Annotated in this window: 44 protein-coding genes and 1 pseudogene; 27 read left to right on the forward strand and 18 right to left on the reverse strand. The window is 47.5% G+C overall.

Going from position 1 to position 48,488, the window contains the following annotated elements:
• Positions 1 to 65 precede the first annotated feature (65 nt).
• On the reverse strand, positions 66 to 1,373 hold the full coding sequence (locus QUA83_RS18110; RefSeq protein WP_333294892.1) for a tetratricopeptide repeat protein: 1,308 nt from the start codon (positions 1,371 to 1,373) through the stop codon (positions 66 to 68).
• A 439-nt stretch (positions 1,374 to 1,812) separates the two neighbouring features.
• Complete coding sequence (locus QUA83_RS18115) at positions 1,813 to 3,033, reverse strand: FtsW/RodA/SpoVE family cell cycle protein (protein ID WP_333294893.1); 1,221 nt, start codon at positions 3,031 to 3,033, stop codon at positions 1,813 to 1,815.
• Positions 3,034 to 3,069: 36 nt separating this feature from the next.
• Here QUA83_RS18115 and QUA83_RS18120 point away from each other — a divergent pair, with 36 nt between their 5' ends.
• Positions 3,070 to 3,492 carry an EamA family transporter gene (locus tag QUA83_RS18120; RefSeq protein ID WP_333294895.1) on the forward strand — a complete coding sequence of 141 codons (423 nt, stop codon included), beginning with the start codon at positions 3,070 to 3,072 and terminating at the stop codon, positions 3,490 to 3,492.
• A 118-nt stretch (positions 3,493 to 3,610) separates the two neighbouring features.
• Here QUA83_RS18120 and QUA83_RS18125 read toward each other — a convergent pair whose 3' ends face one another.
• The 3 genes from QUA83_RS18125 to apcA form a co-directional block, all read right to left on the reverse strand.
• The gene (locus QUA83_RS18125) at positions 3,611 to 3,814 is read right to left on the reverse strand and encodes a phycobilisome linker polypeptide (RefSeq protein ID WP_006634929.1); all 204 of its coding nucleotides are present in this window, start codon (positions 3,812 to 3,814) and stop codon (positions 3,611 to 3,613) included.
• 340 nt (positions 3,815 to 4,154) lie between these two features.
• On the reverse strand, positions 4,155 to 4,640 hold the full coding sequence (gene apcB / locus QUA83_RS18130; RefSeq protein WP_006634930.1) for an allophycocyanin subunit beta: 486 nt from the start codon (positions 4,638 to 4,640) through the stop codon (positions 4,155 to 4,157).
• Between the two features lie 176 nt (positions 4,641 to 4,816).
• Positions 4,817 to 5,302, reverse strand: coding sequence for an allophycocyanin subunit alpha (apcA, locus tag QUA83_RS18135; RefSeq protein WP_333264621.1), 486 nt, complete (start codon positions 5,300 to 5,302; stop codon positions 4,817 to 4,819).
• A gap of 1,047 nt (positions 5,303 to 6,349) precedes the next feature.
• Here apcA and QUA83_RS18140 point away from each other — a divergent pair.
• Complete coding sequence (locus QUA83_RS18140) at positions 6,350 to 7,552, forward strand: hypothetical protein (RefSeq protein WP_333294896.1); 1,203 nt, start codon at positions 6,350 to 6,352, stop codon at positions 7,550 to 7,552.
• 194 nt (positions 7,553 to 7,746) lie between these two features.
• Here the strand turns inward: QUA83_RS18140 and QUA83_RS18145 are convergent, their stop codons facing one another.
• Positions 7,747 to 8,331 carry an endonuclease dU gene (locus QUA83_RS18145; RefSeq protein ID WP_333294897.1) on the reverse strand — a complete coding sequence of 195 codons (585 nt, stop codon included), beginning with the start codon at positions 8,329 to 8,331 and terminating at the stop codon, positions 7,747 to 7,749.
• Positions 8,332 to 8,429: 98 nt separating this feature from the next.
• Here QUA83_RS18145 and glpK point away from each other — a divergent pair, with 98 nt between their 5' ends.
• From glpK to QUA83_RS18165, 4 genes are all read left to right on the forward strand, one after another.
• Positions 8,430 to 9,917 (forward strand): glycerol kinase GlpK, encoded by a 1,488-nt coding sequence (glpK, locus tag QUA83_RS18150; protein WP_333294898.1) that lies wholly within the window; start codon positions 8,430 to 8,432, stop codon positions 9,915 to 9,917.
• Positions 9,918 to 9,990: 73 nt separating this feature from the next.
• Positions 9,991 to 10,362, forward strand: a complete 372-nt coding sequence (locus QUA83_RS18155) for a c-type cytochrome (protein WP_333294899.1) — start codon at positions 9,991 to 9,993, stop codon at positions 10,360 to 10,362.
• 280 nt (positions 10,363 to 10,642) lie between these two features.
• Positions 10,643 to 11,092 (forward strand): DUF3122 domain-containing protein, encoded by a 450-nt coding sequence (locus tag QUA83_RS18160; protein ID WP_333294935.1) that lies wholly within the window; start codon positions 10,643 to 10,645, stop codon positions 11,090 to 11,092.
• 324 nt (positions 11,093 to 11,416) lie between these two features.
• Positions 11,417 to 11,632: a hypothetical protein gene (locus QUA83_RS18165; protein ID WP_333044240.1), complete on the forward strand. Its 216-nt coding sequence runs from the start codon at positions 11,417 to 11,419 to the stop codon at positions 11,630 to 11,632.
• 169 nt (positions 11,633 to 11,801) lie between these two features.
• On the opposite strand, the gene QUA83_RS18170 is transcribed toward QUA83_RS18165, so the two are convergent.
• Positions 11,802 to 14,894: a pentapeptide repeat-containing protein gene (locus tag QUA83_RS18170; protein ID WP_333294900.1), complete on the reverse strand. Its 3,093-nt coding sequence runs from the start codon at positions 14,892 to 14,894 to the stop codon at positions 11,802 to 11,804.
• 270 nt (positions 14,895 to 15,164) lie between these two features.
• On the opposite strand from QUA83_RS18170, the gene rplU reads away from it, so the two are divergent.
• Both rplU and rpmA read left to right on the forward strand, forming a co-directional pair.
• Positions 15,165 to 15,557 carry a 50S ribosomal protein L21 gene (gene rplU / locus QUA83_RS18175; protein WP_333036112.1) on the forward strand — a complete coding sequence of 131 codons (393 nt, stop codon included), beginning with the start codon at positions 15,165 to 15,167 and terminating at the stop codon, positions 15,555 to 15,557.
• A gap of 27 nt (positions 15,558 to 15,584) precedes the next feature.
• A complete protein-coding gene (rpmA, locus tag QUA83_RS18180) occupies positions 15,585 to 15,872 on the forward strand; it encodes a 50S ribosomal protein L27 (protein ID WP_333264627.1) in 288 nt (95 codons plus the stop codon).
• A gap of 209 nt (positions 15,873 to 16,081) precedes the next feature.
• Here rpmA and thiS read toward each other — a convergent pair whose 3' ends face one another.
• Positions 16,082 to 16,294, reverse strand: coding sequence for a sulfur carrier protein ThiS (gene thiS, locus QUA83_RS18185; protein WP_333294901.1), 213 nt, complete (start codon positions 16,292 to 16,294; stop codon positions 16,082 to 16,084).
• A gap of 97 nt (positions 16,295 to 16,391) precedes the next feature.
• Complete coding sequence (locus tag QUA83_RS18190) at positions 16,392 to 17,474, reverse strand: thiamine phosphate synthase (protein WP_333294903.1); 1,083 nt, start codon at positions 17,472 to 17,474, stop codon at positions 16,392 to 16,394.
• 547 nt (positions 17,475 to 18,021) lie between these two features.
• Between QUA83_RS18190 and QUA83_RS18195 the strand changes: the two genes are divergently transcribed.
• On the forward strand, positions 18,022 to 19,707 hold the full coding sequence (locus QUA83_RS18195; protein WP_333294905.1) for a DUF1565 domain-containing protein: 1,686 nt from the start codon (positions 18,022 to 18,024) through the stop codon (positions 19,705 to 19,707).
• Between the two features lie 804 nt (positions 19,708 to 20,511).
• Here the strand turns inward: QUA83_RS18195 and QUA83_RS18200 are convergent.
• Complete coding sequence (locus QUA83_RS18200) at positions 20,512 to 21,189, reverse strand: peptidoglycan-binding protein (RefSeq protein ID WP_333294907.1); 678 nt, start codon at positions 21,187 to 21,189, stop codon at positions 20,512 to 20,514.
• Between QUA83_RS18200 and QUA83_RS18205 the strand changes: the two genes are divergently transcribed.
• The 5 genes from QUA83_RS18205 (at position 21,181) to QUA83_RS18225 (ending at position 27,990) form a co-directional block, all read left to right on the forward strand.
• Positions 21,181 to 21,507 carry a hypothetical protein gene (locus QUA83_RS18205; RefSeq protein WP_333294909.1) on the forward strand — a complete coding sequence of 109 codons (327 nt, stop codon included), beginning with the start codon at positions 21,181 to 21,183 and terminating at the stop codon, positions 21,505 to 21,507. The two genes, QUA83_RS18200 and QUA83_RS18205, sit on opposite strands and share 9 nt — an antisense overlap.
• A gap of 28 nt (positions 21,508 to 21,535) precedes the next feature.
• A complete protein-coding gene (locus QUA83_RS18210) occupies positions 21,536 to 23,479 on the forward strand; it encodes an SdrD B-like domain-containing protein (RefSeq protein ID WP_333294910.1) in 1,944 nt (647 codons plus the stop codon).
• A 181-nt stretch (positions 23,480 to 23,660) separates the two neighbouring features.
• Positions 23,661 to 23,861 (forward strand): hypothetical protein, encoded by a 201-nt coding sequence (locus QUA83_RS18215; RefSeq protein WP_333294911.1) that lies wholly within the window; start codon positions 23,661 to 23,663, stop codon positions 23,859 to 23,861.
• Positions 23,862 to 24,137: 276 nt separating this feature from the next.
• Positions 24,138 to 26,732 carry an SdrD B-like domain-containing protein gene (locus tag QUA83_RS18220; protein WP_333294912.1) on the forward strand — a complete coding sequence of 865 codons (2,595 nt, stop codon included), beginning with the start codon at positions 24,138 to 24,140 and terminating at the stop codon, positions 26,730 to 26,732.
• 397 nt (positions 26,733 to 27,129) lie between these two features.
• A complete protein-coding gene (locus tag QUA83_RS18225) occupies positions 27,130 to 27,990 on the forward strand; it encodes an SDR family oxidoreductase (RefSeq protein ID WP_333294913.1) in 861 nt (286 codons plus the stop codon).
• A gap of 544 nt (positions 27,991 to 28,534) precedes the next feature.
• On the opposite strand, the gene QUA83_RS18230 is transcribed toward QUA83_RS18225, so the two are convergent.
• Positions 28,535 to 29,563: a hemerythrin domain-containing protein gene (locus tag QUA83_RS18230; protein WP_333294915.1), complete on the reverse strand. Its 1,029-nt coding sequence runs from the start codon at positions 29,561 to 29,563 to the stop codon at positions 28,535 to 28,537.
• A 302-nt stretch (positions 29,564 to 29,865) separates the two neighbouring features.
• On the opposite strand from QUA83_RS18230, the gene QUA83_RS18235 reads away from it, so the two are divergent.
• The 3 genes from QUA83_RS18235 (at position 29,866) to QUA83_RS18245 (ending at position 33,111) form a co-directional block, all read left to right on the forward strand.
• Positions 29,866 to 31,131 (forward strand): pitrilysin family protein, encoded by a 1,266-nt coding sequence (locus QUA83_RS18235; protein ID WP_333294916.1) that lies wholly within the window; start codon positions 29,866 to 29,868, stop codon positions 31,129 to 31,131.
• Between the two features lie 260 nt (positions 31,132 to 31,391).
• Complete coding sequence (locus QUA83_RS18240; protein ID WP_333294917.1) at positions 31,392 to 32,660, forward strand: pitrilysin family protein; 1,269 nt, start codon at positions 31,392 to 31,394, stop codon at positions 32,658 to 32,660.
• Between the two features lie 136 nt (positions 32,661 to 32,796).
• Entirely contained in the window at positions 32,797 to 33,111 is a 315-nt protein-coding gene (locus QUA83_RS18245) for a helix-turn-helix transcriptional regulator (protein ID WP_333294918.1), read from the forward strand.
• Between the two features lie 52 nt (positions 33,112 to 33,163).
• Here the strand turns inward: QUA83_RS18245 and QUA83_RS18250 are convergent, their stop codons facing one another.
• Both QUA83_RS18250 and QUA83_RS18255 read right to left on the reverse strand, forming a co-directional pair.
• Positions 33,164 to 33,445 carry a BrnA antitoxin family protein gene (locus QUA83_RS18250; protein ID WP_333294919.1) on the reverse strand — a complete coding sequence of 94 codons (282 nt, stop codon included), beginning with the start codon at positions 33,443 to 33,445 and terminating at the stop codon, positions 33,164 to 33,166.
• Positions 33,408 to 33,686 carry a BrnT family toxin gene (locus QUA83_RS18255; RefSeq protein ID WP_333294921.1) on the reverse strand — a complete coding sequence of 93 codons (279 nt, stop codon included), beginning with the start codon at positions 33,684 to 33,686 and terminating at the stop codon, positions 33,408 to 33,410. The genes QUA83_RS18250 and QUA83_RS18255 overlap by 38 nt, the downstream gene beginning before the upstream one ends.
• 212 nt (positions 33,687 to 33,898) lie before the next feature.
• Here QUA83_RS18255 and QUA83_RS18260 point away from each other — a divergent pair, with 212 nt between their 5' ends.
• The 9 genes from QUA83_RS18260 to QUA83_RS18300 all read left to right on the forward strand — a co-directional run bounded on the left by QUA83_RS18260 (position 33,899) and on the right by QUA83_RS18300 (position 42,047).
• Complete coding sequence (locus tag QUA83_RS18260; RefSeq protein ID WP_333294923.1) at positions 33,899 to 35,719, forward strand: efflux RND transporter periplasmic adaptor subunit; 1,821 nt, start codon at positions 33,899 to 33,901, stop codon at positions 35,717 to 35,719.
• 526 nt (positions 35,720 to 36,245) lie between these two features.
• The gene (locus tag QUA83_RS18265) at positions 36,246 to 37,511 is read left to right on the forward strand and encodes an ABC transporter permease (protein ID WP_333294924.1); all 1,266 of its coding nucleotides are present in this window, start codon (positions 36,246 to 36,248) and stop codon (positions 37,509 to 37,511) included.
• 356 nt (positions 37,512 to 37,867) lie between these two features.
• A complete protein-coding gene (locus QUA83_RS18270; RefSeq protein ID WP_015176833.1) occupies positions 37,868 to 38,203 on the forward strand; it encodes a cation:proton antiporter subunit C in 336 nt (111 codons plus the stop codon).
• Entirely contained in the window at positions 38,200 to 39,630 is a 1,431-nt protein-coding gene (locus tag QUA83_RS18275) for a cation:proton antiporter (RefSeq protein WP_333294925.1), read from the forward strand. The genes QUA83_RS18270 and QUA83_RS18275 overlap by 4 nt, the downstream gene beginning before the upstream one ends.
• Entirely contained in the window at positions 39,627 to 40,010 is a 384-nt protein-coding gene (locus QUA83_RS18280) for a Na+/H+ antiporter subunit E (RefSeq protein ID WP_333294926.1), read from the forward strand. Before QUA83_RS18275 ends, QUA83_RS18280 begins: the two co-directional genes overlap by 4 nt.
• Positions 40,011 to 40,290: 280 nt before the next feature.
• Positions 40,291 to 40,521, forward strand: a complete 231-nt coding sequence (locus QUA83_RS18285) for a hypothetical protein (RefSeq protein ID WP_333294936.1) — start codon at positions 40,291 to 40,293, stop codon at positions 40,519 to 40,521.
• Positions 40,518 to 40,805: a monovalent cation/H(+) antiporter subunit G gene (locus tag QUA83_RS18290; protein ID WP_333294927.1), complete on the forward strand. Its 288-nt coding sequence runs from the start codon at positions 40,518 to 40,520 to the stop codon at positions 40,803 to 40,805. The genes QUA83_RS18285 and QUA83_RS18290 overlap by 4 nt, the downstream gene beginning before the upstream one ends.
• Entirely contained in the window at positions 40,795 to 41,382 is a 588-nt protein-coding gene (locus QUA83_RS18295) for a DUF4040 domain-containing protein (RefSeq protein ID WP_333294928.1), read from the forward strand. Before QUA83_RS18290 ends, QUA83_RS18295 begins: the two co-directional genes overlap by 11 nt.
• Positions 41,382 to 42,047 carry a Na(+)/H(+) antiporter subunit B gene (locus QUA83_RS18300; RefSeq protein ID WP_333294929.1) on the forward strand — a complete coding sequence of 222 codons (666 nt, stop codon included), beginning with the start codon at positions 41,382 to 41,384 and terminating at the stop codon, positions 42,045 to 42,047. The genes QUA83_RS18295 and QUA83_RS18300 overlap by 1 nt, the downstream gene beginning before the upstream one ends.
• Positions 42,048 to 42,133: 86 nt before the next feature.
• Here the strand turns inward: QUA83_RS18300 and QUA83_RS18305 are convergent.
• The 3 genes and pseudogenes from QUA83_RS18305 to holA form a co-directional block, all read right to left on the reverse strand.
• Positions 42,134 to 42,863: pseudogene (locus QUA83_RS18305) on the reverse strand (IS1 family transposase).
• Between the two features lie 241 nt (positions 42,864 to 43,104).
• A complete protein-coding gene (locus QUA83_RS18310) occupies positions 43,105 to 44,094 on the reverse strand; it encodes a hypothetical protein (RefSeq protein WP_333294930.1) in 990 nt (329 codons plus the stop codon).
• Between the two features lie 229 nt (positions 44,095 to 44,323).
• Entirely contained in the window at positions 44,324 to 45,304 is a 981-nt protein-coding gene (gene holA, locus QUA83_RS18315; RefSeq protein ID WP_333294931.1) for a DNA polymerase III subunit delta, read from the reverse strand.
• Between the two features lie 177 nt (positions 45,305 to 45,481).
• On the opposite strand from holA, the gene QUA83_RS18320 reads away from it, so the two are divergent.
• The gene (locus QUA83_RS18320; RefSeq protein WP_333294937.1) at positions 45,482 to 46,222 is read left to right on the forward strand and encodes a DUF1868 domain-containing protein; all 741 of its coding nucleotides are present in this window, start codon (positions 45,482 to 45,484) and stop codon (positions 46,220 to 46,222) included.
• 256 nt (positions 46,223 to 46,478) lie between these two features.
• Here the strand turns inward: QUA83_RS18320 and QUA83_RS18325 are convergent, their stop codons facing one another.
• Together QUA83_RS18325 and QUA83_RS18330 are read right to left on the reverse strand one after the other, a co-directional pair.
• A complete protein-coding gene (locus QUA83_RS18325; RefSeq protein ID WP_333294932.1) occupies positions 46,479 to 47,600 on the reverse strand; it encodes a cellulase family glycosylhydrolase in 1,122 nt (373 codons plus the stop codon).
• 198 nt (positions 47,601 to 47,798) lie between these two features.
• The gene (locus QUA83_RS18330; RefSeq protein ID WP_333294933.1) at positions 47,799 to 48,212 is read right to left on the reverse strand and encodes a DUF6006 family protein; all 414 of its coding nucleotides are present in this window, start codon (positions 48,210 to 48,212) and stop codon (positions 47,799 to 47,801) included.
• Between the last annotated feature and the right edge of the window lie 276 nt (positions 48,213 to 48,488).

A 48,488-nucleotide genomic window follows, 5' to 3' on the forward strand; every position in this document is an offset into this window, starting at 1 on the left:
ACGTCTTAAGTTTAACTCCAATTAGGTAACTTAATATTTTGTTACATAGATTGGTTTTTTCCCGCCTACCTACTTAGGGTTTTCTCTGCTGCTGGGAGATTGCCAGAGTTGGCGAGAGCCAATCCTAGATTGTTGAGAGCCGCCCCCTCGCTTTGGCGGTGTTTAATTTCGCGCGCGATCGCCAACTGCTGCTGAGCGTACTCGATCGCTTTGGCGTAGTCGCCGAGGTAAAAGTAAGCAGTTCCCAGATTTCCCAGAGCCCCCCCCTCGCTTTCGCGGTCTTTAATTTCTCGCACGATCGCCAATACCTGCTGAGCGTACTCAATGGCTTTGGCGTAGTCGTCGAGGTAAAAGTAAGCAGTTCCCAGATTTCCCAGAGCCCCCCCCTCACTTTGGCGGTGTTTAATTTCTCGGGCGATCGCCAAATACTGCTGAGTGTACTCGATCGCTTTGGCGTAGTCGCCGAGGGAAAGGTAAGCACTTCCCAGATTTCCCAGAGCTTTCCCCTCACTTTCGCGGTCTTTAATTTCTCGGGCGATCGCCAACCACTGCTGAGCGTAATCGATCGCTTTGGCGTAGTCGCCGATGTTACGGTAAGCAGTTCCCAGATTTCCCAGAGCCCCCCCCTCACTTTTGCGGTGTTTAATTTCTCGGGCGATCGCCAAATGCTGCTGAGCGTACTCGATCGCTTTGGCGTAGTCGCCGAGGGAATCGTAAGCAAGTCCCAGATTTCCCAGAGCCCCCCCCTCACTTTGGCGGTGTTTAATTTCTCGGGCGATCGCCAAATGCTGCTGAGCGTACTCGATCGCTTTGGCGTAGTCGCCGATGTTACGGTAAGCACTTCCGAGACTTCCCAGAGCTTTCCCCTCGCCTTGGCGGTCTTTAATTTCTCGCGCGATCGCCAACACCTGCTGAGTGTACTCGATCCCTTTGGCGTAGTCGCCGAGGGAAAAGTAAGCACTTCCCAGATTACCCAGAGCTCTCGCCTCGCTTTGGCGGTCTTTAATTTCTCGCGCGATCGCCAACACCTGCTGAGTGTACTCGATGGCTTTGGCGTAGTCGCCGAGGGAATCGTAAGCAAGTCCCAGATTTCCCAGAGCTTTCCCCTCGCTTTGGCGGTCTTTTATTTCTCGATAAATTATTAGTGCCTGTTGCCAAGACTGCAATGCAGCTTGAAATTGACTAATCTGATACTGCTGAAGCCCTTGCTTGAACAGTCGGTCTGCTTCGGCTTTCCGCTCAGCTTGGGTTTGAGCCAAGGCCTGAGAATTGATGATTTTAAATTGAGAATTAGGGATAAACCGAAACTCACCTACAGTCAGCGCCGCTAAGATTGAGATCAGTGCCGACCATCCAATTTTTTGCAGTTTCATAACTTTTGAGAGAGCTCTGGTTTGAATATCCGCTTGACACATCAAAATATTGCTAACACTTATTAAAGCTCAAATGCCACTCCATGAGAATTGTCTGTCTTGATTTTCCTCCCCCTATCTACAGCAACACATTTGTAGCCGGAAAAGATATCATTAAGCGGTGCATCTATTTAGGACTAAACTCAATGGCTAACTCAACTCAAGAAACACCGCAACCAGACAAAAAAGAATTAACTGAGATCACAGCTAAACCTCAAGAACAACAAGAAGAACCGCCAAATAAAGGTGACGGGCGGAAATAGTCGATCGCTCGGAATGATACCGCAGCAGAAGATAAAGAAACCGGGTTTTTTGACTTTTATTGAAGGTTTTAACCAAATATTGTGGTTAAAAAACCCGGTTTCTAGTCATCCGCGAGTTTAGGAAATAACTTGACAAATTATTCGGGTTGTGGAGTGCCGTTGTTCGATGGCAACTTCGGCTTTCCCGACTTTCCACGGAGGCCGTTTAAAGAAACCACATCAGCCTCAGAACTCTCCCTAGCCACCCGAATCAGCAACCCCGACAACAACAAACTTGCCAACATCGAAGAACCCCCGTAACTAAAAAACGGCAGCGGCAAACCCGTAGTCGGCAAAACCCCCGTCGCCACCCCAATATTCAGCAACGACTGTCCCACCATCACCACCATCACCCCAATCGCCACCAACTGAGACTCAATATTCCGGGCCTTCATCGCTACCCTCAAAGCCACAGTAGAGTAAGCCGCCAACATCAGCAACAGCGAGAAACCTCCCACCAAACCAAACTCCTCAGCAAACACAGCAAAAATAAAATCGCTGTACTGAATCGGCAAATAAAATAACTTTTGCTGCGACATCCCCAAACCCACACCCCAAATGCCCCCAGAACCCACAGCCAGGAGACTTTGAATCAACTGATAGCCGTCTTGCATCGGATCAGCCCAAGGATTGAGGAAAGACATAATCCGGCGGCGCTGATATTCCCTAAAACTAATACTTAAAACGGCTAAAAGCATTCCCCCCATAGCCGTTGCGCCCAACTGCAAGTAAGGCAAGCCCGCCGCCAAAGCCACCAACCACAAAGTCATCCCGCACAAAGCCGTGGTACTTAAATTTGGCTGCAACAAAATTCCCAAAAGCATTGCACCGAAAATTAACAGCCAAGTTAAGCGAACTTTATTCGTCAACCGGGACCAGTTGCCGAAAATGCGGGCGCTTTGGAGAACAAAAAACGGCTTGATCAACTCAGAAGGTTGAATAATCGGAACCGGGCCCAGAGATATCCAGCGAGTCGCCCCGTTGATTGTTGTTCCCACCCCCGGAACTAAGGTCAACCAGAGCAATCCCAGCAGCAACAAAACGCCTAACTGAGATGTTTTCATCAGGTAGCGCAGGGGGGAGTATACCATCAAGTTAAAACCGGCCAGCCCGATCGCCACTGCGATTAGCTGTCGTTTAAAATAATAAAGGCCGTCTCCAAATTCATAATTTGCAATGGGATAGGAAGCCGAAAACAATGCTGTCAGCCCGACAAACAGCCACAGAAAAGTTAGCCACCTCAGCCACCGAGCCTCAGCGGCCCATTGAGACGCGCTGGGGTCAAAAAAAGGAATCAAGCGTCGAATGTCATTAGCCATAGGATTTTAGAACGATCTCAATAAACTCTAACAAAGATGGCTAAAGCACCAGATTGGTTAATTTACGCATTAATCTGTTCGCTATTATATGGTTTGTGGGGATTTTTTGGGAATTTAGCGACTAAATATATTGACTACAAAACTGCTTTTGTTTATGAAGCAATTGGCGCTATTTTAACTACTTTATTTATTATTATCAAAACTAATAATTTTAGTTTTGAGGGAGATGTTAGGGGAATTTTGTTTGCCATGTTAGTTGGCGTTTGTGGCACTGTGGCATCATTAGTATTTTTTATAGCCCTTGGCAAAGGTGAAGTTGCCAATGTAGTGAGTGTTACGTCTATCTACCCGCTGATTACTATATTATTATCGTCTTTATTCTTGAAAGAGGCTATTACGTTACCACAAATGCTTGCTGTTTTGTTAGCGATAATCGCAGTTATACTTTCTGCTTATTAAAATATTTGTCAATGATTAAATTAACAACGCTGGACATTCTTTCTTCTGCTATAACTATAACAAACAAAAAAGAGGTCGATCGCGACCTCTTACCCCTCTACTAATCCAGCTTCGGCTCTTACAGTAGACCTGTATTAGCTCCGGGCTTACCGGTAGCCAGTTGCACTTTAATAATTCTGCCGCCCATTTTCATAATTCTTTGCTGTTCCCGGAACCAGTTGTCGTAAGGAACGAGCTTAGTAAAATAGGTATTTTGCAATTCGCGCTGAGTGCGGATGCGGGTTTGACTTGGGACGCAAGCAGTCACCTTAAACATTCTCATGGGAAACTAACTCCTGAGTAGGTTTACAGATTATTAGATGGATTTTTTAAAGATTGAAGGCAGGGAGTTAGGAGTCAAAACTAGCTCGTTAAAACTCGTCGGGCTTTCTCGACCAGCCTTTGACGGTCTAGCAATCACTCTCAACTTCCCTGACCTCTTTTCAAAGTCAAAGGTAACAAGTCCAAAGTAAAAAGTGAAAAGTTAAAAGAGGCAAGAAATAAATCTTCTTCCTTCTTCCGACTTCCATCGGACTGAAATCTGTTACATCCGTTACATCCGTTACATCCGTTACAGAATCCGTTGCCGAACTTCCTTCTTCCTTCTTCCTTCTTCCTGAGTCTTAGCTCAAGCCAGAGCAGATGTAGTCGAAATAGACGCCCATTTCTTTACCAGCGTCAGAACCGACCAAACCGGCGGTGACTTCTTTCATTGCTTGGATTGCTTGTACGGTAGAACCGATGGGCACGCCCAAGGAGTTGTAGGTTTCTTTCAAACCGTTGAGCACGCGCTCATCGAGGATGGAAGGGTCGCCAGCCAACATAGCGTAGGTGGCATAGCGGAGGTAGTAGTCCAAGTCGCGGATGCAAGCTGCATAACGACGAGTGGTGTACATATTGCCGCCGGGACGAGTTACATCAGAGTACAACAGAGACTTAGCAACTGCTTCTTTGACGATTGTGGCTGCATTAGCGCTGATGGCGGTAGCGGCGCGGACGCGCAGTTCGCCAGAAGCAAAGTAGTTCTTGAGCTTGTCTAGAGCGCTGATGTCGAGGTACTTACCTTGAACGTCAGAGGAATTGATAACGGCGGTAATTGCGTCTTGCATGGTTGTCTTGTTTCCTAGAAAGTGGCTGAGTCAGTCCAATTTTGGAGCTAGAATTTGGAATTTGGGATTTGGGATTTGAGATTTTTAACTGGCTGGTTATTTGCAAAAGCTTTTAACTTGTTGCCGGCAACCCCCAATTTTTCAATCTAAAATCGAAAACCTAAAATCAAAATTCCTTACTGCATCGCACCGATAACGTAGTCGAAGTAAGAGGAAGCTTCGGAAGCGTCTTCTCCAGACAGCAGCGAGCTTGCTGCACTTTTCATAGCGCGAACGCCTTCGGCGACGGCTTCAATCGGGGTGCCGAGAGATTTGTACATTTCGCGGACGCCGACAATACCGATTTCTTCGATCGGAGTAATGTCGCCAGCTACGATTCCGTAGGTGATCAAACGCAGGTAGTAGTCCATGTCGCGCAAGCAAGTTGCGGTCATTTCTTCGCCGTAAGCGTTGCCGCCGGGAGAAACAACATCAGGGCGCTTTTGGAAAAGTTGGTCGCCTGCTTGCTTGACGATGCGTTCGCGGGATTCGCTCAAAATTTGGGCGATGCGGACGCGGCGTTCACCAGAGGTGACGAAGCTTTTGATCCGATCTAATTCACCTGGGCTCAAGTAGCGAGCTTCGGCGTCTGCGTTGACGATTGATTTGGTGACGATACTCATCTTGTGTGTACCCGCTGGATATTTTGCTATATGAACTGCTTTGCGCTGAGCTAGCGAAGGCGGGCGCTTGCGTCCCGTATCTTTCCTGCTCAGGCAGGAGCTTTGACGGGGAAGGCTGGACTTTCCACAGCCAGCAACTGTTGAAGTTGTTGGCGGGTGACTGCCTTCGGTGCTTAACGGCGCTCGTTCTTCACGCCGGTGCGGTTGTGAGTGCTCGCACTAAGCCTGTCGCTTACAATACCACAAATGACTGATGCGATCTTTAATTTATGATCGAGATTGCAGCAGGCCACTTAGTGGCGATCGAGTGACTGTCGGGCAGTTAGTAAGGATATTGCTTCTCTGACACAACTACCTCTCGCAAGTATTTTGAGGCATTATGTTCACATTCTGAGTGTTACTGTAATAGTTTGTAACATTCCTTTTCATATTTGGGCCCTCGCTTGGGTCTTCTCCGTTAAAATTTCACCGATTAAAAATTGCTAAAATTATCTGGCAGCAATGGTTACAGGCGATCGAGCCTTGAGCGGGAATTGTGACGGACGAGGGCGCGAGGATCAAAGGCTTGGCCCTGAGAGGGAGACAAGCGGGATATGGGGGGACAGAGGCGGGGAGCATTGGTGTCAACTTAAGCTTTTAGTCCACCAGTCCTCTCGCTCACCCGGCAGTCCGCCAGGGAATGAATTCCCTGTCTCATAGCGAAAGTCCTCTAAAAGAGGACTGAAGAACTCATTAGTCCTCGCTTCGCGAGGACTTTGGCTTTGAGGTTCTTGTTTCCACCCCTGACGGACTATCGGTTTTACCTTAAGTTGACACCAGTGAGGGGGGAGATGTGCGACCGTCTCACATCTTGCAGCATTCTCAATAAGTTTTGGATGGGCGGGATCTGGGGCCCAACTTTTACTCCCCGCAAGAACACTCACTCTTTGTGTTTGTGGAACAGGCATCTTGCCTGTTCTCGATCACGATGCCAGATATAAAATTATCGGAAATCCTAACTTTCGAGCTTGTAGCTAGATTTGACTCTCACTTTTAATCTGGTGCGCCGTGAAAAGAAATCTATCAGCCCTTAAAAAAGCTTTGCAGTTTGGCATTAGCGGTGCAGTCGGCGGTTTCGTCGGCAATCTAATCACCGAACCTTTCATGCAGCGACTCCCTGGTTCGGAATCTTTTTCTGATAGTGTATTGTCTACAGGTCGCTGGTTTGGATTGGTAGGCGGTGGTATTGCTACGGCTATCATGTTCGGCTATTATTACTATATCAAAGGTAAGCCTCAAATTAAACAGGCTTTAAAAAATGGCGGATTGTTTGGTTTAATAGCAGGAGCCATTTCTGGGGCGATCGCAGAAGGTATTTATAGCGGAATTGGCGACGGAAACAACGAATTATTGCGAGTAATTTGCTGGGGAATAGCTGGCAGTTTGTTAGGACTGGGACTTGCACAGCGGATTCCTAATTTGGGAGCGCTTCGCGGCACGGGAGGCGGCGGTGTTGGGGGAGTTTTGGGCGGCTGTTTGTTTATTCTGTTTGCTTACAATTTATCCGGTACGGCGGGCCGTTTAGCTGGCTGTGCTGCGATCGGTTTTTGGATTGGCATCATGCTCGTTGTAGCCGAAACTTTGTTCAACAAAGCTTGGCTGGTAATTAGTTACGATACGGGAGCAAATCGCACTCTCACTCTGGGTTCCGAACCGGTGACTTTTGGCAGTGATGAAAATTTGTCTATTATCTGCATTCCTAATGTTTCGCCCCTAGCAATGCGGTTTCAATTGGAAGCAGGTCAAATTGTTTGCGAGAATGTTGATAGCGGGGCGGTGAGTTATTTGCGATCGGGCGACCAAAAGAAAATCGGCAACTGTACAATTACAGTAGGAAACTCTGATTTGCCAGCCCCAACATCGGCAAATATTCCGCCTACCTTTATATCAGATCAGCCCGCAGTAAATTCTGTGACCAGCGGTCAAGTTTCTCTCAAATTAGGCAGTCGAGTTATTCCTCTGAGTGCGGGAACTCAACTATTCACTTCTGACATACCGAGTTTAACAGCCGCAGCATCTAACGGTCTTGTAGCTATAGTCACTTCTCGATCGAGAAACGAGCTTTCGTTAGGATTGACCAATTTGTGCGATCGCGCTTGGTGGGCTACCGACATTCAAGGTGATATAAAAATGGTAGAACCTGAAAGTACCCTAAATTTGGCGTTGGGAACTCAAATCGAATTCGGTGAATTAGACGGCGAAATTGTGTAAGTAAGTGAGTAGAAACTGAGATATTGCACCATTGTCAATAAACCTTTCATGGGCGGGCAGGATGCCCAACCCCACAAGAAAATTTCCTCTTTGTGGAACGGGCATCTTGCCCGTTCTTAAAGGGTTCTCCGACCCACCCCACAAGAAAATTTCCTCTTTGTGGAACGGGCATCTTGCCCGTTCTTAACAATAATTCAAGCAGAACTGCCACTAACTCCAGTAATTACCGCTGCACCAATCAAATGAGCCAAACGCAAAGCTTCAGGAACTTTACCAGTGTCTGTCAAACGCTGGAGAACCCTCGCTATTACTTCTGGTTGTTCGCCGGCAACTTGAAAAAAGAAAGGTTCAAAAGCGTGAATTTTACCAGCGCGGCGCAACAATTCTAAACGGTATTCCGAGTCGGGTAAATGGCGGAGAGCTTTTTCAACAGCAGCTAAATTTGGTTGGCGGCGCATGACAGCAACGCAAGGAATTTGCAGCCGCGATGCTAACTCGGGAAGGTCAATAATATTGAAGCCGCCGAAAGCAATTCCGTCTAGCAAAACCAGATGCAATTGCGGCAGAAATTTGCCTCCGAGGAGTAGCCCAGAAATAGCATCGGTGGCATCTAATCCGTCTGGGAGGACTTGTCCCCACACCATTCCTTCAAATCGAGTTCCCCCGCAGACTATGCCCGCGATCGACACCAGACTGCCGTTTGTACGAGAAAACGGAGCGTCGTCAAAGCCAATGACCTTAATTGTGCGATCGCGCCTGAGCAAATCTGCCAGTTTCAACTTGTGAAGTTCCCTAAGCTAAAGTTTTTGAGATTAGGTTGTGTTTTACATAGTATCATATACGTTAAATAGCTCATTACTAAAAAGGTTTTAGACAAGTGGCAAAAAAATACGTAGCAGCGATCGACCAAGGAACCACCAGCACCAGATTTATCATATTCGATCGCCTGGGACAGAGAATTTGCAGCAACCAACAAGAACACCAGCAAATCTATCCGCAACCGGGATGGGTGGAACACAATCCCGATGAAATTTGGCAGCGCACCCAAAGCGTGATTAAAAATGCCCTCGAAATCGGCAATATCGACCCCAAAGATATTGCTGCACTCGGTATTACAAACCAGCGCGAAACTACAATTGTTTGGGACAGAACAACTGGCAAATCTTACGGCAATGCGATTGTTTGGCAAGATACTCGCACTCGCTTTATTTGCGATCAATTAGCTGAAGTTGAGGGCAAAAACCGATTTCAAAAACGATGCGGTTTGCCGCTGACAACTTATTTCAGCGGGCCGAAAATTAAGTGGATGCTGGACAATATTCCAGGATTGCGCGAAGCGGCAAATCGAGGCGATGCGATTTTTGGCAATGTCGATACTTTTCTGATTTGGCACCTGAGTGGCGGCGTGCACGTTACCGATGTTACCAACGCCAGCCGCACGATGCTGATGGATTTGCAAACCCTTGATTGGGATGCGGAAACTTTGGAAATAATGGCAATTCCCCGCCAGATGCTGCCCGAAATTCGCCCTTCGAGTCAAGTTTTTGGAACTGCAAAAGGATTGCTTGCAGGTGTTCCAATTGCTGCTGCTTTGGGCGATCAGCAAGCCGCCCTCGTCGGGCAAACTTGTTTCAGTCCGGGGGAGGCCAAAAATACTTACGGTACGGGCTGTTTTATGCTGCTGAATACTGGTGAGGCGATCGTCCCTTCAAAAAACGGGTTACTAACAACAGTCGCCTACAAGATGGGGGAATCGCCCGCTGTGTATGCTTTAGAAGGCAGTATTGCGCTCGCCGGAGCTTTAGTGCAGTGGCTGCGGGACAATTTGGGTATCATCAACACATCTGCAGAAGTAGAAACATTAGCAAATACAGTTGAAGATAGCGGTGGAGTTTACGTTGTCCCGGCATTTTCTGGACTCTACGCGCCCTATTGGAAAGACAGCGCCCGGGGAGTAATTGCAGGTTTAACTCGCTACGTGACTAAGGCACACATTGCCCGCGCAGTATTGGAAGCTACAGCGTGGCAAACGCGAGAAGTATTGGAGGCGATGAATCAGGATTCTGCTGTGCAGCTTTTGTCTTTAAAAGTAGACGGAGGTATGGTGGTAAATCATACGCTGATGCAGTTTCAGAGCGATGTTTTGGGAGTGCCTGTGATGCGGCCTGTGGTAGCAGAAACTACTGCACTCGGTGTGGCTTATGCGGCCGGTTTGGCGGTGGGTTTTTGGAGTCAGCTAGCCGAATTGCGGGACAATTGGGCGGTGGATTGTACTTGGGAACCGAAAATGCCGATCGCACTTCGCGAACAAAAATATCGCTTTTGGAAAAAAGCAGTTTCCCGCACATTCGATTGGGAAGAATAAATCGCTGAGTTAACTCAAAAACCGTATTTAGTGATATCATTAAATCCAGCACTATTTTTCAAATTGCAAATAAATGATTTCGCTAAAGAAGTTAAAAAAAATCCTCAGCGCCTTTCTATTGATACTGACACTGGCATTTGTAGAAATCGCCACTAATTCCCAAATGGCTATCGCAGATACAGCTACAAATCCCACAACCGCAGCCGAAGTCTTCAGCACCAATTGTGCAGGTTGTCACATCAACGGCAGCAACATTATCAGGCGCGGCAAAAACTTGAAACAAAAAGCATTAAAAAAATACGGCATGGATTCCATCGCCAACATTTCCAACTTAGTAACCAACGGCAAAGGTATTATGCCCGCTTACAAAGATCGTTTGTCGGAACAACAAATTATCGATGTTTCAGCTTACGTGCTATCCCAAGCTGAAACCGATTGGAAATAAACCCGACTATGTACATGGTAAGACCAGGTTTAGCGCCTAACTTCAGGAAACCAAGCCGAGGTATAATGTAAGGGCAGGTTTAGCGCGTAACTTGGTCATTGATGAATAATCTTTATACAAAACCTGCCTGCTTCTTGTCTTTTATTGTTCATCCCTTAATAATCTCAATACAAACCTGTTTTTTTGTCTCTTTTTGCTAAAAAGTGTAAATTATTGGAGGTATTGCAAGTTGAAAAAACATTATTGTTGGCGTAGAACTTTAACTGTCATTAGCTTGTGTTTGTATCTAATCTTAGCTATCAGCCCGCCCGCTTTCGCCTCGATTCACAAATATCCAGAAACTGCTGAGACAGTAATGTTCCGATCCGTACAAAGCCTGCGCGATACAGAGGATAAAGCATGGCAAGTTGTTTTGTACAAGCGAGTCAAGTCGGGAGTAGTAAAGTCTTTAAATCTGAGATTGGTAGGATTTCCCGGAACAGAATTACAGCACCAGGTTCCGCTGAAAGTTGCGGCGGGCAAGCGCGAAATTGGCAATGCTAATGATATTTGGAAGGAGTCGGATTTGCCAATTAATGTCGGAGAATACGATTTCAAATCAATAATTACACAATTGGAAAGTAATCGACCTTTGCTATTGAGTTTGCCCGTGAAAAATCAAAAAGAAACACAAGTGCTGGTTCCTCCTTTTGCTGTCAGAGAATGGCGGCTGTTGTTAGACAGAAACTAAATATACCAATTTAAGCGCACTCTACATTTAAAAGCGAGGCAATTTCCCATGTCACAAATCGCTATGTTTAAATATGCCTTAAGGTAGATTTAACGTATTTGAAGAATAATGTGACCTGGCAAAAACTAAATATACCAATTGAATAGCACTCTACATTTAAAATCGCTAAAGTTGCAGGGATGTATCAAAAATAACTTTATTTACATAGACCTTAAGGTAGATTTAACCTATTTTAAGGGTAATTATGAAACAAACTAAAAGCTGAGTTAGTCGGTTGACAAAACTCCAGTGTTTTAACGTAGGTGTATTCAGGGTAAATCTACTATGACTTTAATCAGTAAAATTGTCCGAAAAGCTTTGGCAACAGGTTACTTAACGGTTGAGGCCGAAGAACAGTTGCGACAGCAGTTGCAGATGACTAAGTACGGTTTAGAAGATTTTGAGGCTTTTATTAATTTGCAAAAAGAGGTGATGGAGGGTAGGGTAAAACAGCAAGCTTTGGAATTGTTACGATCGCGCAGATGTTCTGTGACGGCTTGAATCCCGTTCGATCGACCTTTTGGATAAAATAAGGTCGATCGACCTTCGTATGTCGATCGGTCTTTCGGGCGCGGACTCTCGGGCCCACCCCACAAGAAAATTCTGTCTTTGTGGAACAGGCCGGAAAGCCTGTCCATAAAAATGATACGCCAAGCCTGGAAAAATGTTTTTACTGTATTCCTAGCTGTCGCCTTAACACTTCTGGAAAATTAACGGCTGTATCCAAACCTCGAACATTCTCCCACTTTGTATTCTCATTCCATTTGACATCGCCAAAAGTGCGATGGCTGAGGTCTGGGTCGCTGAGGTCTGCGCTGCTGAGGTCTGCGCCACTGAGGTCTGCGCCACTGAGGTCTGTGCCGCTGAGGTCTGCGTCGCTGAGGTCTGCGCGGCTGAGGTCTGCGCCACTGAGGTTTGCGTCCCAGAGGTATGCGCCGCTGAGGTTTGCGCGGCTGAGGTCTGCGCTGCTGAGGTTTGCACCGCTGAGGTCTGCGTCGCTGAGGTCTGCGCGGCTGAGGTGTGCGTTGCTGAGGTTTGCACCGCTGAGCTCTGCGTCGCTGAGGTTTGCGCGGCTGAGGTCTGCGCCGCTGAGGTTTGCGTCGCTGAGGTGTGCGCTGCTGAGGTGTGCGCTGCTGAGGTGTGCGCTGCTGAGGTGTGCGCCGCTGAGGTCTGCGTCCCAGAGGTATGCGTCGCTGAGTTCTGCGCCGTTGAGGTTTGCGCCGTTGAGTTTTGCGCCGCCGAGGTCTGCGCCACAGAGTTCTACGCCGCCAAGGTTTGCGCCACTGAGGTTTGCGCCACTGAGGAATGTCCCAACTGTTTGGAGAAAGTCAAAATACCCAACACAACGGCTATAACCGATGAGACGCAACAACCGAATTGCATCGTCAAGTTCACCTTCAGCATTAGGTTTCCCACAAGGATAAAACACCATTTTATCTTTAAATTCAGGTGTCTCTTGACCGTAACGGTGCAACTCCAACAGCAAAATCATCACATTCAAACCAGCATAAACATCTATTTGTCGCTGTCCCAACTCTTGGGTTTTCAATTGATCTCGCAGTAGGCGCATCTTCTTCTGAGGCAAATTTTCCGGCGGCGCATCAATAAATTCCCCCTCGCACCACCGCAGATAAAAATTTTCCAAACGCTCGAATAGCTCTACAGGCCGAAACAGATTTTCCTCGCCAGGAGCAGCCGGAGTTGTTAACAACCCCATCAAATATTCCACAATTTCTTCCGTCAGCGCCCCATAACCCAACAAATCATAAATTTCCCAATCCATCTGAGAGTCTTGAGTATTAAATTTAATACGTTTCTTTCCCGGTTCCGTCCAGTCTTCCAGACTTTGTTTCAATCGTTCCGCACACAGAAATTCACCAAAACTCTTGTGTACAAATTCCACAGAACCTTCTTTACTGCCTTGCTGAAGATAAAAAACCGCCAAAGCATTTCTCAGAGGATTATCGCCAATCGGTATTTGTGCTTTTTCAAGTAAGGCTTTAACCGAGTTGTCTTCTCTCAATCGTTTCTCAATCATCGCTACAGGAGCGCATTCCCCTCCCGACTGCACCACGCACAATCCTGCTTCTGTAAGGATGCGCCGCAAATCTTCTGTCTCCAGTTCGGTCAAATTGCGATTGAGCAATTTAGACCGCTGTTCAGTGAGTACCCAATTCACAGCTTGGTTGTAAATCAAAATTTTTGCTTGAGTGCTGTTAGTTCCTTGAAAATCCTCAACTTTCAAGATTTTGTCCCGGTGCATTGCCGCTAACAGATAAAGCAAGAGCGGTTCTCGCGAGAGTTCTGATTTTACATTATGTGGACAGCATTTATCTTGCAAAAAATTCTGAAAAGCTGAGGTTTTTTCGGCCCCTAGTTGGGCTTCCCACTTGCTCAACCACTGTTGCTGTAGTCCGTCATCCATTATCTGAATTTCGACTCGATCTAAGTTATCTGGCATTTGCCTTTCAATCCCTTGCAAAGCTAAAGTTCTGCCAGTAATCAAAACCCGGTGTCCCATTTCCGAATTCTGATCGCAGTCTCGCTGAAATTGTCCTACTTGCTTGAGAAATTGCTCTAAACCGCCGCTGCTTCTCCCCTCCATCAGCAACTCGTCAAAGCCATCCAAGAAAAACAAATATCGCGTGTTTCTATCTGTCAACCAGCCGTCATCGCTAGCAAAACTAGCATTAACTGCTTCTTTGAGTGTTTCTCGAAAACTCTTTTGCAATATGGGAATATCTCGCAGTCGAATTAACACGGGAGTCCAAACTGGATGCAAATGTTGTCGCACCCAGTCAGCAAACATCCGACAAAAAACGCTCTTGCCGCGTCCGGGTCCAGCTTCGACAAACATTACTTTATTTTCTTTTTTGCCATACTCAAGCAATTTTTTTGCCCAAGTCGCTAAATCGAAAGGTTCTGTATTTTTAACACGATTGGCCTTTTTATCAATTGGCTTTGCTTTCAGAGGCACGTAGATATCTTTGAATGAAAAATTTTCTTTAAATACCGGTTCTAGCGGTAGAGAGGAAATCTGTTCTTGCAGGTAATTGTCAATGCTGTGATATTTCTCCTGTTCCTCCCGCCATTCGCTGATAGAAGGCTGTCCAAGATGTTTCATGGCTTCGCCGGAAACTGCCCAAGCTTCGATCAAATAGCCGTGAGTATTAGCAGCAACTCTCTTTGTCAAAATTTGAGCTTCATCGGCAGTGAGTCCGGCTTGTTGCAGCCGTTCTGACAGCACTAGGTTGAATTCCTTAGCTAATATCGAATCGCGAAAGCAAATAACAGTTTCTTTCGCTGCTTTATCGCTAATTTCTAAATCCGCCAATTTTTTAAGCAACTGCTTGACTTTATCGGAAACCGGAGTTTGCCCGATGCGATTTAACAGACTATCGTCTTGTTCAAGAAAATCCTTAAAACTTTCCAGATAAGCCGCCTGACTGACGAGGAAAATGCACTCAGCTAAAGTCGGCTGCTGTTGAGTTTTTTCGATAAAAAACGCCAGCATTTTCGCCGCAATCCCGACAAATGGCAATCCAGTTCCCACAACTTGAGCTAAGGGAGAGTTCAAAATCTCTAGCAGCAAATTGCTATTGTCCAGCCCTTGTTCTTTGATCATTTTTGCCAATTCGGCGGCTGTTTTCCCAGCTTCTCCGATTCCCTCCGCTGCTTCGGCGGAACACAGTTCTTTGAGATCAGTATTTAAGAATTTCCAGATGCGATTTGCCATTTTTACCTGCTCTATTTCAGAAGACATAATCTGAGAAAATCTACATTTAACTCTGTAAGCATTCCGTAATTCGCCGCCACAAATCAGTTATCAAACTAACAATTAGAAAAGATTAACTCTCTTTTACCTTGACAAAACTACAACAATCCCCAATAATGATAGATTGTCTGTCTAAATCCGGCTCGGATCAGGTTAAGACATTCCAAAAGCTGGAGAGCAGTCAGCCGTCAAAAGTCCACAACGACCAATGACCAATGACTCATCAGCTACCTGTACGGCAATCTCAACAACCATCCCATGACTTACGCAATCATTGAAACCGGCGGCAAACAATTTCGGGTAGAACCAGGCCGCTTCTACGACATCGAACTGCTTCACGTTGAAGCTGAATCCAAAGTCACCATAGACAAAGTATTTCTGATCCAGCACGAAGGCGAGGTTCATATCGGCCAGCCTCTACTAGAAAATGCCACTGTAGAAGGAACGGTTCTCCGGCATTTCCGGGGCCGCAAAGTCCTCGTCTACAAGATGAAGCCGAAAAAGAAAACTCGGAAGAAAAAAGGGCACCGTCAAGAAACAACTCGCTTTATGATTGACTCGATTAGCGTCAACGGTACAGTATTAGCAGCCAGAGACTTAACTCAAGCAGTTGTTGAAACTCCCCAAACCGCCGAAACTGATTCAGAATAAAACATAGTAAATACAGTTGAGGATATTATGGCCCACAAGAAAGGTACAGGCAGTACACGTAACGGACGCGATTCTAATTCTCAGCGTCTGGGTGTCAAAAAGTACGGCGGTCAAGTTGTCAAAGCTGGCAACATTTTGATCCGTCAACGCGGCACTAAAGTTCACCCCGGTAACAATGTTGGTATCGGCAGAGATGATACTCTGTTTGCCATGATTGACGGTGTGGTGACTTTTGAAAGAAAAGGCAAAACTCGCAAGAAAGTCAGCATTTATCCTGTTGTAGCAGCACCTGTGGCTGAACCCGCGGCAGTTTAATTCTACGTTCCTAGGTTCGGCTGATTCTTGATAACTTAACGTCAAACCGATAGTCCGACAGTCCGACAGGGGTTGAAACCCCTGCCTCATAGCGAAAGTCCTCTAAAGAGGACTGAAGAACTCATTAGTCCTCTTGAGAGGACTTTAGCTATTAGCCAGGGAATTCATTCCCTGGCTGAATAGAGGTTTAATTTGTCACCAAATTGTGCCTAACCTCCTCCGACAATTGTGACAACTTCTAAGATGTCGCCCTCTTGCATCTGTGTAGTTTCCCAAAATTGTTTGTGCAGAATTTCCCCGTTGTACTCCACAGCCACCAAGCGCGGGTTTAATCCCAATTGTTTTAGTAATTTTGGTAACGGTGTGTCGATCGCACAATTGCGGGTTTCTCCGTTAACTTGCAGCGCAATTTGATTTATCATCAGTAAAATATCTGTTTTTTGGGCGGGTTTGGTAACAAAATTATATTTTATGCACAGATTTCCTGTGCTAAACCCGCCCTACAAATCGCAAATAAACCTAGCTTTTCCCGTGCAAAGCTTTCTGAGCTTTTAGATTCTGCATCCGAATCAACTGCGAGATGAAAAACTGCGTGACTAAAGTAGGCTGTTCAGCTTCCATAATTGCGCGTACTATGGCAACCCTTTGAGCTCCGGCATTCAATATTTCATCTAGGTTGTTGATATCAATTCCGCCGATCGCAAACCACGGAATCGGCGACTTAGTAGCAGCATACCGCACATAGTCCAAACCCGCCGCCTGTTTATCAGGTTTAGTAGGAGTGGAGTAAACCGGCCCAACTCCAATATAGTCTGCTCCCGCATCAACCGCTCGCTGCATTTCCTCGCCATTCGTAGTCGAACAACCGATGATCCGTCCCGGGCCGAGCAACTTGCGCGCTTCCGCCACAGGCCAATCTCCCTGTCCTAAGTGTACGCCGTCGGCATCCGCTGCAATCGCCAAATCCACGCGATCGTTGACAATCAGCAAAGCATCGTAGCGGTGACAAAGTTCGCAAAGCTTGCGCGCGTTATCCAGCTTTGCGCCGTCGTCTGAGCTTTTGTCGCGGTACTGCACCAAAGTCAGTCCGCCTTGCAAAGCAGCTTCCACGACTCCCATCAAGTTGTCTCTGGGCGAAGTTACAAGGTATAACTGCGATCGAAGTAACTGCTGGTAGCGCCGGTAAGCCAGCAAATCGCTTTCGAGAGTATAAACCCGATAGCGCATCTGCTTAAAAGCCGCGCCCATATTCCGATCGTAAATTTTGCCATACTCTTCCAGTACCCGCAGAGCTTCTTCCACCCGACAGAAATTCGCCTCCAGTAGCTGCTGAATGCTCGAACGCTGCTCTTCCTGCGGGTGAGTCAACTCCGTACCCGGATCAGCCGGCGTATCCCTAGCACTGCGAAGTTCTGCGACGTGCCAAGCAGCCAATTCTTGACGCAGTTGCTTGCACTCGCCAGCTAAATCGGCGCTGTTGAGACCAAACCTGCACCATTCTTCAATAATTCTCAACCCTTCGCGCGATCGATCTAAATTTGCATCTAAAATCCGGCAGAGGGCTGGCTGTGCCGGTAAAGTTCTGTTTTGTTTGTCGGTCATTCAGAACCACCCTAATTATAATTAATCTTACCAATCAACCCGCTACATTCTCCCACGCCGTGAAGATCGTAGCAAAGCGATCGGCCTAATTTTTACTTCAACCGATTTAATAGATATCTTGCTCTCGTCAAATTCACCCCCCTTAGTCCCCCCTTATTAAGGGGGGAAACAAGAATAATCTTGCCCCCTCCCCTTACTAAGGGGAGGGTTGGGGTGGGGTGCATTGTATTTTTGCAAGAGTTCTAATTTAGACAAATTTTTAAGTTTTATTGAATTTGAGAAAAACGAAGCATAATAGATCAAACTTGATGAGAGTGAAATCGTTAAGCTGCATACCACACTTGGGAGGAGAGCCGTGAGGTTAGCAGAACAACACAAAAGATTAAGGGAGAACAACCCAAGCAAGCGGGCGTCTTTAAACTTCGATCACGAAAACCCGACACGAAACACCGGAGGCGAAACTCGGATCACAGATAAGTTGCGTTTTTTTATGCTGATTTACTTACAACAGACCTGGTGCAAAGAAAATCGATCGCAAAAATCTTGTTTGAGTTCTTGCCTTTTGCTCGTTTTTGCCAGCACCGCCCTTTGCAACCATCAACCGTCAGTTATCGCTGCCGGGATACCGGGAGTGCAGCTACATTCTCAGACGCCGCAGAGCGACATCAACATACTGTACGTCAGCTCGATCGGCGGCAGCGACACGGGGGGCAACGGCAGCGATCAAGCTCCGTTTAAAACCCTTACCTACGCCTTAAGCGTGGCCCCGCCCAAAACAGCGATTTTGCTAGCGCCCGGTACTTACAGCGAGCAAACCGGCGAAAAATTTCCATTAATGCTCAGGCCAAGCGTGACAGTTCAGGGAAATCCCAACACTCGCGGTCAGAATATTGTCATCAAAGGCGGAGGATACTTTATCAGTCCGACTTCGGCGGGTCAAAATATTGCGATTTTAGGCGCAGATGGGGCGGGACTCAGCGGGGTGACGGTGACGAATACCAACTATCGGGGTTACGCTTTGTGGATCGAATCGAGTTCTCCGACGGTTGTCAACAATACTTTTTCTGGCAGCACTCACGACGGCATTTCGGTAGTGGGTACTTCCAGGCCAACGATTGGCGGGAATGTTTTCTCGAAAAATGGAGCTAACGGCATTACGATTTTTGGGAGTTCCCAGCCGGAAGTTCGAGATAATGTGTTTGAAAACACGGGATTTGGAGTGAATGTAGCGCAGAACGCTTCGCCTCTGCTCATCGGCAACAAAATTACTCGCAATAAGGATGGCGTGGTGGTGCAAGCTGATGCTAGGCCTGTGCTGCGTAACAATTATATCGAGAGTAATCGGCGGGACGGAATTGTGGCGATATCGAGATCTCTGCCGGATTTGGGAACCGCTGCCGAACCGGGGGGCAATGTCATTCGCAACAACGGTCAGTACGATGTGAACAATGCGGCAAAAGGTCAAGTAATCCCAGCTTACGGCAATCAATTGTCGAGCAGCCGGACGACGGGTTCGGTTGATGTGGCGGGAACTTTTACCCCTGGGCCAATGGGGGGAAGTGCTTTGCAGCTAAGGGCCGATCGACCTCCCAGCATCGGTGGCCCAGACACTTCTCTCCCTGCTTACACTCCCGGACGGCTAAGCCCCAGAGTTGAAAGAGCGCCACTTCCCCCGCCTGCGCCCGTTTCAAGGCGACCGGTGCAAAATCGATCGACACCGCCAAGCGCTCAGTTGCAGCAAGAGCTTTCTGGGAGGAATGCCGCTGCTTCATCGGTAGCCCAAGGGGCGATCGCAATACCTGTACCCGATCCGAATTATCGATCGGTTTCGGAAATTTCGGTACAGCAACCAATTATTCCTCCCAATTTTGATAGTTCGATTTCGGTTTCTTCCGAGGGTAGATTGCCAGTTCCGGGCCGCAACATTCCGATCGGAAGGGGCGGCTATGTACCTGCTGCTTTAGGGGGGAATTCTTTGCCCGATGCCGCGGATAATTCACCGTCATTCGATCTACCGTCTGCTTTGGGTTTGCGCTATCGAGTTGTGGTGGATGCCAACAGTTGGGGCGATCGACAAAAAATGCAATCCCTCGTTCCCGGTGCTTTTCGCTCTTTTTCCAGCGGACGACCCGTGATGCAAGCCGGTGCTTTTCGGGAACGCGAAAAAGCTGAGGAATTGCTACAAATGCTCAACGCTAACGGTTTGAATGCTCGAATTGAGGAGATTAAATAGTTATTGGAAATTGGGCATTGGGCATTGGGCATTGGGCATTGGGCATTGGGAATATCTTTTCCGGCTAAGCTGTTCGGCATTTAAAGGAGCTTAACCAATAACCAATAACCAATAACCAATAACCCACAACAAAATTTTAGGGCCTAGCATATCGGATGCCAGACCCTAAAAAGTTTGTAAATTCAGTTGATTCAAGTGGGTTTTTAGCTCTGCTGAGTTTCAGCAAACTACAACTAAGGTGGACTTTTTTGCAACTACTCTGCAGACGAGCTAGCTATCAGCGGAGTCTATTCAGACTTCTGTGTTTGACTGTGCGATCGCAACTTTTGATTCATGCAATAGCCTCAAGCTATCTAACAAATACCGAGCGCAATGTCAACCTTTCTTTGCTAATAAGCTACACGGTTCAGGCGTTGCCTGCGGACTAGAGCCGAGCGGGACAAATACTCTAATTCCAAATTTTTTATCCAAGTTTTTTGTGCTTCTTGGTTTTGCCCCTCATGTTTTTAAGTTAACACCAACTCCGCACATAAAAACACTTTGTTTACCAAACTTGACACTTTTTGACCTGCAGAAATACTCCCGAAATCAATTATTAACAATTTGTAAAATTACAATGTCGCACAATGTGCAGTTGGTCAATAAAATCTAGGACTTAGGTAGAAACCGGGTTTTTTTACCAAAGTACGGCGTTACATCGACTATGCTAGGCCCTAAAATATTGAAGTTTTGAAGTAGCAAGCAGTCTTTGGCTGTTAACACCGAACAGTCATTAGTCAACAGTCAACAGTCAACAGTCAACAGTCAACGCAGCAGAGCTTCCCAAGTAGCGCGGCCGACAATGCCGTCTGCTGGCAGTTGATATTGTCGCTGAGCCGCCTTGACAGCAGCTTGAGTTTCCGGCCCAAACACGCCGTCAGCACTCACCCGCAAAAATCCCTTGGCCCGCAGCCGCTCTTGCAAATCTCTGACTGCCGCCCCCCGCATTCGTCTTCTTAAAACGGGAAAATTGGTTGACTGCGCTTGGGGGTTAATCTCTGAGTTGTTGGCAGTTACAGGAGCGTTGGCTATGGGGTTTTCGATCGCGCTCGGAGCTGCAGGAAACAGCCGGTTCCAAGTATCTTGACCGACTATGGCGTCGGGAGGCAGGCCTGCTGCTTCCTGGAACTGAGACACAGCTCTAGCGGTGCTTTGTGAGAAAATCCCGTCTACAGTGCCAGTGTAAAAGCCCAATAATTTAAGAGCAGCTTGGAGTTCGATCACTTCCGAGCCGCGGCTGCCCAATTTGATTGCGGGGCGGACGATCGCACCTGTTTGAGCGATCGGGCTGTTGCTGTTACTCTGTTCGGAGGTAGGTAGCTGTGCGACAGCAGGAGTAGGGGCGATCGAGCCTATTGCCAATAAACCGCACAAACTCCAGCCGAAGAGCAAACTCGGAACCTCGCGGGCTTCATTCCAGCTTGCTGTCAAGTTTTGGGACATTGGGAATTCGACCTCTGCAAAACTGGTAGCGATCGTACATCAAATCTGGAAAAAATTGGGAATTTCGGCCACGAGCAATCTACGGGATTTAACCGATGGATGTTAAGCCAACAAGTCAAGCGTGAAGTTCGGCAACGCATTGGCAAGGGAGAATTTAACGGATGGATGTTAAGCCAACAAGTCAAGCGTGAAGATTTTTCCCACTCTCCCCCTCTCCCACTCTCCCACTCTCCCCTTCCCTTTCCTAAAAATAATTTATCCCCTGAAATAGCTGCAATTGGCAAAAAAACTGCTAGATTGCCCTACAGAAAACATTGAACCGCGTTCATTGGGCCCCAGCAACACCATGTCCGAATCCACCCCCACCAGAATTGCCAGCCAAATAGACATCGGCAACGTCAACATCGGGAACTTCCAAGTCGGCAGCATCAGCGGCACTAAATACAACGATTTTAACGCCAACGGCCTCCCTGATCCCGGAGAAGTCCCCATTCCCAACTGGCAAATCTACCTCGACCTCAACAACAACGGCCAGCCAGAATTTAACGAACCTTCCACCGTCACAAACGCTCAAGGCAACTACATCTTCGCGAACCTGCCACCGGGCACTTACCAAGTTAGGGAAGTCCAGCAGCCGAACTTTCGCCAAACTACCCCAAATCCCGCACCCATCACAATTACCAGCGGCACAAACGCTGGCAATATCAATTTTGGCAACAACTTTAACGCAGGGACGATCGCAGGCACAAAATTCAACGACATCAACAACAACAGCAACCGAGATCCCGGAGAACAAGGGCTAGCTAACTGGCAAATTTACCTCGACCTCAACCGCAATAACAGGCTCGACGGCGGCGAACCTTTTACTTTGACAAACGTTGAAGGCAATTACGCTTTTGTCAATATTCCTGCAGATACATATTTGGTGAGAGAAGTCCAGCAACCGGGTTTTCTCCAAACCACGCCTGACCCCGGCCCGGTTAACGTTACTTCCAACGCCACTGTCAACAACATCAATTTTGGCAATGTCTTTTTTGTCGGCAGCATCAGCGGTCTCAAATACAACGACCTCAATGCCAATAGCGTCCGAGATGCGACAGACCCCCCTCTGCCCAACTGGCCAATTTACATCGACCTCAACGGCAACAGCAGCTTTGATCCGGGCGAACCCAATACCATCACAAACCCGCAAGGCAACTACACTTTTGCCAATGTTTCTCCCGGCCGATATTTGGTGAGGGAAGTTCAGCAACCCGGATGGGTACAGACTACGCCAAATCCAGGCCCGATCGACATCACCGGCAATACCAACGTTGTTGGCGTCAATTTCGGCAACAATTTTCCTACTGGCAGCATCAGCGGCTTCAAGTTCAACGACCTCAACGCTAACGGTATCAACGAACCGACGGAACCGAGAGTTGCCAACTGGCCGATTTACCTTGATTTCAACAACAACGGCAGTTTAGATCCGGGCGAACCTTCGACTTTAACCAACCCCGAAGGTAATTTCTCTTTTATCAATTTGCCTCAAGGGACCTATGTGGTCAGGGAAGTCCCGCAGCCCGGTTTTCGACAAACCACACCAAATCCGACTCCAATCACCGTGGGCAACGGCACAAATGCCACTAATCTCAGCTTTGGTAACGTGTTGGTGACAGGCACCATCAGCGGTGTGAAATTTAACGATTTTAACGCCAACGGCCGCCTAGATCCGGGCGAACCGCCGATCGCCAATACTCAAATTTACATCGACCTCAACAACAACAGCAGTTTAGATCCAGGCGAAGCGAGTACCTTAAGCGACGTTCAGGGCAATTACAGTTTCCGTAACGTTCCGGTAGGTAGTTATGTTGTCCGCGAAGTTCCGCCGGCCGGTTTCATTCAAACGACTCCGCCTGCGCTAGTTGTTGTCTCGGCAGATATTCGGGCTAGCCAAATCGATGTGGTGACGGGAGATGTGGTGACGGGGGAGGCTGAGGGTAGGGTGGCTAAATCCTTGAATCGCGACCCGCTGACGAATGCCAGCAGCTATGCGGCCGAACCTGCAGCCAATAATATTGGGGCAGATATCTTGCCTTTGAGTTCGGATGGTGAGACTTATCGAATTAGTGATTTGTTGGTCGATCGACCTATTGCGAATTTAGGCAATATTCCTAACTTTGGGCAAGAGAATGTCGGTATGGGTTATAATGCACAATTCGGTGAAATTGTCAACAAAAATGAATTAATTAAAGGGGCGATCGGGCACTTGGTCAGCACTGTGGCTGCGAGAGATTTCTCGATTATGTAGGGTGACACAAAGCTCGATCGCCCGGAATCTCAAACCGCAGATAAAAATCAGGAAGAGGTTAAAGGGCGATCGCGTGATACCCTATTGTTGGCAACCTCCAACACTCAAGCCTAAGTTCCGGCAAATCCGAAGCTGGCTTGTATATTGGGTGCAAGATTCAGAGGCAGTAGCATCTCTGTGAGTGAGAAACTATCAGGTAATTCCCCCAAACCCGATCGGCGTATTTCCAGACAAAGCAAGTCATATCAAGTCCGGTAGCTTGATCGGTGCTGCTTCTCTGTCCTTGGCAATCCCAGACGATGCGATCGTCAAGCACAGCGAACCAGGACAAACAAGAACGATGCCGCCGGACTCGATCTCAGGGGGGAGAAGTCAGTCTTAGGCTTTTGAAAGCTCGAAACAGCAAGTATGTACGGACAGAGAAGGCGTGCAAATCGTGAAGATGTTGCCCTCAAATTGCCAGGGTTCTTCAAAACCTGATATACTTGCCAGCGACAAAGCTTGAGGCATTGTTGTGTGAGATGGGAACATTACCTCAAGTGCAGACGTATGTAAAATCGAGTAGCGGTTGTCAGCTATTAGTAAAAACTACTCAGCAAGTTACAACCCATACAGTAGTCTGTAATTTACGTGGATTTAGGTGTGAAGGAGAGAAATCATGACAGATAACGAAGAACGCTTTTCCCAGCAATTACAGCCAGTTGTGGTTGGGAATGCTGGCCCGGCAATTTTAGGGATCAAGTTCAATGACTTGAACGGGGATGGGATCAGACAGGCAAATGAATCATGGACGAGCCCACTACCACCTATCACCATCCTCCTGGAACCAGCAAACAGCAGCAACGGTGTATTTGATGCTGGTACTGGCGAAGTCTCAACCACAACGGACGCTAACGGCGCGTTCTCATTCATAAATCTTATCCCTGGCAACTACGTACTCACGGAAACCGCAGTACCTCCTGGTTTCCGGGCTACCACTCCCAACCCCCTCGCAGTCACTGTCGGCAACACAAATGCTAACGTTTTCTTTGGCAACACCGCAGTTACAGGCAGCCGAATCGTTGGATGCAAATACCTAGACATAGATGCCGACGGCTTCCGAGATGGAAATGAACCGGGCATTAAAAATGTCAGGATCTATATTGATTCAAATGGCAACGGTCAACGCGACGCAGGGGAACAGAATACTTTAACAGACAAAAATGGTGCATGGTCGTTCAACGTAGCACCCGGAACCTACAAGATTCGGGAAGAACGGATCAGACGACAGATTAATTCTGTTACCGGACTAGAAATTAATGCTACGGACGCAGAACCCTTAGAAACACAAGATTTTCCCCAAAGCACTCCCCCCGGCAACGTTCCCGTACTGGACGTGACGGTAGCAGCAGGTCAAACCTTTGCCTGCGCTCAAGTTGGCGATACTCCGCTCTATCAAATTGAAGTTAACAAATTTCGAGACATAGACCGCAGCGGCACGCGAAATGTGGTTAATGGAGTCTTGGAACCCCCCATTGCCCGAGTACCGTTTATTTTAGATGTGAACGGGAACGGTCGCTGGGATGGAGCTGGCTCCGAACCGATAGCCATCACAGATGCGAACGGAGTAGTTACCTTCAAGGATTTGCGAGCTGGCGATTACAGAGTGTTGGAAATTTTTCCCAGTGTACTGCCTGCAGAAGTAGGTGGCGGTGCCCCAGGAAACCTCAATGCTCCAGTAGCAACCACTCAAAACCCCGCTCTAGTTTCGGCACCAGGGCCGCAGGCACGATTCCAGGGTACCATCAGCAAAGAGCAACCGCTGCTAGTAGCAGACTCAACCTACACGCTGAAACCAAACGACCCTAAATTCGTAGACTCCAACCGCGACGGCGTTCAACAACCAGGTGAAAGATCGATCGCCACCACTGGTGAGCGGCCGATTTTTGCAGCACCAGTTACAACTTTACCAGCCACCAACCCCCAACCATCACTTACCTTTTCTCCGGTTGGAGCTACTCAGGGTATTGGCAGTAATGCCGGTGTGGGCAACACTCTACCAATCATCAATGTCTTCAAATACAACGACTTGAATGCCAACGGTCGCTTTGAACCAAATCAGGGTGAAGCGCCAATTAGTGGTATCACCGTCTTCCTCGACACCAACAATGATGGCACTCCCAACACTGGAGAACAGCAACTGATCACAAATGACCAGGGAAGAGCTGCCTTTACCAACTTGGCACCGGGCAACTATGTCGTCCGAGAAGTGGTACCGCCGAATTTCTCCCCTTCTACTGCTGATCGCGTCGATGTTACCCTCAATCTTCAGGACGCCAACGTTACCTTTGCCAACACACCTAACAGCAATATCACCGGGTGTAAGTTTGAGGACTTCAACCTGAACGGTTATCGAGATGGAAATGAGCCCGCTATTCCTGGTGTCACCATTTTTATCGATAGCAATGGTGACGGTCAGTTGCAAGCAAATGAACCCACCACTATTACCGATCAGTTTGGTACTTTTGCATTCAACAATTTGCGCCCCGGCAATTACAGCATTCGAGAAGTAACGCCTCCTGGTTACTTCCAAACGACTCAACCAGTAGATGTTGTTCTGGGTGCGAATCAAACCTTTACTTGCGCTTTGGTGGGTAACTCTCGCCGCTATGACCTCTTGGTTCCTAAATTCCGAGATGACAACCGCAACGGTATAAAAGACGGAAGCGAACCTCCCCTTGCCGATGTGCCTTTCACTTTGGATTTCAACGGCAACGGCCGCTACGATGCTGCAACAGAACCGCTGGTCAGAACTGATGCTGCTGGGATTGCTCGGTTTAATAATTTGGCGCCAGCCACTTACTCGGTTTTGGAAGTCTTCGATACTCCGGGCGTTCCCAACAATTTCCCGATCCGAACTGGGCCCAACCCGGTTAGCTTTGACGTGCCGGGCCCTAACACAGTGCCTACTGCGGTGGCACCGACGCCAACAGCGACAACCGATCCGTTGACTGGCGGCACGGGTGTGGTAACTGGTTCTAGCATCCCCGATCCTCTGAATAACCCCGATCGTTCAGCGGCGGCTCTCGTACAGGACAACAGCTTGCTTGCACCTCAGAGTGCAGGTATTAGCAGCTTTGTTCCTGACCCCAACCTCGAACGCGAGGTGAAGTCGCTGGTTCTATCGTTTTTAAAAAGGAACGGTCTAGAGGAATTACCGTTAACTCCTCCAAATCCTCTAACTCCTCAGAAGGCTGAGGGTGCGTGGTTTTAATGTTAAGTTGGGTTTCTAGTTCGAGACTCAGCAATTAACAGTTAAGTTGTTGAAAAAGCACGTCAAATGATGTTTTGGCGTGCTTTTTGCTGTTGTGATAATAATTAGAGGCTCGCGGGCCGATTTATGGATTTCTTGAATTACCGGAAATATTTTTCGTGAAACCCGCCTCTACAACAAATATATCCCGATGCTCGTAGGGGCGCGTTTTACCGACAATCTTTGAGGAAAACTCACAATTTATATAAATCCGCCCGCCACAATCATGGGCTCGGCTGACGGGTTTATTTATCTCTTTAATTACTGTCTTTAGTCGTAGAGCGCGATCGGCAAAAAGAGCGATTCCCTAGTGACAGAAAACCTTTATTTATAGAGGTAGAACTTAGAGGAATTTTTTATGCCAACCGAACAGAAGATTAATCCGGCTCAACATCAAGAACAACAACCCGGTATTGAATCTCAAATGACTCCGCAACCTCAATCCTTCGCGGAGGGATATCGTGGTAGCGACAAATTGCGGGACAAAGTAGCCTTAATTACTGGCGGAGACAGCGGTATCGGGCGTGCGGTGGCCATCGCCTTTGCCAAGGAAGGCGCTAACGTGGTCATCAGCTATCTTAACGAAGATGATGATGCTAAAAAGACCAAAGAGGCGATCGAAAAACAAGGCCGGCGCTGTATTGCGATCGCTGGCGACATCGGCGATGAAAGCGTCTGCCAAAACCTTGTAGAACAAACAGTTAAAGAATTCGGCCGCCTCGACATCCTCGTCAACAACGCCGCCGAACAGCATCCCCAAGAAAGCATTGAAGACATCACCGCCGAACAATTAGAGCGCACCTTCCGCACCAACATTTTCTCAATGTTTTACCTCACAAAAGCCGCTCTCAAACACCTCAAAGAAGGAAGTACCATCATCAACACTACCTCTGTCACCGCCTACAAAGGCAATCAACAATTGCTAGATTACTCCTCCACAAAAGGAGCAATTGTTGCCTTTACTCGCTCCTTGTCTCAAAGTTTAGCTGAGAAAGGAATTCGCGTCAACGGAGTCGCCCCCGGCCCGATTTGGACGCCTCTAATTCCTGCAACTTTCTCTGAAGAAAAAGTGGAAAAATTTGGTGCAGACACGGCTTTGGGACGCGCCGGTCAACCCGATGAAGTTGCCCCCAGTTACGTATTTTTAGCTTCAAAAGATTCGTCTTACATGACTGGTCAAATTTTGCATCCCAACGGCGGTTCTGTGATTAACGGATAGATTTGGCGCGAGTTAATATATAAATAACCGCATTTTGTGGGGGCGACTTTCACCCACAATCTCTGACTATAACTCACAATCTAAATAAACCCGCCCCCACAACCGCGTTACCTAGGGCGGGTTTATTCATTTTTTTAGTTAACTCAAATCCGGTAGCATCGTCGGGCGTATAATCTGCGTTAATCTGTGTTGATCTGCCCTTATCTGCGGTTTAAAAAAGATAATTTGTTAACCGCAGATGACAAAGGATTGACGCTGATTCACGCAGAGGTCGAGAATAGATAGATGAATAATTCCGATGCTAACAGATTTGATATAGCCTTTCTCAGAAAGATGAGGTACTCATGGGCATAGGGCATAGGGCATAGGGCATAGGGCATAGGGCATAGGGCATACCTCACTTTTTTGAGAACCGCTATATTAGTTTTTGAACATTGGTGAGTTTACACAAAACAGTAATCCCGCCACCTTGGTAGCGGGATTGATAGGTTGCAGTTTAGCTAGTTTTGAGCTCGCCTAGAGCTACAATTAGCTCGCTGCTGAATTAGCTCAAGTTAGCCATTTCTTGCTGGATGGTGCTTTTGGCTGCTTTGAATTGAGTAGCCATTTGTTCCATTTGTGCTTCGCTAAAGTTGCGGCGAATTTGAGGGAACATATCGTTTTCTTCTTCTTTTACGTGATCCTGAACCGCTGTTTTGAGCAGTTTGATTTGGGCTTTGAAATCAGAAGAACTGGGGTTCATTGACTTAATCTTGGCGAGCATTTGCTTCATTTCTGCTTGCTCGTCGTACAGCTCTTGAGTGTTGCTGTAGTAGGTACGAATTGCTGGGTAAACAATTTGTTCTTCTGCTTCTGCGTGGACGCTTAAATCTTTGTACAACTGACCGAAGAATTCTTGCAGTTTTTTCGGGTCGTCGGTTTTTTCGATTTCCATAAATAGGGTATCGGCTTTGCGGTGATCCATGGTGATGATTTCGGTGATGTTCATCTCATCTTTGGTTCGGGTAACTGCACCGCCGATGATGCCAGTCATGGCTGCCATTGCATCTTGTACGCGAGCCCAAACGCCTTGGTCGGGGTCTTTGCCGGTCAGTTCGCGCACGCCTAAAATTTCGAGAACTCCTTTGAGTTGTTCTTGGTGAGCGCGGTTCTCAAAGTTAACTGTATTTAGCGGGGTAATGGCGGCTTCAATGTCGGCGCCGACTACTTGGGCGGCTTTGTGAATTAACAAGCCGGCCATTGTTTGTTTGTGTTTGAGCAGTTCGTGCTGAGCGACTTTTTCAAACATGGTCAGTTCAGAACCTTTCATGAGTTTCTGAACTTCTTCAATCATTTTTGTGCTGGTTTCTTTGGGCTCGGCTTGAATGCCGTATTGCACGATCGTAGTTTCTAATACGCCCAAGTTTTTGCGATCGTCTTCGAGCATATCCCGGAAGCGCTGGGCTAGTTCGGAGTCGTTGCAGGAATTGATGAACAATTGCTCGTTGGCGATCAACAGGTTTTGCAGCGCTTTCATGTCTGCTAATTTAGTTGCGATCGCTTGGCGCTTGGTATCTTCTAAGGTAGCTACCATCTGTCGTTTCTCCTCTCAATGTCTTTAGTGTTCTTACATCTCTTAATTTATTGATATATTCTGATAACATCCTCTTTCTCCCGACTGATTCATTAATATCCCGCGCAACCTATTGACTTTTGAGCAAAAAAAGGGTAAGTATTTGAGACTGCTTGAAAAAAAGCAAAAAGCAAAAAATAACTGATGAGTAAGGATTGATGGCAGATGAGTGATGCTTTCTGTATCAATTAATCCCGATCGCAGAGCTGGAAAGCGCTACCATAGTTGCAGCCGAAGTTAACTAAAGTTTAAGAATAACTAGCTTGTCTCAACTGCTCACTGCTTTAGAGTTCCCAGCCACTGTCTGGAAGCTGAATAATGGGTTAACGGTCATTCACCAGCGGATTTCGGCCACACCGGTGGTCGCGCTAGACGTATGGGTGAGGGCTGGCGCTACGCTAGAGCCGGATTCTTGGTCGGGAATGGCTCATTTTCTAGAACACATGATATTTAAAGGGACGGATTCGATCGCCCCTGGAGAATTTGACCAGGTAATCGAAAATCGCGGCGGTGTCGCCAATGCAGCTACAAGTCACGACTACGCCCATTTTTTCGTCAACGCTGCGGCCGATTATTTAGCAGAAACAGCGCAGCCGCTGGCAGAATTGCTACTGCGCGCTTCAATTCCCGATCAGGAATTCGATCGCGAGCGAGATGTGGTGCTAGAAGAAATCCGCCAAGCTCAAGACAATCCCGATTGGCTGGGTTTCCAAGCCATGATGGAAACAGTTTACCAGCGGCATCCCTACAGGCGATCGGTACTCGGCACGGAAGAGCTGCTGATGTCGCGAACTCCCCACGAAATGCGCTGTTTTCACAGATCGCACTATCAGCCGGAAAATATGACTGTGGTGGTAGTCGGGGGAATTGATGAACAACAGGCCAGAGATGTTACGGAGAAAGCATTCGAGCAGTTTTCGGATCGGTGGGATTGTCCCAAATTAACCGCTGAGGCGGAACCGCCACTGATAGAAATTCGCCGTCAGGAACTCGGCCTCCCGCGATTGGAACAAGCGCGGCTAATGATGGCCTGGACAGGCCCGGGAGTTGAACACTTGCAAAGTGCTTGCGGCTTGGATTTGCTGTCGGTGTTGCTCGCAGACGGGCGGACTTCGCGTTTAGTCAGGGAACTGCGGGAAGAATTACAATTGGTAGAGGCGATCGACAGCACTTTCTCGTTGCAACGGGAATCGAGTTTATTTACTATCACTGCAGTCTTGGAAGCGAAGGATGTCGAAGAGGTGGAATCTCGGATTTGCGATCGGCTTTGGGAATTGCAGTCTGAGCCAGTTTCCGAAGTAGAATTGCTCCGCTGTAAGCGTTTGCTGTGCAACGATTTTGCTTTCTCGCTCGAAACGCCGGGACAGCTAGCGGGTCTTTACGGATATTACAATACGATCGCCAGTGCCGAATTAGCGCTTAGCTATCCCACGAGGATTAAAGCATTTGGGCCCTTAGACCTTCAGCGCCTAGCTCAACAATATCTCTCTCCCCGACGCTATACAGCCGTGGTACTCAAACCAATCTAATAACGGTTGACGGTTGACGGTTGACGGTTGACGGTTAATTGAAACAAGGTAAAAGAAGACTTGCAACTAAAACAGCAAGAGCGATGGTTACATTAAGTCATGATCGTTTTAAGCATATGCCATACAAAGTAGATTTAGGTGGATTCCTAAATTTACCGGCTTAAATGTATCTGTTACTGTGGTCAACAATCAATAGCCAACAGTCAACAGTCAACAGCCAACAGTCAACAGTCAACAGTCAACAGTTAACAAAGAATTCAATGAACAATGAAATCCAGCGCACGGTTTTAGACAACGGTATTGTTGTCTTAGCAGCAGAAAATCCAGCAGCAGATATTATTGCAGCTAGGATATTCCTGCGGGCCGGCAGTCGCTACGTGCAGCCGGAACAAGCAGGATTGTGTCACTTGCTGTCGGCGGTAATGACTAAGGGAACCGATCGACTGTCTTCGCTGGAAATTGCCGAGCGTGTAGAATCGGTGGGAGCGAGGTTGAGTGCCGACTCTACTACAGACTATTTTTTAGTGAGTTTGAAGACGGTTTCTGCGGATTTTGAGGAGATTTTGGAGTTGGCGGCGCAATTGACGCGATCGCCCACTTTCCCGGAAGCTGAAGTCGAACTTGAACGCCGCATTGCCATATCAGCAATTCGATCGCAGCAAGAACAGCCGTTTGCGATCGCCTTCGAGCAATTGCGGCACTCGATGTATCAGGAACACCCCTATGCTTTCTCTCCCTTGGGCACGGAAGCTACGATGTCAAAGCTCACCAGAAACGATCTCGAACAGTTCCACAAAACCTATTTCCGTCCCGATAATGTAGTTATTTCTGTAGCCGGCAGAATCTCGACCGAAGATGCGATCGCCCTGATCGAGCGAACTTTTGGGGACTGGAAAGCGCCTTTAACACCCCTGCCAACTTTAACCGTCCCCCCCCTGTCACCCTCCCCTCAATCGGTCGTTACGGCGCAAGATACGCAGCAATCAGTGATTATGCTGGGCTACCTCGCACCCTCTGTCAGAAATCCCGATTACGCAGCGATTAAGTTGCTGAATACTTATTTGGGTAACGGTTTGTCGAGCCGGTTGTTTGTGGAATTGCGGGAAAAGCGGGGCTTGGCTTACGACGTTTCCGCGCTGTACGCGACGCGCTTGGACACGGCTCAGTTTGTCGTGTACATGGGTACGGCGCCGGAAAATACGGCGACTGCTTTTGAGGGATTGCGCGCAGAAGTCGATCGACTCGCCAACATCCCACTAAGCGAGGAAGAATTGCAAGCTTGCAAGAATAAAATGCTCGGTCAATATGCTTTAGGAAAACAAACTAATTCGCAAATTGCCCAAGTTTTAGGTTGGTACGAAATTTTGGGATTGGGAATTAAATTTGACCAGCAGTTTCAAGAAGAAATTGCACAGGTGAGATCTTTAGAAGCGCGGGATGCTGCTAAGAAATACTTCATCGAACCGTATATTTCTTTGGTGGGCCCGGAGGCGGCGATTACAGAGTTAGGTGTAGTGGCTGTTTGTTAAGTAGGAAATTGGCGATCGAACTTTTCACAAGTTCGATCTGTTTAGTCAATAAGCACGCATAGAGGCTGGTGTGCTTCTCAGACACTGGCAGCAAGCTGAAACTCTCGTAATGCCTCATGTATAGAGGAGTAATGTTATGGATGAAGCCAAAAAGAAGCGTCTAGAAGATCAAGGATGGAAGATTGGCTCAACCTCGGAATTCTTAGAACTTTCACGAGAGGAATCGATCCTAATTGACATTAAGTTAGCGCTCAGTCTTAATCTCAAAGAACGTCGGCAAAAATTGATGACACAGGCAGAGTTAGTTGAGAAAATCAACTCCAGCCAACCTCGTGTTGGCAAAGCTGAAAATGGCGAAGATTCGGTTTCCATTGAGCTGTTAATACGTGCAATGCTGGCAACAGGTGCAATCCCTCAAGATATAGGGCAAATTATTTCTCAAGCAGGATAGAAAGAGCGATAACTTACCCACAATACTATGCACCACCACTTAAAACGCACCGCTATGCTGAGTTCTGGGTTTTGTTATTGTTCTCTATATATTGGCGTAAAACGTTATTAATTAGAGTTTTATACTGTTCTCCTTGAGCCTCAAACCACTGCTTTACATCTGGATCGATCTGAACTAAGTTGTGTGCTCTATCGGCTGGAATACGTAAAGTCGCTCGTTCAAAAAACTCATCGGTCAGCGGTGGAATATCTGAGTAGTCGATATTCTCTTCTGACCTTGACTCTAAGGCGGCCCAGTTAGTACCAGAGGTACTGTTCAAATTGTTTCTGTTCATGACGGTTGGCTCTTCGCGCTGAAATAATTCGGATTACATTTTTTTGACCTTCTGTCCAGACTACTACCGCTATTCCAGAACCGAGAGAACCGCTCCCGAACCAGCGATATTCGCCATAATCAAAACTATTGTCTAGCTCAATCAGCATTTCACCATCAAACATCGTGGGAACATCGGCAAAATCAATCTGATGTTTACGGATGTTTTCAAGGTTTTTCGCTTCGTCCCACTCAAATTGCATGAAGGATTAGGATATGCGAGATTAAACTATCTTCATTCATTATCGCGCATTTGGCCCAACAGGTTTTATGCTGCACTCGAGATCGATGTTGGGATCGAAACTCGATCGCCCGCAAGCATTAAACACCAGAAAAAACTTAGTCAGACTTCTCTTGAACCTTTTGTGTTCCCGATCGGTCTAAATTGAACAGACGCCCGATCGGTCTAATTTATATGTACTTAGTAAAGCATTTTCAGATTAAAAAAGAGCTGACTCCGTGGCTTAGCGGACTCCTCGCCACTTCCCTGCTTGCAGGAGTAGGCTACACAGCTTACAGCCAACTCACAGTCAAATCCAGCCGCGAAACCAGACGCAAGGAAAAAACCGTTGCTGTCCAAAGGCTGAACTTGCCGATTACAATTTCGGCAAACGGCACAATAGTGCCCGAACGTTCCGTTAACGTTAGCCCCAAAACTTCAGGAATGCTCAAAAGTTTGCTTGTCAATGAAGGAGATAGGGTTGAACAAGGGCAGATTCTCGCCTACATGGACGACTCCAACCTCCAAGGGCAACTTACCCAAACTCGCGGACAACTCGCAGCCGCGGAAGCAAACCTGCAAAAATTGCTCAACGGCACTCGATCGCAGGACATTGCTGTGGCTAAGGCAGTGTTAGCAGAACAACAGGCAAGTCTGGAAAAATTGCTCAACGGTAATCGAACCCAAGACATTGCTGTAGCTGAGGCACAACTAGCTGAACAACAGGCAAATTTACAAAAATTGCTCAACGGCAATCGAAGCCAGGATATTGCCGTAGCGGAGGCACAACTAGCTGAACAACAGGCAAATTTACAAAAATTGCTCAAGGGCAATCGCCCTGAAGACATCGCCCAAGCAATCGCCAAACTCAGAGATGCCGAATACGCCAAAAACCAAGCAGAGGAAGACTTTCAGAGAAATCAGGAACTCTACAATGCCGGAGCCATTGCTTTGCAAATTGTCAACAACTCCCGCACCGAGCGAGATCGAGCTCAAACGCAAGTCAGGCAAGCCGAACAAGCTGTAGCTTTGCTGCAAGCGGGTGCTCGCCCCGAAGAAATCGCTTCGGCGCGGGCTGCTGTGGAGCAAAAACGGCAAGCTTTGACGCTGGCGCGATCGGGCGCACGCCCGGAAGACATCGCAGCAGGGCGGGCCGCTGTGGAGCAAAAACGGCAAGCTTTGGCCCTGGCGCGATCGGGCGCACGCCCGGAAGACATCGCTGCGGGGCAGGCCGCCGTCGAGCAAAAACAACAAGCTTTGGCGCTGCTAGAAGCTGGTTCTCGCCCGGAAGACATCGCCCAAGCCCGCGCCCAAGTTCTCGCCGCTAGAGGCAGCCTGCAAAGCGTTCAAGCGCTGATCGACGACACTGTGCTGCGGGCTCCTTTCACCGGCACTGTCACCCGCAAGTACGCCGATCCGGGCGCTTTTGTGACTCCCACTACGGCAGGTAGTGCGGTTTCTTCGGCGACTTCTTCTTCGATTTTGTCCTTAGCTTCAAAAAATCAATTAGTAGCAAACGTAGCAGAAACTAATATTTCTCAGATTAAGATCGGCCAGGCTGCGTCTATTCAAGCTGATGCTTTTGCGGGAAAGACTTTTGCAGGTAAAATCACTCAAATTTCGCCTCAGTCGATCGTCCAGCAAAATGTGACAAGTTTTGAGGTAAAAGCGGCAATTATTAATGATGATAAACAAATGCTGCGATCGGGCATGAATGTGAATGTGGAATTTAAGGCCGGTGAACTTAAAAATGTTTTGGTAGTTCCGACTGCGGCAATTGTCCGCCAACAAAGGGAAACGGGGGTTTTTGTTCCCGGTGGAGAAGATGGCAAACCTGCTTTTATGCCGATTAAGACTGGTATGACGGTGGATGATAAGACGGAAGTGCGATCGGGTTTGAAAGGAAATGAAAAAGTGCTGCTTAGTTTCCCGCCCGGATTGCGGCCTAGATCCCAAAATCCATCGTCGGGCGGGATTCCGGGTTTGCAACCGGGTGGCGGAACGCGCTTGCGTTAGTAGTTAGTCCGCGCAGTCCGGGCTAGTTGGTTCGTCGCAGAGTCCGCTAGTTCGTCGCAGAGTCCGCCAGGGATTGAAATCCCTGTCTCATAGCGAAAGTCCTCTGAAAGAGGACTGAAGAGTTAGTTGATCTACATCAGTTTCAGACGAATTTTCAGTCGGTTTCAACCGACTTTAGCTATGAGACGGGGGTTTCAACCCCCGGCGGATCGTGCCACAAATCATATCGTTTCCGGCTGCATCATCAGACGAATTTTCAGTCGGTTTCAACCGACTTTAACTATGAGACGGGGGTTTCAACCCCGGCGGATCGTGCCACAAATCATATCGTTTCCGGCTGCATCATCAGACGAATTTTCAGTCGGTTTCAACCGACTTTAACTATGAGACGGGGGTTTCAATCCCCGGCGGGTTGTGCCACAAATCATATGGTTTCCGGTTGCATCGTCAGGTGATAAATTAGGGCCAATTTACGCATAATTCTTAGAAGTTGCCACCAAATAACAAATAACAAATAACAAATAACATGAAATTACAGACTCGCCCCCGTACCAACAAAATCTCTAATGTTCAACTCGCGTTCATGGCGACAGAGGCGCTGTGGAATAATAAGTTGCGTACCAGTTTAACTATGCTGGGCGTAATTATTGGGATATCTTCGGTAATTGCCATTACTTCGGTGGGACAGGGAGTACAAAAATCAACTGAAGAACAGTTAAAGGCTTTGGGTACAAATGTGCTGTTGGTTTTATCCGGCGCTTCGCGATCGGGCGGTGTCAGTCAGGGAAGCGGTTCTGCTACTACCCTTACTTGGGATGACGCTAGGGCGATCGGCAAACAAGCTCCCGCAGTTAAGGCGATTTCGGCTTATTTGCAGCGCCAAGTGCAAGTGGTTTATGGCGGACAAAATTCATTTACTTCGATTTTGGGAACGGATTTAAATTATCCAGATGTGAAGAACATTCAACCCCAAGAAGGACGGTTTTTTAACGAGGATGAATTGAATGCTGCTGAGCCAGTAGTTGTCCTCGGTTCTAAGGTGCGGGACGAACTTTTTGGAGCCGGAGTTAATGCGCTATCCTCCGATATTCGCATTCAGGGAAACCGCTACAAGGTCATTGGGGTGATGGAAAGCAAGGGGTCTGTAGGGGGAACCGATCAGGACGATCGAGTGTATATTCCCCTCAAAAATATGTCTTCGCGGATTGTGGGGAGAAATTCTTTAGCGGGGATTGCAATATCGGGTTTTTGGTTGGAAACTGCCGACGAATCGGATTTAGCGGATGCTCAATTTCAAGTGGAAAATATCATGCGCTTACGCCACAATATTTATCCGCCACAACCGGATGATTTTCGAGTTGTCAATCAAGCTGAGATAGTTAATACTTTCAGCAATGTGATAGGTTTATTTACGGTTATGGTGGGTGCGATAGCCGGAATTTCTTTGGTGGTTGGCGGCATCGGTATTGCTAATATTATGTTGGTGTCTGTTGTGGAACGCACTAAGGAAATCGGGATTCGCAAAGCGGTAGGCGCTACTAATGCAGCAATTCTAATTCAATTTATGGCGGAATCTATTTTAGTTTCCACGGTGGGGGGAACGGCGGGAATTGGGTTGGGAGTTGCGATCGCCTTTGGGGCCTCGACAGCGTTCAAATTTCCGTTTGTGGTTTCTGTATGGTCGATCGCAGCAGGTTTTGGGCTATCTTTTACTGTAGGCTTATTGGCTGGAGTGCTACCGGCTCGGAATGCGGCTCGCTTAGATCCGATCGCCGCTTTGCGGAATGATTGAAGTTAGTGACGTTCGCCCCAGTGAAATTGAACACTCTTGGACGCACGAGTGGTGTGAAACCGGGTTTGATGGACGATCGGACTTCGTTGTCGGCCACAGATTCGCTAACGCGACTTAGTAGACAAAAATCACGTCAAAAATGGCTGCCAACTAAGACAGGTAAAGGGTTTGAGCTTGAATTGGGCTCGATACAGAACTGACAAGGGTTTCAGCTTTGACGGGGCATCAAACTCTTTCCCTTACCTAGACACCTTTTCAGGTTCTTTAGGGGCTAGAAAATGTCTAAGTCTCATTAGAGCTAATATACGTTTCTTCAAATATAATAACCAAAACCCCTTATCCAACAGGCAATTTCCATGTTAGAAGCATTGGTATTGGCAACAGTATTTTGCGGATTTTTTGGTATCATCTTTAAAAAGAACCTGATCATGAAAATCGTCTGTATGGATGTCATGAGTACAGGGGTTATAGCCTATTACGTGGTGGTGGCATCGCGAGAAGGCTGGCTGACACCAATTATTTCAAAGGGGAAAAATGTCGCTTACGCCGATCCCGTTCCCCAGGCGGTCATCTTAACGGCGATCGTGATCGGCTTTTCGATTCAGGCTTTAATGCTGGTCAGTGTGATGAAGTTGGCACGAGATAATCCGACATTAGAAAGTAACGAAATCGAGATGAATAATACCCCATGAATACCCTGACGCTAGCCTGGATTGGACTCCCGTTTTTTGTCGGGTTTAGTATTTATTTGATTCCGAAGCTTGACAAGTATCTCGCAATATTCGGAGCGCTCGTCTCCGCTGCCTATGCGTTCCTGCTTTTTGCTATGCCGTCAGCGGTGACGCTGGAGTTACTGGATAATTTCAGTGTCACGTTGTTAGTCGATCGCTTGAGTGCCTATTTCATCTTAACCAATGCCTTAGTCACAGCAGCGGTGATTATCTACTGTTGGCCCACAGATAAGACGGCATTTTTTTATGCACAGATTCTGATGGTACACGGCAGCCTGAATGCGGCCTTTGCCTCTACGGACTTTATCAGTTTATATGTAGGGTTAGAGGTCAGCGGCATTGCGGCGTTTCTCTTGATTGCCTATCCTCGCACCGATCGATCGATTTGGGTGGCTTTGCGCTATCTATTTATTAGCAACACGGCAATGCTGTTTTATCTAGTCGGTGCCGTGCTGGTTTATAAGGCAAGTCATTCGTTTAGTTTTGCGGGCTTGGGTGCAGCGCCCCCAGAGGCGATCGCTCTGATCTTTATGGGACTCTTGGTTAAGGGAGGTGTGTTTGTATCGGGGTTATGGCTACCGTTAACTCACTCGGAATCAGAAACGCCAGTGTCGGCTTTGCTGTCAGGAATTGTCGTTAAAGCGGGGGTATATCCCCTCGTGCGCTGTGCGCTGATGGTGGAGGAGGTGGCACCCATCGTCCAAATCTTTGGCGTCGGGACGGCGCTGCTGGGCGTGTTCTATGCCGTTTTAGAAAAAGATAGCAAACGGATGTTGGCTTTTCACACGGTTTCGCAGTTGGGCTTTATCCTCGCTGCACCGTCTGTGGGTGGGTTTTATGCGCTGGCCCACGGTTTGGTCAAATCGTCGCTGTTTCTGATTGCAGGATCGTTACCGAGTCGCAATCTGAAAGAATTGAAACAGAAGCCGATCGATACCAAAATCTGGATTGCCTTAGTCATAGCTAGCTTATCAATCTCTGGCTTTCCCATGTTGGTTGGCTTTGGGGCAAAGACGTTAACGGTGAAGAATTTGGGTTCCTGGCAATCGATCGGGATGAATGTGGCAGCAGTCGGAACAGCAATCTCTTTTGCTAAATTCATCTTTCTACCCCGTGGCGGACAAACATCAGCCAAACCCGGTTTTTGGCCTGCGGTGTTGCTGTTGCTGGCTGGGTTGATTGCAGCCAATGCTTTTGATGTTCAGGCTTATACGCTGGAAAATATGCTTAAGGCGATCGCCATCATCGGCGTTGGTTGGTCAGCCTATTTTCTAATTTTTCAACGCACGGCAATCAAACTGCCACGTATGCTTGAACAATTCGATCATTTGGTCGGTTTTATGAGCTTGATTTCGCTCCTACTATTCTGGATGGCATTGCCAACATGATTGGACATCTAATATTAAGACTGACGATTTGGTTTCTACTCACTGCCGATTTTCGTTTGCCAAATATTGCGATCGGCATCATCATTGCTTTCCTGTTGCCGCGCAGCTACACACCCCCGGAACCTTTGAGGGAATGGTTGGGGGTGTTGGGTAAAATCTTCATGGCGATTCCGATAGCTTATTTAGAAGCATTTGAACTCATCTTCCGCCCCCATAGGCACGAAGATGTGATCATGGAAAAAGTGCCAAACCATCGATCGCCCTTGCTGATCTTCCTAGATGTCTTCCTGATCACTTTTACTCCTAAGACAATTGTTGTGAAATATCACGAAGAGGGTTTTTACGAAGTACACCGAGTGCGACGGACATCAAACACCTAGCTCAAGTTTGTTTCTGAATGATTTAACGGCTCTTGACGCAGAGTCAGAGAAAAGAAGAGAAGAGAGAAATGAATAATTCCGATTTAGCAATACTCCGGACAGTTTTTGAGACCGAGGCTGAAACCCTCATTCTACCGTTAGCATTTGACCTCACTGAGAAGGCTGAAACCCGCATTCTGCCGTTAGTGATTGAAAACTGTCCGGACTATTGATTTAGCTAAGTAAGAAAAATCAGGAGTGCACACAATTGAACAACTTGAACAACTTGATTCTAATTGCGATGATTCTGGCTCTGCTCATACCCATGTACGAAGTATGGAAAGATCATGATATCTGGCAGACAATGTTGGCCTTTGCAAGTATCTCGACCAAGACGGCAATTATCGCTCTTGTCATATCCGTCTGGCGCGATGATTGGATGATCGGTGTGGTGGCGGCGATTATCCTCAGTGTGGGTAATGCTGGATTGATGTTGTTGGCACATATAATCAAACGTATCAGTGAAGCATGATCGTAATAGATGTATTGAGCTATACCTGCATCGGTATAGGGATTTTTTTCTGGTTTTGGGGTACTTCTTACCTACTTGGGAAGCGATCGGTTTTGTATAAACTGCACAGTCTTTCGGTAGCAGATACGCTGGGTTCGATCGCGATCGTTGTCGGATTGCTGCTGCAAATACCCAATAAATGGCCCCTGCTAATTCTGGCGATCATTTGCTTAGCAATCTGGAACACCATGCTGGGATATGTGTTGGCCTATTGTTCCAAAACAGGGAGTAACTATGAACGATAATAGCTACATTTATGTCCTCGTCGCTCTGCTACCCTTAGCTGCTTGTATGGTGGTATTTCAGGTCAATCCATACCACGCATTGCTACTGCGGGGGGTATTGGGAGCGATCGCCGCCTTGGTATACGCGATTTTAGGCGCGGCGGATGTGGCATTGACCGAAGCCTTGATGGGTACTCTACTCGCGATTACACTTTATGCAGTGACGGTGCGTTCATCCCTCGTGCTGCGTCTGGGTGTAATCGAAGAGGGGACAGAGGGCGATGCTATACCAAACGACAAAACCGCAGGTCATTTTAAGCAACTGATAGATGACATCCGCACAGTTTTTCAGAAACGCCATATGCGCCTGGAACTCGTTCCCTATTCGACTACACAGGCATTGCAGCGGGCGCTGATGGAAAAAGAAGTTCATGCAGCTTGTTCCCCAGAAGACCAACTAGAACACAGCGGCGAAGCGCAACTTTATAACACCGCAATCAGAGTTCGGCGTGTCTACGAAATCATGCAAACCGAACTTTCATCACCAGGGACAACCCTAACCTATGTAAATACACCAGACGCAGAGGAAAAGCATTGATGAAGTGGGTTTACTTTTTATCAGGGATAGCGCTGTTTGTCAAAATGCTGCTAATCGCCAATCCAACAATGGACTTATCGCAGCAAAGTTCGATCGTCGAATTGGTTGTTCAAGATAGTGGAGTACCCAATGCGGTTTCCGGTATCATTTTGCGAAATCGGCTGTACGACACGATCTTTGAAGTCGTGGTATTTACGATCGCCATCTTGGGTGCAAGTTTTATGCTAGCCAATGAAAGTCCGTCCTGCGCCATATATCAGTTTACCGATCAACCATCGATTATTTTGGCGCGATTGGGAGCGACGATTGCGGCCTTGGTGGGTATCGAACTAGCAATTCGCGGGCATTTAAGTCCAGGCGGTGGTTTTGCGGCGGGTGTAGCGGGGGGAACTGCGATCGGCTTGGTGGCGATTACCTCATCACCGCAGTGGATGCAAGAAATCTACCAGCGCTGGCACGCCGCGACGTTGGAGAAGGTTTCGGTACTTGTTTTCATTGTATTGTCCGTTATCACTTTGTCAGGATATGAGTTACCGCACGGAGAGTTAGGCACACTTTTCAGCGGTGGCATTCTCCCCTTGCTCAATATCCTGGTTGCAGTCAAAGTCGCATTAGGATCGTGGGCGGTAATGTTGGTGTTTATTCGCTATCGCGGATTGCTATGATAAATATTCCGATCTCAAATCCATGGGCATCGAAATTATTCATCTCTCTCATTCTCTGACTCTGTGTCCTCTGTGTTCTCTGCGGTTTAATCATTCAGAAACAGCGGACGCAGAGAATGATTTCTTTGATTTTGATACGGAATTGGAACATCTGCAAATTTTAGATAGTGAATTAGTAATTGAATTGAATACCTTAGCAACTTGCTGTCTAATTTAGAATAACAAAGACTTTTTCATTTTAGGCGCGCTAAATACTGCCTTTATCTTGTATTTTCACCCTCAACTCTTATCATATATGTTTGGCGGTGAGATCTGATCTCAATTGGGAATAAACTGCGGGTAAATTATCCACCCATGTGTCACCTAAAAATGGCATTTCCATTTATTAACAATCCCCCATAGTGGTTCAAAGGTTTTTGCACGCTCGGTCGCCTAAAACCCATCCTAGAATACCTGGTTTAAAATGATCTACTCCTGTCCATAACCAGGTGCAAGTTTTTTTTGAGCCAAAAAATGTTTCTAATTCATCTAATTCTCCCACTTCGGGAGTTGTTTCTGCGTCATAAAAATCTGGCAAGAGTTTTCCTATTTGTTTGACCCAATTAATGATGGTCGTATGATGCACATTTTTGACATTTTTGACTCTCTCAATTGCTCGAAACCCATAACATTGACATACATTTTGAGACATTCACGTTTGACATCGGAAGAGTAACCTTTATGAGGTTGATAGCAATCTATAAATTGTCTGCCACAACCGACACAAATATAATTCTGTTTACCTTCTTTATGACCATTCTTAAGCTGTTGCGGCATTTAAATTGTCTGTTAAAAAACAATCAAACAATGAGTGGGGAGTAGGGGTTGGGCGTCCCGCCCGCCTCGAATATGCAATTTAAATGCGCGACAGCTTAAATGAAATTTTAATAAAATTGAAAAAAGTCAAAAGTAAGAAAGCTTTCAGTAAAAACAAGTTTTTTTACTTTTGGCTTTTGACTTTTGACTTTTAGCACATCGAGTATTCAACTCAAAACTCAAAACTCAAAACTCAAAACTTTTAAGGCGCTGCTGCCGCCCTGCGGTTGGCAACAATCAGATTAGCCTGATACTCTGCCGCTTTTTGCTGAGCCTTTTCATAGTTCGGGCTGGTTGACGGTACGGCTCTCATGAGCTTAACCGCTTGCTGCCACTCGCTTGCTACTGCGATCCACTCATCTTGAGACTGAGCCTTCTGGGCCGAAATTGCTGCCTTCTGAGCTGTGTTAACGGCTTCTCTCCAAGAGTCAGGCTTAGGCGCGGCGGCTTTTGGTGCAGGAGAGGCTGGATCTGGGCTTGCTGGCGCAGCAGCAGTGGGAGCGGGTTTTGGTGCAGGGGAGGCTGCCTGTGGGGTGCCCGGAGATGCGGCTGGAGAGGATGCAGGGGTTTTAGACGCAGGAGATGCGGGTTTCGGGGAAGGGGAAGCAGCTTCGGGGGCGATGGGTTCTGGGTTCGAGTCGCCGAAGGGGAAAGTTTTAGTAAAGAAAAGCCCTGCGATCACCGCCAGAGGTACTAAGATACCCACAGGTATTACCCATTTGGGAAATTGTTTTTTCGGAGGCGGGGCTTGATCTTCGTCTTCGTCTTCGTCTTCCTCGTCGTCATCTCGATCGAATTCTCCTTCTTGATAATAGTCTTCGCCTTCGGGCTCGACATCATCTAAACCTACAGAGTCGTCAGGCATTCCACTATCCAAGGGGTAAGGCATTGAATCCGCAGGCATCAGATCAATTTCATCTTCCCACGTAGGCGATCCCTCACCTGTTCGACGCCCGTAAACCTTTACAGTGTGAATTGATTCAAGTCCCAGCTTCGTCATGCCGGTGCGGATGAAATCGACCAATACCATTTGATCCGGTACTTTGTCTGCCTCCAGAATTATGTGGAGGCAGCCGTTGTCCCGCGTCACATCGGCGTTGATGCCTTTGGGTTTGAGTGTACGGTTGATGCTAGATGCGATCGCTTTTGGATCGCCTTGCTTGAGCAGTTCCCGCGGGTTCTGTTGTGTCATGGGTAGCGCTCTTTTTTTGGGGGGGGTGGAGAGCCGGCAAATAATATTAACCGATCGGCATTCGGCGGACAATATTTATTTACCACATTAACTTCTACTTTGGCATTCTGAGAGTATTTCTAGTATCTATTGACCTTTAGGCCCGCGATCCGGCATCAAGCCCATAGCCGCTATCGAAATTTGTTGTAAAAATTTACAGTAAGGGGCCGATCCTGTGCCCTGTCGCGCATCAGCGAAACAAGCTAGAAAGTTCTATAACTTTGGTTTGCAGGGTTGAGATTTCTTCCCGGCCCCGCTTTAAAGAAGCTTCTAACTCTAGCAGCAAAGGCAAACTTTTTTGCAGTTTTTCTAAGCTGGCGTTCTTGACTTCTTGACGAAAATAGTATACTCGTTTCGGATTGCCGAGATCTAGAGCTTGAGCAATTTTATCATCGCGATCGCCCGCTTGGATCATTGCCTTTACCCACAGCCAAATCCGAAACTTACCAGTCAAGCCAGCCACAATCCTCAAACCAGGCTCGCTGCGGCCAGTTAAGCCTGCCAATAAATCCAAAGCGGCGGAGGTATTGCCCTCGCGAATCGCATCGGCTAGCTGGAAGGTATTTTGGGCGTGACAGTGTACCAGTGCGGCAACTTCCTCCGGGTTCAGAGGTTGGCTGCGGTTGCCCGCAAACAGCAGCAATTTTTCCAGTTCGCTGTATAGCCCGCGGGTATCGCTGCCGATGGATTGGGCCAAAAGTTCGATCGCTGTGGCTGTCAATTTTACGTTCATTTCGCCCGCGACTTGGCGTACCCGCTGGGCTAATTCTTTGTCATTCCAAGGCGGAATCGGCGAAAATTCGCGGACTTCGGTGGCGGACTGGGAAATTAACTTAGTAGATTTGAGCCGGCTGTCGGGTTTTTTGACGGATGTCAGCAGCAGCACGGTGGTAGGGGGAATCACCGGCAGCGTCCGTTCAAATTCGGCTAACAGTTCTGGAGAGCACTGCTGCGTTACAGTCGTATTTGCCAGCCAGACAAAACGGCTGCCAGTACCGAAGGGTGGCGTTAAGGCTCGATCAAGCCCTTCGACCACAGCGTCGGCTCGATCGGCAATAATCTTGTCATAGTTAAAACTAGCCCAGTTGGGGTCGAGGACTGTTTGGCGCAAACTTGTCACAGCCTGCGCGATCGCAAAGTCGTCTTCCCCCCAAAACAGGTAAAGGTGCATGATTTAACGCTCAGTAGCCCAAAAAATCAAAGTTCCAGGTTCCGCAAGTCCAACATATCCTGAATAGGGCTGTTGGAAGCCCGCACCATAATATAAAATTTGGTGTGGGAGTTTGTCACCGCGAGGAAATCAAGATTGGATGATACTTATCAAGCTTACGTAAATCGGGTGGCGCGAATGACGCTGCTGGACTCCTACAAGTCCCAGGTGGAACACATTCAGGAATCTCCAAAATTTAAGCCCGACGAAGCAGGCCGGAGAGATCCTGTACCTTTTCCAGGTTATTCGGTGATTACGCCGCCTGCCGGGGAAGATGCAGAAAATGCTGCATTGTATAGTAATTTGCACTCGATCCAACAACGGCTATTGCAGGAAATAGCGGAGGGTGCGATCGTGGCACTGCCTCCTGATACCTTCCATTTAACCGTAGCCGATTTAATTTGGGACAGCGCTTTTCGAGATGCCTCTGATAAAAATCCAGAATTTGAGGAGCAACTGCGCTCGCGCATGGCCGATCGTTTTGCCGCCTGCAAACCCTTGGCGGGCGGCGCTCCCATTCGCTGGATCGTGTTGGGGTTGATGGTGATGACTAGAGCTGTGGGTGTTTGTTTGGCACCGACGGACGAAAACTCTTACAAGCAAATTCTGGAGTTTCGCCGATCGATCTATCAAAATCCCGATTTAATGGCTTTGGGAATTGAACAGCAATATCATTTTACGGCACACATTACTCTGGGCTATTTTGGGGACACCGGGCCGAACTTAGACCGCGATCGCTTGTGCGCTTTGCTGTCAGAGTTAAACGAGCAATGGCTGGACACGCCGCAAGAACTGTCCGTAAACCGAGTGGAACTACGGAAGTTTGAGGACATGGCTACCTACCTCCGGCAACCGGACTGGCCTGTTTTTGAGTTTTGAGCGATCGTCAAGATCGAGTATGAGGCATTTGGCAGAAGAAATATCAAATATTCTGCCAAATACCTAATACTGGTCGATAACAAGATATGTTGTATCACCTAAAAACAGTATTTTTTGCGCTATTTGCAGTAACGATAGCAAACAATAAAGCAACCCGAACGTCAAAGTTGTCAGAATCATCTCCCCAAGCCCATACTGACCTCGATCGATTCTCAAGCAAAATTGCTGGAAAACTTTGGTCAAGCTAATCAATTGATTATACCCCAAAAGCAGTCGATCGCCGGGCAGTCGCCTTTAAGCCGTAAATAGGATTGTTTACCAGATCGTCGCCGTAGGGCGTAAGACCTGAGAAATTACCGTCCCGAGTCATTTCCCTCCGATCGCAACCATCCTTCCACCAACACCAAGCCAGCCAACCAATTTCCTGCTCTTTTAGCACCGTCAAAAGTGCTTGATAGGTAAAATCATTCTGGGGTAAAGGATTTTCCTTACTGCCATCCAGATCGTAGTAGCAGTATGCGGTTTTCCCCGCGATCGATTCACCTTGCTTGTTGGCGATTTCACCAAAGACGATGGGTAAATTGGCTGCGGTTACTGCATTAAGATGCGACATTCCATCATAACCAGCCCAATAAGCGTGTCCGCTAAACAAAAGATTGCGATTTGGATCGCTATCGACTAATTCCCGACCTATCTTTGCGAACACTTCGATCGAAGTACCGCAATCAGGCGCATCAATCATGATTGGGACTTGCAAGTGTTGTCGAATGCTGGCAATTGCATTCTTATATGACGTTTTATACGCCTCCAATGATTCCACAGAATTGTTCGCCCAACGATAGACACCCAATTCGTTAGCAGGATTAACAATCAGATACCGCTGATGTTTTTTCAATACAGCCAAAACAGGTTCGGAAGTCCACCAAGGAATCACCTGGGTGTTGAGGAGGGTGGCATCGGACTTACAGGTTAAGTCCCACAACCCCAGGAGTGGCACGATTTTGTTCGCCTTGCATTGGGCGAGAAATTTATCCAAGTTTTGCAGCGAATAGGCAGGACGAGTCGGTTGACCGTAATCCTTGTACCATTGGATTCTGACGGCATTGGCTCCTGTTTTTTCCAATTCTGCCAGTTTATCGCTTTGAGGAAAATCCCAGTCATCCAACAGGGGTAGGTTAATTCCTCGCAGGACGATCTTCTGCCCGCTTGAATCAAAAAGATACCGTCCCTTTGTATGAAGTGTATTCTTGGTTTGCGAAGCTTGCCTAGCGGGTTGGGCTAAAACGGCGCGATCGCCAAACAGAATTGCACTTGCTCCTCCAGCAATTAAACCGACACCTGCCTTTAAAAATTGACGGCGGCAAAGCTCATCAGACATGATGTTTTCTCCTTAAATAAAACTTCGAGTAATTTAGGGTTTAGCGGGCGATCGCGCAACAAAAACAATTGGGCTTGTTAGATCGATCGGGAAAACTAACCTAATTGAAATCGGCGATCGCACTAAATGTTTGAAGGTCAGACCTAACCTCATTTCTTGCTCTATAGAAAGCGAAGGAAATAAGCGAGACTGTACTATTTATTTCCAGCATGAAAGCGGATATCGCTTACCGTTCCACGTCGTCCAACCCGTGGTTCTATTGCCTGTGGGTTTGGGCAAATACCATTGATTGCCATCAGCATGGCGGAAGTACAATCCGCCTCGATTGACCTGGCGTGGATTTGTCAGTGGCACCCAGCGCGATCCATTATCGGAAAAGCTGCCCTTCCAGCGCACGCCAGAACTGGTGCTACAAGTGTCACCGTTACAGGTCGTTTGGCTATCATCAACCACATTCCATCTCATGCGGGCCGGCCGCCCGTCGATATTGCAATTCCAATCGCCGCCCCACCAGCCGGCGACTTGGCTGGCGATGGTCGAACTGGAAACGGCAAAGGATAAAGCAATGCCGCAGGATATCGCAATTAGTGAACGTTGCACTATAGTCGTCATGGAATTATTGCTCATGTTGGGAACCTCTCTTTTGACTCTTTATTTATTACTCAGCAGTCTGCACCAGATTTTTTTTAAACTTGATTATGGGTAAACAGGCAGAGAAGCAAAGTTCTATAGTGAGCCTAAATCACTTGTACAAATAGGTAGGGGTAGGCACGGGGGCGCTACCCCTACCTACCGGGGCGGGCACGCTGACAGGTGTAGGTTTTTTACAACTAGGAGGAGTTACAAGCATAAAAGGCATCCACAGGAGTGTGAGGGAAGGAACTCCAA

The sequence above is a fragment of the Microcoleus sp. K1-B1 genome (genome assembly GCF_036704705.1).
In the GTDB taxonomy this organism is placed as follows: domain Bacteria; phylum Cyanobacteriota; class Cyanobacteriia; order Cyanobacteriales; family Microcoleaceae; genus Microcoleus.

Coding starts and splice junctions, on each gene's coding strand:
- QUA83_RS18110 (WP_333294892.1), bottom strand. CDS start 1,373: ATGAAACTGCAAAAAATTGGATGGTCGGCACTGATCTCAATCTTAGCG.
- QUA83_RS18115 (WP_333294893.1), bottom strand. CDS start 3,033: ATGGCTAATGACATTCGACGCTTGATTCCTTTTTTTGACCCCAGCGCG.
- QUA83_RS18120 (WP_333294895.1), top strand. CDS start 3,070: ATGGCTAAAGCACCAGATTGGTTAATTTACGCATTAATCTGTTCGCTA.
- QUA83_RS18125 (WP_006634929.1), bottom strand. CDS start 3,814: ATGAGAATGTTTAAGGTGACTGCTTGCGTCCCAAGTCAAACCCGCATC.
- apcB (WP_006634930.1), bottom strand. CDS start 4,640: ATGCAAGACGCAATTACCGCCGTTATCAATTCCTCTGACGTTCAAGGT.
- apcA (WP_333264621.1), bottom strand. CDS start 5,302: ATGAGTATCGTCACCAAATCAATCGTCAACGCAGACGCCGAAGCTCGC.
- QUA83_RS18155 (WP_333294899.1), top strand. CDS start 9,991: ATGATTTCGCTAAAGAAGTTAAAAAAAATCCTCAGCGCCTTTCTATTG.
- QUA83_RS18165 (WP_333044240.1), top strand. CDS start 11,417: ATGACTTTAATCAGTAAAATTGTCCGAAAAGCTTTGGCAACAGGTTAC.
- QUA83_RS18170 (WP_333294900.1), bottom strand. CDS start 14,894: ATGTCTTCTGAAATAGAGCAGGTAAAAATGGCAAATCGCATCTGGAAA.
- rplU (WP_333036112.1), top strand. CDS start 15,165: ATGACTTACGCAATCATTGAAACCGGCGGCAAACAATTTCGGGTAGAA.
- rpmA (WP_333264627.1), top strand. CDS start 15,585: ATGGCCCACAAGAAAGGTACAGGCAGTACACGTAACGGACGCGATTCT.
- thiS (WP_333294901.1), bottom strand. CDS start 16,294: ATGATAAATCAAATTGCGCTGCAAGTTAACGGAGAAACCCGCAATTGT.
- QUA83_RS18190 (WP_333294903.1), bottom strand. CDS start 17,474: ATGACCGACAAACAAAACAGAACTTTACCGGCACAGCCAGCCCTCTGC.
- QUA83_RS18200 (WP_333294907.1), bottom strand. CDS start 21,189: ATGTCCCAAAACTTGACAGCAAGCTGGAATGAAGCCCGCGAGGTTCCG.
- QUA83_RS18210 (WP_333294910.1), top strand. CDS start 21,536: ATGTCCGAATCCACCCCCACCAGAATTGCCAGCCAAATAGACATCGGC.
- QUA83_RS18220 (WP_333294912.1), top strand. CDS start 24,138: ATGACAGATAACGAAGAACGCTTTTCCCAGCAATTACAGCCAGTTGTG.
- QUA83_RS18225 (WP_333294913.1), top strand. CDS start 27,130: ATGCCAACCGAACAGAAGATTAATCCGGCTCAACATCAAGAACAACAA.
- QUA83_RS18230 (WP_333294915.1), bottom strand. CDS start 29,563: ATGGTAGCTACCTTAGAAGATACCAAGCGCCAAGCGATCGCAACTAAA.
- QUA83_RS18240 (WP_333294917.1), top strand. CDS start 31,392: ATGAACAATGAAATCCAGCGCACGGTTTTAGACAACGGTATTGTTGTC.
- QUA83_RS18245 (WP_333294918.1), top strand. CDS start 32,797: ATGGATGAAGCCAAAAAGAAGCGTCTAGAAGATCAAGGATGGAAGATT.
- QUA83_RS18250 (WP_333294919.1), bottom strand. CDS start 33,445: ATGAACAGAAACAATTTGAACAGTACCTCTGGTACTAACTGGGCCGCC.
- QUA83_RS18255 (WP_333294921.1), bottom strand. CDS start 33,686: ATGCAATTTGAGTGGGACGAAGCGAAAAACCTTGAAAACATCCGTAAA.
- QUA83_RS18260 (WP_333294923.1), top strand. CDS start 33,899: ATGTACTTAGTAAAGCATTTTCAGATTAAAAAAGAGCTGACTCCGTGG.
- QUA83_RS18265 (WP_333294924.1), top strand. CDS start 36,246: ATGAAATTACAGACTCGCCCCCGTACCAACAAAATCTCTAATGTTCAA.
- QUA83_RS18270 (WP_015176833.1), top strand. CDS start 37,868: ATGTTAGAAGCATTGGTATTGGCAACAGTATTTTGCGGATTTTTTGGT.
- QUA83_RS18275 (WP_333294925.1), top strand. CDS start 38,200: ATGAATACCCTGACGCTAGCCTGGATTGGACTCCCGTTTTTTGTCGGG.
- QUA83_RS18280 (WP_333294926.1), top strand. CDS start 39,627: ATGATTGGACATCTAATATTAAGACTGACGATTTGGTTTCTACTCACT.
- QUA83_RS18285 (WP_333294936.1), top strand. CDS start 40,291: ATGATTCTGGCTCTGCTCATACCCATGTACGAAGTATGGAAAGATCAT.
- QUA83_RS18290 (WP_333294927.1), top strand. CDS start 40,518: ATGATCGTAATAGATGTATTGAGCTATACCTGCATCGGTATAGGGATT.
- QUA83_RS18295 (WP_333294928.1), top strand. CDS start 40,795: ATGAACGATAATAGCTACATTTATGTCCTCGTCGCTCTGCTACCCTTA.
- QUA83_RS18300 (WP_333294929.1), top strand. CDS start 41,382: ATGAAGTGGGTTTACTTTTTATCAGGGATAGCGCTGTTTGTCAAAATG.
- QUA83_RS18310 (WP_333294930.1), bottom strand. CDS start 44,094: ATGACACAACAGAACCCGCGGGAACTGCTCAAGCAAGGCGATCCAAAA.
- holA (WP_333294931.1), bottom strand. CDS start 45,304: ATGCACCTTTACCTGTTTTGGGGGGAAGACGACTTTGCGATCGCGCAG.
- QUA83_RS18320 (WP_333294937.1), top strand. CDS start 45,482: ATGACGCTGCTGGACTCCTACAAGTCCCAGGTGGAACACATTCAGGAA.
- QUA83_RS18325 (WP_333294932.1), bottom strand. CDS start 47,600: ATGTCTGATGAGCTTTGCCGCCGTCAATTTTTAAAGGCAGGTGTCGGT.
- QUA83_RS18330 (WP_333294933.1), bottom strand. CDS start 48,212: ATGACGACTATAGTGCAACGTTCACTAATTGCGATATCCTGCGGCATT.